The sequence below is a fragment of the Streptomyces sp. NPDC018031 genome, assembly GCF_044327625.1.
Classification (GTDB): domain Bacteria; phylum Actinomycetota; class Actinomycetes; order Streptomycetales; family Streptomycetaceae; genus Streptomyces.
In genome coordinates, this window is sequence record NZ_JBIRFT010000006.1 from 1 (window position 1) to 57,103 (window position 57,103).

At 72.9% G+C, this 57,103-nt stretch carries 49 protein-coding genes; 19 read left to right on the forward strand and 30 right to left on the reverse strand.

Annotated features, from left to right (window positions below):
* Positions 1-249: 249 nt before the first annotated feature.
* Positions 250-846 carry a TetR/AcrR family transcriptional regulator gene (locus ACH4B3_RS16505; protein ID WP_398463550.1) on the forward strand — a complete coding sequence of 199 codons (597 nt, stop codon included), beginning with the start codon at positions 250-252 and terminating at the stop codon, positions 844-846.
* Positions 847-960: 114 nt separating this feature from the next.
* Here ACH4B3_RS16505 and ACH4B3_RS16510 read toward each other — a convergent pair whose 3' ends face one another.
* Together ACH4B3_RS16510 and ACH4B3_RS16515 are read right to left on the reverse strand one after the other, a co-directional pair.
* On the reverse strand, positions 961-2,004 hold the full coding sequence (locus ACH4B3_RS16510) for a DeoR/GlpR family DNA-binding transcription regulator (protein WP_398463831.1): 1,044 nt from the start codon (positions 2,002-2,004) through the stop codon (positions 961-963).
* 249 nt (positions 2,005-2,253) lie between these two features.
* Positions 2,254-3,702, reverse strand: coding sequence for an NAD(P)H-quinone dehydrogenase (locus tag ACH4B3_RS16515; RefSeq protein ID WP_398463551.1), 1,449 nt, complete (start codon positions 3,700-3,702; stop codon positions 2,254-2,256).
* Between the two features lie 141 nt (positions 3,703-3,843).
* On the opposite strand from ACH4B3_RS16515, the gene ACH4B3_RS16520 reads away from it, so the two are divergent.
* The 3 genes from ACH4B3_RS16520 to ACH4B3_RS16530 all read left to right on the forward strand — a co-directional run bounded on the left by ACH4B3_RS16520 (position 3,844) and on the right by ACH4B3_RS16530 (position 7,634).
* Complete coding sequence (locus ACH4B3_RS16520; protein WP_398463552.1) at positions 3,844-4,281, forward strand: gamma-glutamylcyclotransferase; 438 nt, start codon at positions 3,844-3,846, stop codon at positions 4,279-4,281.
* Positions 4,282-4,541: 260 nt separating this feature from the next.
* On the forward strand, positions 4,542-5,363 hold the full coding sequence (locus ACH4B3_RS16525; protein WP_398463553.1) for a purine-nucleoside phosphorylase: 822 nt from the start codon (positions 4,542-4,544) through the stop codon (positions 5,361-5,363).
* Positions 5,364-5,951: 588 nt separating this feature from the next.
* Positions 5,952-7,634, forward strand: coding sequence for a phospho-sugar mutase (locus ACH4B3_RS16530; protein WP_398463554.1), 1,683 nt, complete (start codon positions 5,952-5,954; stop codon positions 7,632-7,634).
* Between the two features lie 395 nt (positions 7,635-8,029).
* Here the strand turns inward: ACH4B3_RS16530 and ACH4B3_RS16535 are convergent, their stop codons facing one another.
* From ACH4B3_RS16535 to ACH4B3_RS16560, 6 genes are all read right to left on the reverse strand, one after another.
* Positions 8,030-8,689 carry a PH domain-containing protein gene (locus ACH4B3_RS16535; protein WP_398463555.1) on the reverse strand — a complete coding sequence of 220 codons (660 nt, stop codon included), beginning with the start codon at positions 8,687-8,689 and terminating at the stop codon, positions 8,030-8,032.
* A 109-nt stretch (positions 8,690-8,798) separates the two neighbouring features.
* Positions 8,799-9,353, reverse strand: a complete 555-nt coding sequence (locus tag ACH4B3_RS16540) for a hypothetical protein (protein WP_398463556.1) — start codon at positions 9,351-9,353, stop codon at positions 8,799-8,801.
* Positions 9,354-9,653: 300 nt separating this feature from the next.
* Positions 9,654-10,226, reverse strand: coding sequence for a hypothetical protein (locus tag ACH4B3_RS16545; protein WP_398463557.1), 573 nt, complete (start codon positions 10,224-10,226; stop codon positions 9,654-9,656).
* A gap of 121 nt (positions 10,227-10,347) precedes the next feature.
* On the reverse strand, positions 10,348-12,666 hold the full coding sequence (locus ACH4B3_RS16550; RefSeq protein ID WP_398463558.1) for a hypothetical protein: 2,319 nt from the start codon (positions 12,664-12,666) through the stop codon (positions 10,348-10,350).
* A gap of 10 nt (positions 12,667-12,676) precedes the next feature.
* Positions 12,677-13,090 carry a hypothetical protein gene (locus ACH4B3_RS16555; RefSeq protein WP_398463559.1) on the reverse strand — a complete coding sequence of 138 codons (414 nt, stop codon included), beginning with the start codon at positions 13,088-13,090 and terminating at the stop codon, positions 12,677-12,679.
* Positions 13,091-13,369: 279 nt separating this feature from the next.
* Positions 13,370-15,799 carry a penicillin acylase family protein gene (locus ACH4B3_RS16560; protein ID WP_398463832.1) on the reverse strand — a complete coding sequence of 810 codons (2,430 nt, stop codon included), beginning with the start codon at positions 15,797-15,799 and terminating at the stop codon, positions 13,370-13,372.
* 533 nt (positions 15,800-16,332) lie between these two features.
* Here ACH4B3_RS16560 and deoC point away from each other — a divergent pair.
* From deoC to ACH4B3_RS16575, 3 genes are read left to right on the forward strand one after another with little or no spacing between them, the layout of a single operon-like run.
* Positions 16,333-17,328 carry a deoxyribose-phosphate aldolase gene (deoC, locus tag ACH4B3_RS16565; protein ID WP_398463560.1) on the forward strand — a complete coding sequence of 332 codons (996 nt, stop codon included), beginning with the start codon at positions 16,333-16,335 and terminating at the stop codon, positions 17,326-17,328.
* 7 nt (positions 17,329-17,335) lie between these two features.
* The gene (locus ACH4B3_RS16570) at positions 17,336-18,769 is read left to right on the forward strand and encodes an aldehyde dehydrogenase family protein (protein ID WP_398463561.1); all 1,434 of its coding nucleotides are present in this window, start codon (positions 17,336-17,338) and stop codon (positions 18,767-18,769) included.
* Positions 18,762-19,646 (forward strand): aldehyde dehydrogenase family protein, encoded by an 885-nt coding sequence (locus ACH4B3_RS16575; RefSeq protein WP_398463562.1) that lies wholly within the window; start codon positions 18,762-18,764, stop codon positions 19,644-19,646. The genes ACH4B3_RS16570 and ACH4B3_RS16575 overlap by 8 nt, the downstream gene beginning before the upstream one ends.
* 310 nt (positions 19,647-19,956) lie before the next feature.
* Here the strand turns inward: ACH4B3_RS16575 and ACH4B3_RS16580 are convergent, their stop codons facing one another.
* A complete protein-coding gene (locus ACH4B3_RS16580; RefSeq protein WP_398463563.1) occupies positions 19,957-20,379 on the reverse strand; it encodes a hypothetical protein in 423 nt (140 codons plus the stop codon).
* A gap of 127 nt (positions 20,380-20,506) precedes the next feature.
* Between ACH4B3_RS16580 and ACH4B3_RS16585 the strand changes: the two genes are divergently transcribed.
* Positions 20,507-21,136 (forward strand): ATP-binding protein, encoded by a 630-nt coding sequence (locus ACH4B3_RS16585; protein ID WP_398463564.1) that lies wholly within the window; start codon positions 20,507-20,509, stop codon positions 21,134-21,136.
* 330 nt (positions 21,137-21,466) lie between these two features.
* Here the strand turns inward: ACH4B3_RS16585 and ACH4B3_RS16590 are convergent, their stop codons facing one another.
* Complete coding sequence (locus ACH4B3_RS16590) at positions 21,467-22,222, reverse strand: SigE family RNA polymerase sigma factor (RefSeq protein WP_398463565.1); 756 nt, start codon at positions 22,220-22,222, stop codon at positions 21,467-21,469.
* A gap of 197 nt (positions 22,223-22,419) precedes the next feature.
* Between ACH4B3_RS16590 and afsQ1 the strand changes: the two genes are divergently transcribed.
* From afsQ1 to ACH4B3_RS16615, 5 genes are all read left to right on the forward strand, one after another.
* Positions 22,420-23,097 (forward strand): two-component system response regulator AfsQ1, encoded by a 678-nt coding sequence (gene afsQ1, locus ACH4B3_RS16595; RefSeq protein WP_398463833.1) that lies wholly within the window; start codon positions 22,420-22,422, stop codon positions 23,095-23,097.
* A 123-nt stretch (positions 23,098-23,220) separates the two neighbouring features.
* On the forward strand, positions 23,221-24,699 hold the full coding sequence (locus ACH4B3_RS16600) for an ATP-binding protein (RefSeq protein ID WP_398463834.1): 1,479 nt from the start codon (positions 23,221-23,223) through the stop codon (positions 24,697-24,699).
* Positions 24,696-25,334 carry a hypothetical protein gene (locus tag ACH4B3_RS16605; protein WP_398463566.1) on the forward strand — a complete coding sequence of 213 codons (639 nt, stop codon included), beginning with the start codon at positions 24,696-24,698 and terminating at the stop codon, positions 25,332-25,334. Before ACH4B3_RS16600 ends, ACH4B3_RS16605 begins: the two co-directional genes overlap by 4 nt.
* Before the next feature lie 330 nt (positions 25,335-25,664).
* Entirely contained in the window at positions 25,665-26,213 is a 549-nt protein-coding gene (locus ACH4B3_RS16610) for a VanZ family protein (protein ID WP_398463567.1), read from the forward strand.
* A 103-nt stretch (positions 26,214-26,316) separates the two neighbouring features.
* Positions 26,317-26,520 (forward strand): PspC domain-containing protein, encoded by a 204-nt coding sequence (locus ACH4B3_RS16615; protein WP_398463568.1) that lies wholly within the window; start codon positions 26,317-26,319, stop codon positions 26,518-26,520.
* Positions 26,521-26,589: 69 nt separating this feature from the next.
* Here the strand turns inward: ACH4B3_RS16615 and ACH4B3_RS16620 are convergent, their stop codons facing one another.
* From ACH4B3_RS16620 to ACH4B3_RS16630, 3 genes are all read right to left on the reverse strand, one after another.
* A complete protein-coding gene (locus ACH4B3_RS16620; protein ID WP_398463569.1) occupies positions 26,590-27,477 on the reverse strand; it encodes a hypothetical protein in 888 nt (295 codons plus the stop codon).
* 144 nt (positions 27,478-27,621) lie between these two features.
* Entirely contained in the window at positions 27,622-27,936 is a 315-nt protein-coding gene (locus ACH4B3_RS16625; protein ID WP_398463570.1) for a hypothetical protein, read from the reverse strand.
* Positions 27,937-28,092: 156 nt separating this feature from the next.
* Complete coding sequence (locus ACH4B3_RS16630; protein WP_398463571.1) at positions 28,093-29,259, reverse strand: adenosine deaminase; 1,167 nt, start codon at positions 29,257-29,259, stop codon at positions 28,093-28,095.
* Between the two features lie 103 nt (positions 29,260-29,362).
* Between ACH4B3_RS16630 and ACH4B3_RS16635 the strand changes: the two genes are divergently transcribed.
* On the forward strand, positions 29,363-30,127 hold the full coding sequence (locus ACH4B3_RS16635; protein WP_398463572.1) for an alpha/beta hydrolase: 765 nt from the start codon (positions 29,363-29,365) through the stop codon (positions 30,125-30,127).
* 285 nt (positions 30,128-30,412) lie between these two features.
* Here the strand turns inward: ACH4B3_RS16635 and ACH4B3_RS16640 are convergent, their stop codons facing one another.
* A complete protein-coding gene (locus ACH4B3_RS16640; RefSeq protein WP_398463835.1) occupies positions 30,413-31,378 on the reverse strand; it encodes a LysR family transcriptional regulator in 966 nt (321 codons plus the stop codon).
* A 93-nt stretch (positions 31,379-31,471) separates the two neighbouring features.
* Here ACH4B3_RS16640 and ACH4B3_RS16645 point away from each other — a divergent pair, with 93 nt between their 5' ends.
* Positions 31,472-32,911 carry an MFS transporter gene (locus ACH4B3_RS16645; RefSeq protein ID WP_398463573.1) on the forward strand — a complete coding sequence of 480 codons (1,440 nt, stop codon included), beginning with the start codon at positions 31,472-31,474 and terminating at the stop codon, positions 32,909-32,911.
* A gap of 187 nt (positions 32,912-33,098) precedes the next feature.
* Here the strand turns inward: ACH4B3_RS16645 and ACH4B3_RS16650 are convergent, their stop codons facing one another.
* The 11 genes from ACH4B3_RS16650 to ACH4B3_RS16700 form a co-directional block, all read right to left on the reverse strand.
* Positions 33,099-34,376 (reverse strand): thymidine phosphorylase, encoded by a 1,278-nt coding sequence (locus tag ACH4B3_RS16650; protein WP_398463574.1) that lies wholly within the window; start codon positions 34,374-34,376, stop codon positions 33,099-33,101.
* A gap of 144 nt (positions 34,377-34,520) precedes the next feature.
* Positions 34,521-34,919, reverse strand: coding sequence for a cytidine deaminase (locus ACH4B3_RS16655; RefSeq protein ID WP_398463575.1), 399 nt, complete (start codon positions 34,917-34,919; stop codon positions 34,521-34,523).
* Complete coding sequence (locus ACH4B3_RS16660; protein WP_398463576.1) at positions 34,916-36,214, reverse strand: ABC transporter permease; 1,299 nt, start codon at positions 36,212-36,214, stop codon at positions 34,916-34,918. Before ACH4B3_RS16660 ends, ACH4B3_RS16655 begins: the two co-directional genes overlap by 4 nt.
* On the reverse strand, positions 36,211-37,332 hold the full coding sequence (locus tag ACH4B3_RS16665) for an ABC transporter permease (RefSeq protein ID WP_398463836.1): 1,122 nt from the start codon (positions 37,330-37,332) through the stop codon (positions 36,211-36,213). The genes ACH4B3_RS16660 and ACH4B3_RS16665 overlap by 4 nt, the downstream gene beginning before the upstream one ends.
* A 41-nt stretch (positions 37,333-37,373) precedes the next feature.
* Positions 37,374-39,080: an ABC transporter ATP-binding protein gene (locus ACH4B3_RS16670; protein ID WP_398463577.1), complete on the reverse strand. Its 1,707-nt coding sequence runs from the start codon at positions 39,078-39,080 to the stop codon at positions 37,374-37,376.
* 67 nt (positions 39,081-39,147) lie between these two features.
* Positions 39,148-40,185, reverse strand: a complete 1,038-nt coding sequence (locus tag ACH4B3_RS16675; RefSeq protein WP_398463578.1) for a BMP family protein — start codon at positions 40,183-40,185, stop codon at positions 39,148-39,150.
* Positions 40,186-40,329: 144 nt separating this feature from the next.
* Positions 40,330-41,547 carry an amidohydrolase gene (locus tag ACH4B3_RS16680; RefSeq protein WP_398463837.1) on the reverse strand — a complete coding sequence of 406 codons (1,218 nt, stop codon included), beginning with the start codon at positions 41,545-41,547 and terminating at the stop codon, positions 40,330-40,332.
* A gap of 538 nt (positions 41,548-42,085) precedes the next feature.
* A complete protein-coding gene (locus ACH4B3_RS16685) occupies positions 42,086-43,429 on the reverse strand; it encodes a hypothetical protein (protein WP_398463838.1) in 1,344 nt (447 codons plus the stop codon).
* 127 nt (positions 43,430-43,556) lie between these two features.
* Complete coding sequence (locus ACH4B3_RS16690; RefSeq protein WP_398463579.1) at positions 43,557-44,483, reverse strand: N-acetylneuraminate synthase family protein; 927 nt, start codon at positions 44,481-44,483, stop codon at positions 43,557-43,559.
* 190 nt (positions 44,484-44,673) lie between these two features.
* The gene (locus ACH4B3_RS16695) at positions 44,674-46,071 is read right to left on the reverse strand and encodes a cytidylyltransferase domain-containing protein (protein ID WP_398463580.1); all 1,398 of its coding nucleotides are present in this window, start codon (positions 46,069-46,071) and stop codon (positions 44,674-44,676) included.
* A 172-nt stretch (positions 46,072-46,243) separates the two neighbouring features.
* On the reverse strand, positions 46,244-47,590 hold the full coding sequence (locus ACH4B3_RS16700) for a DUF6716 putative glycosyltransferase (RefSeq protein WP_398463839.1): 1,347 nt from the start codon (positions 47,588-47,590) through the stop codon (positions 46,244-46,246).
* 232 nt (positions 47,591-47,822) lie between these two features.
* On the opposite strand from ACH4B3_RS16700, the gene ACH4B3_RS16705 reads away from it, so the two are divergent.
* A complete protein-coding gene (locus ACH4B3_RS16705) occupies positions 47,823-48,800 on the forward strand; it encodes a glycosyltransferase family 2 protein (RefSeq protein WP_398463581.1) in 978 nt (325 codons plus the stop codon).
* Positions 48,800-50,200 (forward strand): polysialyltransferase family glycosyltransferase, encoded by a 1,401-nt coding sequence (locus tag ACH4B3_RS16710; RefSeq protein WP_398463582.1) that lies wholly within the window; start codon positions 48,800-48,802, stop codon positions 50,198-50,200. The genes ACH4B3_RS16705 and ACH4B3_RS16710 overlap by 1 nt, the downstream gene beginning before the upstream one ends.
* Before the next feature lie 114 nt (positions 50,201-50,314).
* Here the strand turns inward: ACH4B3_RS16710 and ACH4B3_RS16715 are convergent, their stop codons facing one another.
* The 3 genes from ACH4B3_RS16715 to ACH4B3_RS16725 all read right to left on the reverse strand — a co-directional run bounded on the left by ACH4B3_RS16715 (position 50,315) and on the right by ACH4B3_RS16725 (position 53,150).
* Complete coding sequence (locus tag ACH4B3_RS16715) at positions 50,315-51,049, reverse strand: hypothetical protein (protein WP_398463583.1); 735 nt, start codon at positions 51,047-51,049, stop codon at positions 50,315-50,317.
* Positions 51,050-51,196: 147 nt separating this feature from the next.
* Positions 51,197-52,594, reverse strand: a complete 1,398-nt coding sequence (locus ACH4B3_RS16720; protein ID WP_398463584.1) for a gluconate:H+ symporter — start codon at positions 52,592-52,594, stop codon at positions 51,197-51,199.
* A gap of 46 nt (positions 52,595-52,640) precedes the next feature.
* Positions 52,641-53,150, reverse strand: coding sequence for a gluconokinase (locus ACH4B3_RS16725; RefSeq protein WP_398463585.1), 510 nt, complete (start codon positions 53,148-53,150; stop codon positions 52,641-52,643).
* A gap of 143 nt (positions 53,151-53,293) precedes the next feature.
* On the opposite strand from ACH4B3_RS16725, the gene ACH4B3_RS16730 reads away from it, so the two are divergent.
* A complete protein-coding gene (locus ACH4B3_RS16730; RefSeq protein WP_398463586.1) occupies positions 53,294-54,073 on the forward strand; it encodes a FadR/GntR family transcriptional regulator in 780 nt (259 codons plus the stop codon).
* A gap of 350 nt (positions 54,074-54,423) precedes the next feature.
* Here the strand turns inward: ACH4B3_RS16730 and ACH4B3_RS16735 are convergent, their stop codons facing one another.
* Complete coding sequence (locus ACH4B3_RS16735) at positions 54,424-55,848, reverse strand: amidase (protein ID WP_398463840.1); 1,425 nt, start codon at positions 55,846-55,848, stop codon at positions 54,424-54,426.
* A 272-nt stretch (positions 55,849-56,120) separates the two neighbouring features.
* On the opposite strand from ACH4B3_RS16735, the gene ACH4B3_RS16740 reads away from it, so the two are divergent.
* Complete coding sequence (locus tag ACH4B3_RS16740; RefSeq protein ID WP_398463587.1) at positions 56,121-56,264, forward strand: SCO1431 family membrane protein; 144 nt, start codon at positions 56,121-56,123, stop codon at positions 56,262-56,264.
* Positions 56,265-56,469: 205 nt separating this feature from the next.
* Here ACH4B3_RS16740 and ACH4B3_RS16745 read toward each other — a convergent pair whose 3' ends face one another.
* On the reverse strand, positions 56,470-57,066 hold the full coding sequence (locus tag ACH4B3_RS16745; RefSeq protein WP_398463588.1) for a SecDF P1 head subdomain-containing protein: 597 nt from the start codon (positions 57,064-57,066) through the stop codon (positions 56,470-56,472).
* Positions 57,067-57,103: the final 37 nt, after the last annotated feature.

Below are 57,103 nucleotides of genomic sequence, written 5' to 3' on the forward strand. Positions count from 1 at the left end.
ACACCGCGCCGGCACCATCAAGGACCTCGCCGCCGAGGTCGGCGCCTCCCTCACCTCCGGCGCCGTCATCTGCGAGATCAAGGACTGACCCGGCGCACTGAGCGGAACAGCGCTTCGACCCGCCCCACGGCGGGTCCAGCGGGCCCCGGCCTGGACTCCAGGCCGGGGCCTTCGCGCGCTGCGGCACCCCACCGGCGGCGGATGGCATCCTTGGGCTACGGGAAGGCCAGCGGACGGAAGGGACCGGCGATGACGGCCGAGACGGCGCAGGGGTACGGCGTGCGGACCGGACGGCCCAAGCGCGCCGACGCCCGCCGCAACTACGAGCGGCTGCTGGCCGAGGCGCGTACCGCCTTCACCGAACACGGCACGGACGCCTCGCTGGAGGACATCGCACGCCGCGCGGGCGTCGGCATCGGCACCCTCTACCGCCACTTCCCCAACCGCACCGCGCTGATGGGCGCGGTCTTCTACGGCGAGATGGACGCCCTGATGGCCCGCTCGGAGGAGCTGGCCGGGGCCCCGGAGCCCTGCCGGGCGCTGGTCGACTGGCTGCGGGCGGTCATCGACCACGCCAGCACCTACCGCGGGCTGTCCCGCGCGTTCCTCTGCGCGTCCGCCGAGGAGAGCACGGAGCTGACGCGCTGCAGCGAACCGATTCACCAGGCGGGCAGCGCGCTGCTGGCCCGGGCCCAGGGGGCGGGCTCGGTGCGGCCGGACGTCGAGATCGCCGACCTGATGCAGCTGACCAACGCCATCGCGCTGGCGGTGGAGCAGTCCCCGGACGACCCCGGGCTCGCCGACCGGCTGCTGACCCTGACCTTCACCGGCCTCAAACCCCGCTGACCGGGCGCGGACTGGCCGGTGCGTCCCCGGCCGGCGCGCCCCCGGTTCCGCCCCGCCCCCGGTTCCGCCACCGCGCGGCCGCGGCGGCCGATCCGGCCGCGGGCCGCCGGCGGCTCAGCGGCGGCGCGGCGCCAGGTCGGCCACCCGGCCGGTGTCCAGCCGGCCCGGATCGGCCCGGCCCCCGTCCGCCCGGCCGCCGTCCAGCGGGACGGCGCCGCGCAGTGGGGACCCGCCGGTCCCCGGCTGGTGGTTGCGGCGCTGCCCCGGCAGCGGCATGCCGCCGTCGTCCGGGCCGCGTCCCGACGGATGCTGTCCGGGGGCGAGCCGGGCCGGCGGGCGCCCGGCCCCGCCGGTGTCCGCGGCGACCGCGCCGATCGGCCCGGTCGCGGCGGTGCCCGGGCCGCCGCCCGCGCCCGGCCCGGCCACCGTGATCTGCACACCCTGGTCGGCGAGGGCCTGGAGTTCGGTCACCGCCCGGTCGTCGTGCGCCGGCGGCTCGTCGGTCACCAGCCGGGTGATCACGTCGGTGGGCACGGTCTGGAACATGGTGTCGGTGCCCAGCTTGGTGTGGTCGGCCAGCACCACCACCTCGGACGCGGCCTGCACCAGGGCCCGGTCCACGCTGGCGGAGAGCATGTTCGACGTGGACAGCCCGCGTTCGGCGGTCAGCCCACTGCCGGAGAGGAAGGCACGGGAGACCCTGAGCCCCTGGAGGGACTGCTCGGCACCGCTGCCCACCAGGGCGTAGTTGGAGCCGCGCAGGGTGCCGCCGGTCATCACGACCTCGACCCGGTTGGCGTGGGCCAGCGCCTGCGCGACGAGCAGGGAGTTGGTGACCACGGTCAGACCCGGGACGCGCGCGAGCCGGCGGGCCAGCTCCTGCGTGGTGGTCCCGGCGCCGACCACGATGGCCTCGCCTTCCTCGACGAGACCGGCGGCGAGGTCGGCGATGGCCGTCTTCTCCGCGGTCGCTAGATGGGATTTCTGCGGGAAGCCGGAGTCCCTGGTGAATCCGCCCGGCAGCACCGCACCGCCATGCCGGCGGTCCAGGAGTCCTTCTGCCTCCAGCGCCCGCACGTCCCGCCGTACGGTCACTTCTGAGGTCTGGACGACGCGGGCGAGCTCCCGGAGCGACACGGCTCCGTTCGCCCGCACCATTTCGAGGATCAATTGGCGACGTTCTGCAGCGAACACGAAACTGACAGTAACGCCAACGTCCATCTGCTTTCAGCAGCTTGCAGCAAATATCGGAAGTTGTTCGTTCCCGAACGTGTGAAGTGGTATAGGGACTCCGCCGGGGCGCACGGCGGGGCGACCGGGGCGGGCCGCCCCGGCCGGGAGCGGCCCGCGTCCCGCTCCGGGCACGCGGTCACCGCCCGCGGCCCGGCCCCGGACCGGGGCCGGCGGTCAGCCTTCGCTCTGCGACTTCCGGGTGTGCAGCTGCCGCGCGACCTCGGCGATCGACCCGGACAGCGACGGGTAGACGGTGAAGGCGTTGGCGATCTGCTCCACCGTCAGGTTGTTGTCGACCGCGAGCGAGATGGGGTGGATCAGCTCGCTGGCCCGCGGCGCGACCACCACGCCGCCGACCACGATGCCGGTGCCCGGGCGGCAGAAGATCTTCACGAAGCCGTCCCGTATGCCCTGCATCTTGGCGCGCGGGTTGCGCAGCAGCGGCAGCTTGACCACCCGGGCGTCGATCTTCCCGGCGTCGACGTCCGCCTGCGAGTAGCCGACGGTGGCGATCTCGGGGTCGGTGAAGACGTTCGCGGAGACGGTCTTGAGGTTCAGCGGCGCGACCGCGTCGCCCAGGAAGTGGTACATCGCGATCCGGCCCTGCATCGCGGCGACCGAGGCGAGCGCGAACACACCGGTGCAGTCACCGGCCGCGTAGACGCCGGGCGCGGTGGTCCGCGAGACCTTGTCGGTCCACACGTGGCCGGAGTCCTTGAGCCGGACGCCCGCCTCCTCCAGGCCGATGCCCGCGGTGTTGGGGATGGAGCCGACCGCCATCAGGCAGTGCGTGCCGGTGATCACCCGGCCGTCGGCCAGCGTCACCTCCACCCGGTCGCCCACCCTCTTGGCGGCCTGCGCCCGGGAGCGGGCCATCACGTTCATCCCGCGGCGCCGGAAGACGTCCTCCAGGACCGCGGCGGCGTCCGGGTCCTCGCCCGGCAGCACCCGGTCGCGGCTGGAGACCAGCGTGACCTTGGAGCCGAGCGCCTGGTAGGCGCCGGCGAACTCGGCGCCGGTGACACCGGACCCGACCACGATCAGCTCTTCGGGCAGCTCGTCCAGGTCGTAGACCTGCGTCCAGTTGAGGATGCGCTCACCGTCCGGCAGCGCGTCCGGGATCTCCCGCGGGTGCGCGCCGGTGGCGATCAGCACCGCGTCCGCGGTGAGCGTCTCCTCGGTGCCGTCGACGGCCCGCACGATCACCTCGCGGGAGCCGTCCGCGGCCTGGCCGGGGGCGAGCCGGCCGCGGCCGCGCATCACCCGGCCGCCGGCCCGGGTCACCGAGGCGGTGATGTCGTGGGACTGGGCGAGCGCCAGGCGCTTGACCCGTCGGTTGACCTTGCCCAGGTCCACCCCGACCACCCGGGCCGCCTGCTCCAGCGGCGGGGTGTCGTCGGCCACGATGATGCCCAGCTCCTCGTAGGAGGAGTCGAAGGTCGTCATGACCTCGGCGGTGGCGATCAACGTCTTCGACGGCACGCAGTCGGTGAGCACCGATGCCCCGCCCAGACCGTCGCAGTCGACGACGGTCACCTCCGCGCCGAGCTGGGCGGCCACCAGAGCCGCCTCGTAGCCGCCTGGTCCGCCACCGATGATCACGATCCGAGTCACAAGCTCCATTGTCCCGCACCCATCAACCCGTCTCCGCCCGGGGCCCCGGGTGGGCCGCACACGCGAGCGTCCGTCCGGTTTTCATATGAATCTCCCTTCGAGACTGCCACCTCAGAGGCCAATCCGCCGCACTCCCGTACCCTCGGAACCATGTCGCTCTACGCCGCGTACGCCGGCAACCTCGACGCGCGGCTGATGTCCCGCCGCGCACCGCACTCCCCGTTGCGCGGCACGGGCTGGATCTCCGGCTGGCGGCTCACCTTCGGCGGTGAGCAGATGGGCTGGGAGGGGGCGCTGGCCACGATGGTGGAAGCCCCTCGCTCGCAGGTCTTCGTCGCCCTCTACGACATCGCGCCGATGGACGAGGAGTCGATGGACCGCTGGGAGGGCGTCGGGCTGGACATATACCGGCGGATGCGGGTGCGGGTGCACACGCTCGACGGTGACGTGGCCGCCTGGTGCTACGTGCTCAACGGCTACGAGGGCGGGCTGCCCTCGGCCCGCTATCTGGGGGAGCTGGCCGACGCGGCGGAGTCCGCGGGGGCGCCGCACGACTATGTGATGGAGCTGCGCAAGCGCCCGTGCTGAGCGCCGGGCGAGGGGTGCGGCGGGCGGGGGCGGCACGGTCCCGGGCGCCCGTCGCCGGTGCCCGCCCGCGGCGGCGGCCAGGGCGCTGAGACCAGGGTCACGTCCCGGGCGGCAGCGGGGAGCGCACCGCGGTAACCCGCGGAAACACGGGCCGGTCCGAGGTCCGGACAGGTGACCCACAGGGGCCTGAACCGCAACGTTCGGAACATCTCCTCAGGAACGTCTACGCGCGTAGGCGATTACCGGCTACCCTCATGCGCGTGAACGCATCTGCTACTTCGGACATCCAGGGCGACCCCTACGCCGCCGCCGACGCCGCCGCCGCGCGACTGCGTGAGCTCACCGGTGCCGAGACCCACGACGTGGCCCTGGTCATGGGCTCCGGCTGGGTTCCCGCCACGGACGCTCTCGGTACGCCGGAGCACGAGTTCCCGGTGACCGAGCTGCCCGGCTTCCCGCCGCCGGCCGTCGCCGGCCACGCGGGCACGGTCCGCTCCTACAAGATCAACGACAAGCGGGCCCTGGTGTTCCTGGGCCGCACCCACTACTACGAGGGGCGCGGCGTCGCCGCGGTCGCCCACGGCGTGCGCACCGCCGCCGCCGCCGGCTGCCGGACCGTGGTGCTGACCAACGGCTGCGGCGGCCTGCGCGAGGGCATGCGGCCCGGTCAGCCGGTGCTGATCAGCGACCACATCAACATGACCGCGACCTCCCCGATCGTGGGCGCCAACTTCGTGGACCTCACCGACCTGTACTCGCCGCGGCTGCGCGAGCTGTGCCGGCAGGTCGACCCGACGCTGGAGGAGGGTGTCTACCTCCAGTTCCCCGGCCCGCACTACGAGACGCCGGCCGAGATCCGGATGGCGCGGACCATCGGCGCCGACCTGGTCGGCATGTCCACCACCCTGGAGGCCATCGCGGCACGTGAGGCGGGCGCCGAGGTGCTGGGCATCTCGCTGGTCACCAACCTCGCCGCGGGCATGACCGGAGAGCCCCTCAACCACGAAGAGGTCCTGCAGGCCGGCCGCGACTCGGCCGCCCGGATGGGCAGCCTGCTGGCGAAGGTGCTCGACCGCATCTGACGGTGCCGGGTCCGCCACGGCGGACGCGTCACCACCGGCCGGCCCCCGGCCGGCCACCCCCGGACGACCGGCTCCCCGGCGCCCGGGAAGCGGCCGCCGCCGCCCTCCCGCGACCACCCGGCCGCGGCCCCGGGCCGGCCGTGCCGAACAACCGTACGGTCCGCCGCCACGGCCCGTACGGTGCCACCGTGACCGGTACCGCCCCGCCACCCTCGCGGGCCGGCGCACCCGGTCCGCGCACCCCGCCGCCCGACCGGCGGCCACCGGACGCCGCGCCGACACGCGCCCGGTGCCCCGGCGGCACGCGGCCGGCACCACCAGGGCCCGCGAACCGCGTCCCGGTGGTGCCGGCCGCCCGGCACGCCCGGGCCCGGCCGGCACCACCGCCGGGCCCCAGGTGCCCCCGGCGCGCCTGGCCGCAGCCCACGAGGACCCCGGCCCCCTCCGGGCGGCCCGGCGCCGGATGGGGCACCGTGGAGACCCGGGACCACCCGGCCCACCCCGGCCCGCGTCCCCGGGACGACGCACGACCCCGCCCGCGCGGGGGTGACCCGCACCCGTCCACACCGAACCTTCCGGAGGAGCCCCGTGGAGTCCGCCCTGTTCGACCGTGCCCGCAGCTGGCTGGCCGAGGACCCCGACCCCGACACCCGCGCGGAGCTCGGCAAGCTCCTGGACGCCGGGGACACCGAGGAGATCGCCGCCCGCTTCGCCGGCACCCTGCAGTTCGGCACCGCGGGTCTCCGCGGTGAACTGGGCGCCGGGCCGATGCGGATGAACCGGGCCGTGGTGATCCGGGCCGCCGCCGGGCTCGCCGGCTACCTGCGCGGCCAGGGACAGGCCGGCGGACTCGTCGTCATCGGCTACGACGCCCGCTACAAGAGCGCCGACTTCGCCCGGGACACCGCCGCGGTGATGGTCGGCGCCGGGCTGCGGGCCGCGCTGCTGCCGGGCCCGCTGCCCACCCCGGTCCTGGCGTTCGCCATCCGCCACCTGGGCGCCGTGGCGGGCGTCGAGGTCACCGCCAGCCACAACCCGCCGCGCGACAACGGCTACAAGGTCTACCTGGGCGACGGCGCCCAGATCGTGCCGCCCGCCGACGGCGGGATCGCCGCCGAGATCGCCGCCGTCGCCGCCCTGGACGACGTCCCGCGCCCCTCCGAGGGGTGGCGGGTGCTGGGCGACGAGGTGGTGCAGGCGTATCTGGCCCGTACCGACGCGGTGCTCACCGACGGCTCCCCGCGCGACGTACGGGTGGTCTACACCCCCATGCACGGCGTCGGCCGGACCACGCTGACCGCCGCGTTCGAGCGGGCCGGCTTCCCGGCGCCGGTCGTGGTCCCCGAGCAGGCCGACCCGGACCCCGACTTCCCGACCGTCGCCTTCCCCAACCCGGAGGAGCCGGGCGCCATGGACCTGGCGTTCGCCACCGCGCGGGAGGCCGGGCCGGACATCGTCATCGCCAACGACCCGGACGCCGACCGGTGCGCGGTCGCGGTGCCCGCCCCCGGCACCGAGGCGGGCTGGCGGATGCTCCGCGGCGACGAGGTCGGCGCCCTGCTCGCCACCCACCTGGTGCGCACCGGTGCCCGCGGCACCCTCGCCACCACGATCGTGTCCTCCTCGCTGCTCTCCCGGATCGCGGCGTCCGCCCGGCTGCCCTACGAGGAGACGCTGACCGGCTTCAAGTGGCTCTCCCGCGCCGGCGGCCTGCGCTTCGCCTACGAGGAGGCGCTCGGCTACTGCGTGGACCCGGACGGCGTCCGCGACAAGGACGGCATCACCGCCGCGCTGCTGGTCGCCGAACTCGCCGCCACCCTCAAGGCCCAGGGCCGCACCCTCACCGACCTGCTGGACGACATCGCGGTGGAGCACGGGCTGCACGCCACCGACCAGCTGTCCGCCCGGGTCGAGGACCTCTCCCTGATCTCGGACGCGATGCGGCGGCTGCGCGAGCAGCCGCCGGTCGAGCTGGCCGGGCTGGTCGTCACCTCCGCGGACGACCTCAGCCGGGGCAGCGAGTCGCTGCCGCCCACCGACGGGCTCCGCTACCGGCTGGCCGCGCCCACCGGCAGCGGCGCCGGGCCGGCCGACGGCGTGCGGTCAGCCCGCGTCGTGGTCCGCCCCAGCGGTACCGAGCCCAAGATCAAGTGCTATCTGGAGGTCGTGGTCGAGGTGGCCTCGGCGAACGAACTGCCGGCCGCCCGGACCGCGGCGGACACCGTCCTGGCAGCGCTCAAGACCGACCTGGCGGCCGCGGCGGGCATCTGACCCGCCCGGAAAACCACCGCCCCACCGTCTCCCCTGCGTACCGGCCCCGCCGCACCGCCCCACCCGGCACTCGCAGCGGGGCCGACCCGCGTCCACCCCTGGCCCGCGGCCGAGGCGGGCCCCGAGGTCGCCGCACCCAAGGAGAGCCGGAACGCGGGCCGGAGGGTCGCCGCACCCCGCGGGAGCCGGAACGGAGGGCCCGACGGACGGCCCGAGGGTCACCGGGCCCCGGCGGGCCGGAAGGCCGGACCGGAGGGACGCCGCGCCCCGGGGAGCCGGAACACCGGGCCCGAGGGACGCCGCGCCGTTCTCCGGTCAGCGGGTCAGCCGGTCAGCCGGTCAGCCGGTCAGCCGGTCAGCCGGTCAGCCGGTCAGCGAATCAACGAGTCAGCGGGTCAGCCGGTCGCCAGCAGTACGACCAGCAGCACGGCCCCGGCCACCGCCGGGGCGATGAGCTCGTAGGCCCAGCGCACCTCGGGCTCGCCCTGCGCGCCCTCCCGCCCCGCGTTCTGCTCGGCCAGCTCCCGCAGATCGTCGATGGTCTGGTCGGCGGCGGCCCGCGTCTTCTGGTCGATGTCGACACCGCTGTGCGCCCGGGTCCGGCCCGACACGTCCTCGGCCGCCGCCCGCGCCTGCCGCCGGGTGGCCCGCTTGCGCTGCCGCAGCGAGACCGGGACCGCCCACAGCTGGTACTTCTCACCGCCCGCCAGGACCTCACTGCTGTACCCCGCCCGAACGCCCTCGACCGAGGCCCACGGCAGGACGACGGTGCGGAACGGGTTGCGGATCCGCAGCCGGTCGGCGCCGGCGAAGACCGCCGGCCGGAGACTGAACGCGACCACCAGGGGCACCACGAACAGCAACCCCGCCAAAGCCACCCAGGGCGTCCGCCCGCTGCCGTTGATCACCGCGTCGATCCCCAGCCAACCGCCGAGCGCCAGCAGCAGCACACCGCCGGCGATGCCGCTCGGCGAACGGAACACACGGTCGGCGTACCGCGGCTCCGGCGTCTCGGGCTGCGGGGTGGAGGAGGAGTCGTCGTCCGGGCTCGTCATGGGGCCGATTCTGCCCGACGTCCCAGGATGGGGACATTGCAGTACGGCATCGACTGATCCGGACGGCGGCGGGCCCCGGCGTGAGCCCCCGTCCGTCCGCCCGCGGGCCTCACTTCACACGCCTGGGAACCAGCCGCTCCGGCAGCCCGCCGTCGTTCTCACACTCCAGCTCCCGCGCGACGGACAGGGCGGCCGAATGCGCCAATTTCAGATAGACATCGCGCGGCTTAGCGTCATCGTCGCTCAAATCCACTTGATAGATGTGCATCCTGATCCGAGCAGGATTGACACGGGAGCCCTCCAATCGCGGACTTATGCACTCGAAAAGAAGTTCAGCCGAGTTGTACCCGACCAGGGCGCTCTCGCCGAGGTCATACCGGACGGCATCGGTGGAGGATTTCCCAGAATCAACATCACTCGGGCCGTAATACGATGTCGTGAGATCGAAGTGACGCCCTCGAGGTTTCGCTCCGAAGCGACAATGAGGAGATTCCGACCGAGATTCCTTGAATCCCTTCTCCCGAGTGCTTTCAACGATCTCCACGGCCTTCCCCATGTACCCGCTCTCCCCGCCCTCCGCCCTGAAACGACTCCCTTCCGCCAACTTCTCCAGAACCTCGGGGGCGTAGCGAAACATGCCGTCACACACCTTGGCAGCCGACACGGTGGCGTCTTTGCCGTCCCCCTCGTCGGAGCACCCAGTGGCACCGAAGAAGACACTCAGACCCAGAACACTGGAAAAGGTTCCTCGCCAGGCCCGACTGCACCTAAACGTCACCATATCGCCTCATCCGGTCCCAGCTCCGTTCGCCTGCTGCTCGATATCCTTCCCGGCATCCGATAGTCACAGACTCCTCAGGACTCTTTTTGAAAACGCCTCATTAGTTCATCAACAGAACACCTGTTGCGATTCCACCCTCATGCCTTCCCTCGCCAGCCCCCGGCGTCCGGGACCAGTTCTCTCTCAGTTGATCCGCTTGAGAATCAGCCGCTCCGGCAGGCCGCCGTCACCCTCGCACTCCAACTCCCGCGCGACGGACAGGGCGGCAGAATGTGCCAGCCTCATATACGTCTCGCGCAGGGTTCCGGCCCCCTTGCCTTCAGACAGACGGTCGTTACCTTCAGACAGTCGGTAGCCAAGATCGATCATGATGCGAGCAGGGTCCTTCACCGATCCATCCAGATTCGGGCTGACGCACTCAAAATAGATCTTCGCAGTGTCAAATCCCGAGGTTGCATGGAGCCCAAGGTCGTAGTGCACTCCGCCTCGCACGTTGCCCCTGTCGGCCAGGTCAGCAGGAGCGTAATAGCGGGTTACCACATACGCGCTCCGCGCGCGGACACCAACGTTACATTTACTCTGCGCTCGACCGCGAGAACGCGTTGCGCCCTCTTCTCGAGTCCTCTCCACCAGCTCTACCGAGGTGTCAAGGTAGTCGCTGGAGTCACTCAGGAATTCCTTTTCCCCTCCCATTATCTTCTCCAGGTCCGCTGATGCGTACCGAAATGCGCCACCGCACAACTCGTCGGCGGACACACGCTCCTCTCCACCGCTTCCTTGGTCACTGCACGCCGCGCCCCCCAAAGCCACCACTAATACCACACAAAGACTCAGGACCGAATTTTTCGTCCGGATATTCGGCACTGCGCACCTCACGTCATCCCGTTTGCGGCTGGTTCCCGTGCTGCTCTGCCACATCGTTGCCCTTGCCGTAGCCGACTACTCGCGCCTGCACGAGATCTTCCTTGAAGGTGCCATCGATGTCATGGCGCGCAATGAATTCCTCGACGGGGAGTACGGTCCGGCGCTCCCCCCCTCTGTAAACTCGTTCACTTTCCCGAGAGATCATCTCATCGATTTCTTCCCCTTTCTCCTTGATGTCATTCTCACTCGCCTCACCGATGGACATTCCCAGGTATTGGGATACCAGGTCCTGACCGAACTCTCCCGCAATCGGCACCATCAATGCTGCACCGCTGGCGACAGGATTTCCGGTCATGATCAGCCCTCCCGCAGCCGCCGTAATGCCAGCCGACACGCGAAACTCATCCCACGCCGCCTCGTCTCCCTCAGACTTTGTGTATTCCTCGAGCTCCTTCGCGCCTTCAGCCTTGATCTGCTCGGCTCGCGATGCGTCGAGGATGCCCTGGACTTCAGCACCGACTCTGACAGCATTACGGACGTCACTTTTGTCCTGGTCGCTGCTCACATCGAACGCATTGTCCAGATGACTCATTGTGTGCAGTTGCTCCGCAGAGCTGACCGCCGCGTAGGCATTCGGGTGCTGTCCGAGCGCGCTGAGGAAGTCCCTTACGACATCGGTGTCGGCCCTGAGATGCTTGTGCACATCGGTGGGATTGGGCGCGTGCACACTCCTCTCCCCATGGTGATCGATTGCCCAGTTAATATCATCAATATAAGCCGAACTCATCCTGCCAAGACTATCCGAAAGGGCTTCGTGACGCTTCAGGGTTTCGGCATCCGAATATACATCGATAACCTGCTCCGCGATCACCGCCGTCTTTTCATCCCGCACTACCGGCTCGGAACTGTCCCAAGGCCGCCCCAATGTAGCCGATTCCAGTGCATGCCCCAGGGCCTCAGGCATATAGGTGTCAGATTTTTCCACCCTGCCGGGATCCGAACGATCGGTGTCAGGGAAGGATTCGTAGCCTTCGCTGGCCAAGTACTTCAGGTAAGACACACCCTCACCAAACTCGTTTTCGAGATCCGACGTCCCACCTCTCTCCACCCCGGACCCGTCCCGGTTGTACAGCACGGGGTCCCCGTAGAAGTAATCTTTCGCCGCCGCCGGGCTGTTTCCCAATGCCTCGAGAACCGAAATCATCGGGTCGTATCCCGCCCCGTTCTTCCCACCCGGGTTGAAGGCGTCCTTGTACGTGGCTCCTTGGTCGCCGGGGTCGAACATGCTCGGGTCATCCGCGCCCAGCTGCGTCACATGCTCGGCAATGGGCGTAAGAAACTGTGCACTATAATTTCCGTGGCGGAGAATCCCACCGAAGACCTGATATCCATACGGAGAATTTGTTCCATCGCTTGCCAATGCAATGCGCTCGCTGCCGATTTTCCGTAGAGCCGGTCCCCACTCAGCGGCGAATTTCGCATCCTGGGATGCGGTGGCAAGGTTGAGACCCAGACCCCGCTGAAGATCCTGCACCCCCTTGAGGAATTTTTTCTTCTCGTCGTAGTGTCCGTACTGGCTCGACTCCGTCGCCAGTTGACCGTAGAGGGTGAGGACCTTTTCCGGGTCCAGATTTCCGTAGAAAGCCTTCGCGAAGGTGGGGCGGTGGTTGTTGTCCAGCAGCAGTTCGTCGAGCTGCGCGAGCTGCGTGTTGCTGATGGCCGCTCCCTTGGCGAGGAGTTCGCTCGCCCGGTGTGCTTCCTCCTGGTCGAGGGAGGAGTACGTCGGCGCCGTGAAGTCGTGTGCGTCCTTGGTGTTGGCCTCCAGGGCCAGCTTGAACGACTCGTCCGCGTCACCGCAGTTGTCGACGATCCGGTCGATCCTGCGCTGCCAGGCGTCCGCGGCGTCCTTCTCCTTCTTCACTGCCGCGTTGAAGTCCGGGTCGTGCTTGGCGCCCTCGTCGTTCTCGAGGGGGTCCACTCGGCTGACCTTGCCGTGGCCGTCGACCCGGATACCGGCCTCGGGGCCATCGGTGTCACGGATGCGCACGAGTTCGTCCTTGGCCTGCTTGAAGGCCGTATGGGCGTCGCTCAGGAGAGCGTGCATGCCCTTGGCCGCCTTCGCCGCGTCGGCGAACTCCTTCACCGTCTGACGGATGAAGTCGCGCGTGACCGTGGAGTTGAGTCCCTTCCAGTCGGCGCGGTCGGCCTTCGTCTGCATTCCGTCACGCGCCTCGGTGGCCAGGGTCTCCAGCTTGGTGGCCAGCTTGCCCCAGGCGTCGACCGAGTTCTTCAGCTGGCCCAGCGGCGCGTGGATCACGTCTTCGTACTTCACCGGCCCGGGCCTACTTCCAGTACTCGCTGATCTTCGACACGGAGGCCAGGCTCCCTTGGATGTCCAGCTCGTCCTTGTCGTGCGCCGCCTTGCTGTAGTCGAGGTGGTTCGAGATGCGCGCGCACGCGTCCAGCAAGGTCTTCAGCTGCGTCGACCAGCGGTCGTTGGCCTTGGTCAGGGCAGCCCCGCTGACGAAGTTCCCCTGGGTGAGCGCGGTCGCCGCCCCGGAGGTCACCTGGTCGGCGTCATCGCCGGCCTTGCTCAGGGTGGTGCGCAGGGCGTACGCCTCGTTGCCGATGGCGCCGAGATCGTCCCGCCGGACGGTCAGGTCGGCCGCCCCTCCGCCGTGTTCACCGTTCAGCCGCATCCGGACGTCGGCCGACGCCTGGCCTCGTAAGTCCTGCCACTCCCGCTCGAACGACACGTGCTCCCCCTCCACATGACCCTCAGTGCTCGCCTCGACACTACGAGGGGAGGCGGGGGTAAGTCAGGTGATTCCGTTACCCGGACGGTCGTCTGCCCCGGGCCCGGCGGGCCGCTTCCGCCCCGGACGAGACGGCCGAACGCGTTGCCCCCGGCCGGGACGGTGCCCCAGGCCGCGACGGTGACCCCGGCCGGGACGGTGGGCCCGGCCGGGACGGTGGGCCCGGCCGGGACGGTGACCCCGGCGGGGCGGTGGCCGGCCCGCCGGGGGACGCGGGGGTCAGCGTTCGCCGACGCGGACCACCCGCAGGTTCGGCGCGTCGCGGATGTCCTTCTCGCAGAAGCGCTCCTTCACCATGCGCCCGGCCGAGTACAGCTCCGTCTGGTCGCTGTAGTGCGGCGAGGCGGGGTTGGAGGACTGCGAGTAGGTCAGCAGCGTGTACGCCACCGGGCAGCGGCTGCCGTCGAAGCCGACCGCCTGGATGTAGCTGGAGCCGTGCACGACCTCGTGGTATCCGCCCTGCCGGGCGTCCCAGACGGGCACCAGCATGTTCCAGACGCCGAGGGAGTTGGCCCCGCCGGAGACCGGGAGGCGCTTGCCGTTGCGCACCACGACCTGGTGGTCGCCGAGCCGTGCGTCCAGCGGTATGCCCGCCGCCCGCAGTTCGCCGACGGCGTCCGCCAGCGCGCGGGCGAACCCGGGGGCCCCGGTGTTCAGGGTGTGCGGGGTGCCCACCGGATCGGCCGCGGAGAACGGGGTCCGCCACAGTTGTCCCGGCGGCACCTGGGCGGTCAGCTTCCGCCAGAAGCGGTCGAAGAGCAGGGCTCCCCGGCTGTCGGTCCGCACGGTCCGGTCCCAGTCCCGCAGCACCCGGCACGCCTCGGAGACGTCGACGCTCCGGCCGTCACTGCCCACCGCCGTGCCGGCCGGCAGCGCCGCGCACGCCCGCGCCGCGTCGGCCGCCGCCTTGTCGCCGGCCGGGACCCGGTTGGCGAACTGCTGCCGCCGCAGATCCTCCACGGTCAGCCCGCCCCGCCGCGCCATGGCGCTCACGTCCTCCACGGCGCCCCGGGTGCGCAGCGAGCGGGGTGTCCCGATGTCACCGAAGACCCGCGGGTAGCCGGTAAGCGGCCGGTCGGCGTTGGCGAGCCAGGGGCTGTCGTTGGAGTTCTCCGCGTACGGGGCGTCCACCAGGGTGGGCATGGCCGACGGTCCGAAGATCCCCGGCTGGACGGCGTCCCGGTCGCGGCCGGGGGCGCAGTCACCGCGCGAGCCGTCCAGCACGGCGAGGCCGGCGGCCGGGTAGGTCTGTTCGCCCAGCGGGGTGGAACAGCGCCGCGCCAGGTCGTCGGTGATGCGGGGCAGCACCTGCGACTGGGTGTAGAGGGTGCGGCCGGCGGCGTCGGCCGCGACGGTGTTGACCCACGGCAGGCCCTGGGTCCGGCGCAGTGCCGCCCGGACGCCGTCGACGCTCCTGGCCTTGCTGAAGCCGAGCCCCATGTCGAAGAAGCGGAGGTTGGCGGCGTTCGGGTCGTTCAGCGCGTACACGGTCCGGCTGGTCCACGGCAGTGTGAGGTCTTCGAGCGCGGTGACGACCGGGCCGTAGCGGGTCCACCACTGGGTACGGGTCACCTGGCCGGTGCCGCCGTCGGCGCCCCGCACCGGGACGGTGACCGTGCGCTTGGTCATCTTCTCCGTCTTCCCGTCCACCAGATAGGCGGTCGGGTCGGTGGGCGAGGTCTTCAGCTCGAACAGGTTCACCGGCACCCCGGTGGCCACCGTGTGGCTCCAGGCGACGCGGGCGTTGTGGCCGATGCTGATCGTCGGGGCGCCGAGCAGCGATCCGCCGGCGGCGTCGAGTTCGCCGGGGATCGTCACATGGGACTGCCAGAACCGGCGCCCGCCGTGCCACGGGTAGTGCGGGTTGCCGAGCAGCAGCCCGCGGCCCCCTGCGGTGGTGCTGCCGTGGAAGGCGACCGCGTTGGAGCCGAGCCCGGACCCGTCCTGGGCGAACAGTTCCCGGGCGGCCCGCCCCGGGTCGTCCGGCACCTTCCGGGTGCCCTGCCCGGCACCGCCCGCGCGGGTGGTGCCGGCGCCGGGGGGCTGGGCGGAGGTGATGCCGTCGACGGCCAAGCCCTGGCCGGAGAGCACCGACAGCGAGTAGCCGTGCCGGGCCACGTCCAGCGTGCTGACCGGGCGCACCCAGTCGGCGCCCCGGCAGGCCGGGTCGGTGATCCGGTTCTGCTTCAGCCAGGCGTTGTATCCGGCCGCCCAGCCGCGCATCAGTTCCTTCACCTGGCGGCTGGGGCCCGCCGGGGCGGGCTGGGCGTAGAGCTTGTCCACGGTGCGCGCGTCCTTGACGCCGCGGAAGAACAGGTCGCTGGCGAGGTTGGTGCCGGCGGACGACATCGCGGAGCCGGGCGAGGCGTCCGGGCCGAAGTACCGCGACCGTTCGCCCCGGGTGGTGACGAAGCCGTCGGCCAGCACGCACACCTGGTCGGCTGCCTGCGCCCAGCCTTCGCCGAATCCGAGGTCGGCGTAGTCGTCGGCGACGATGTGCGGAATCCCGTACTCGGTGTACCGGATGACGGCGGACAGCCCGCCGTCGGTGGGGTGGTGGGTACGGTCCCGCTCACCGGCGGTGGCGCCGTTCGGCAGCACGGTGGCGGTGGTCAGCAGCGCGATCCCGGTGACGGCCAGGACCCGCATGCGCTCGCGGAGGTTCAAGGTGCCTCCAGACTGGTGGAGTGATACCGAGTCAACGGGGGGAAGACGCCTGCCGCGCCACGACAGTTGAGCGGTCCGCACGGTCGCCGCGAGGCGCCCGCCACCGCCCGCGCACCCCCGGCGCCGCGTGCGACGGGCCCGGGCGGTAGGCCCGGGGGACGGGCCCGGGCGGCATCCCTGGGTCCCGGTATCGGCCCGGAGACGGAGCGAGTGCGGGGACGGGGCGAGTGCGGAGACGGGGCGGGGGCGGGGGCGGCGACGGGGGCGGTTCGGCACGGGCTCCGGGCGCCGGCCCGCCTCGCGGGGACGGCCCGCGTGACCCGCCCGGGTCGCGCGCCCGGACGACCGTCCCGAGCACTCGGACGACCGGGCGGCGCACCCTGGTGACGGGCCCGGAGCACCGGCGACTCCGGGCACGGTCCCGGCGCAGCCCCGGGCCCGGGTCTTCCGGACGAGTGATTCCCGCTCTGGGGGTGACAGGCAGCTACGCGCGTAGATATGCTCAGCTGGTGACCATGCCCACCACAGTTCCCGCATACGGCAAAGAGGCCGCGGAGCGACTGACGTCCATGGCGGACGTGACCGCCTCCGACGCCGCGCTGCGCCGCTTCCTGCACGGCCTGCCGGGCGTCGACGCGGTCGGCCTGCAGGCCCGGGCCGCGACTCTCGGCACCCGCTCGATCAAGACCACGGCGAAGGCGTACGCCATCGACCTCGCGATCTCCATGATCGACCTGACGACCCTGGAGGGCGCCGACACCCCGGGCAAGGTCCGGGCGCTGTGCGCCAAGGGCGTCCACCCCGACCCCACCGACCGCGGTGTCCCCCAGGTCGCCGCCATCTGCGTGTACCCCGACATGGTGGCGACCGCCAAGGCCGCGCTGGCCGGCACCGGCATCCAGGTGGCCTCCGTGGCGACCGCCTTCCCGGCGGGCCGGGCGGCCCTGCCGGTCAAGCTGGCGGACACCCGGGACGCGGTGGCGGCCGGGGCCGACGAGATCGACATGGTCATCGACCGCGGAGCGTTCCTGTCCGGCCGGTACCTGTCGGTCTTCGAGGAGATCAAGGCGGTGAAGGAGGCGTGCGTCCGCGCGGACGGCACCGCCGCCCACCTGAAGGTGATCTTCGAGACCGGCGAGTTGCAGACCTACGACAACGTCCGCCGGGTCTCCTGGCTGTCGATGCTCGCGGGCGCCGACTTCATCAAGACCTCCACCGGCAAGGTGACGGTCAACGCCACACCGCCGGTCACCCTGCTCATGCTGGAGGCGGTGCGGGACTTCCGCGCCACCACCGGCGTGCAGGTCGGCGTGAAGCCCGCGGGCGGCATCCGGACCACCAAGGACGCCATCAAGTACCTGGTGATGGTCAACGAGACGGCCGGCCCGGACTGGATGACCGCCGACTGGTTCCGCTTCGGCGCCTCCAGCCTCCTGAACGACCTGCTGATGCAGCGCCAGAAGCTGAGCAGCGGTCGCTACTCCGGCCCCGACTACGTGACGGTGGACTGATCCGACCATGAACGCATTCGAGTACGCGCCCGCGCCCGAGTCGCGCGCGGTCGTCGACATCGCCCCGTCCTACGGCCTCTTCATCGACGGCGAGTTCGCCGACGCGGCCGACGGCAAGGTCTTCAAGACGGTCTCCCCCGCCTCCGAGGAGGCGCTCTCCGAGGTGGCCCAGGCCGGCCCCTCGGACGTGGACCGGGCCGTGAAGGCCGCCCGCAAGGCGTTCGAGAAGTGGTCGGCGCTGCCGGGCGCCGAGCGCGCCAAGTACCTGTTCCGGATCGCCCGGATCATCCAGGAGCGGTCGCGTGAGCTGGCGGTGCTGGAGTCGCTGGACAACGGCAAGCCGATCCGCGAGTCGCGGGACTTCGACCTGCCGACCGTCGCCGCGCACTTCTTCTACTACGCGGGCTGGGCGGACAAGCTCGACCACGCGGGCTACGGGCCGGACCCGAAGCCGCTGGGCGTGGCCGGGCAGGTCATCCCGTGGAACTTCCCGCTGCTGATGCTGGCGTGGAAGATCGCCCCGGCGCTGGCCTGCGGCAACACCGTGGTGCTCAAGCCCGCCGAGACCACGCCGCTGTCGGCGCTGTTCTTCGCGGACATCTGCCGCCAGGCCGGGCTGCCGAAGGGCGTCGTCAACATCGTCACCGGCGACGGTTCGACCGGCGCCGAACTGGTCGGCCACCCGGACGTCGCCAAGGTGGCGTTCACCGGCTCCACCGAGGTCGGCAAGGCCATCGCGCGGACCGTGGCGGGCACCCGCAAGAAGCTCACCCTGGAACTGGGCGGCAAGGCGGCGAACATCGTCTTCGACGACGCGCCGGTCGACCAGGCCGTCGAGGGCATCGTCTCCGGCATCTTCTTCAACCAGGGCCACGTGTGCTGCGCGGGCTCCCGGCTGCTGGTGCAGGAGTCGGTCGCCGACGAGCTGCTGGACGCCCTCAAGCGGCGGATGAGCACGCTGCGGGTCGGCGACCCGCTGGACAAGAACACCGACATCGGCGCGATCAACTCCGCCGAGCAGCTGGCCCGGATCAGGGCGCTGGCCGACGCCGGCGAGGCGGAGGGCGCCGAGCGCTGGGCCCCGGCCTGTGAACTGCCGGACTCCGGTTACTGGTTCGCGCCGACCCTGTTCACCGGCGTCACCCAGGCGCACCGCATCGCGCGCGAGGAGATCTTCGGCCCGGTGCTGTCGGTGCTGACCTTCCGCACCCCGGCGGAGGCCGTGGAGAAGGCCAACAACACGCCGTACGGGCTCTCGGCCGGCATCTGGACGGAGAAGGGCTCGCGCATCCTGTGGATGGCCGACCGGCTCCGGGCCGGTGTGGTGTGGGCCAACACGTTCAACAAGTTCGACCCGGCCTCGCCGTTCGGCGGATACAAGGAGTCGGGCTTCGGCCGCGAGGGCGGTCGTCACGGCCTGGAGGCGTACCTCGATGTCTGACAAGTCCGACAACCGGCTCAGCGTCCTGAAGACCTACAAGCTGTTCGTCGGGGGCAAGTTCCCCCGTTCCGAGAGCGGGCGGGTGTACGAGGTGACCGACTCGAAGGGGAAGTGGCTGGCGAACGCGCCGCTGGCGTCGCGCAAGGACGCGCGGGACGCGGTGGTCGCCGCCCGCAAGGCGTTCGGCGGCTGGTCGGCCGCCACCGCCTACAACCGGGGCCAGGTCCTCTACCGCGTCGCGGAGATGCTGGAGGGCCGCCGCGACCAGTTCACCACGGAGGTCGCGGACGCCGAGGGGCTGTCGAAGTCCAAGGCGGCGGCGCAGGTGGACGCGGCGATCGACCGGTGGGTCTGGTACGCGGGATGGTCCGACAAGATCGCGCAGATCGCGGGCGGCGCCAACCCGGTCGCCGGGCCGTACTTCAACCTGTCCACCCCCGAGCCGACCGGCGTGGTGGCGGTCCTCGCGCCGCAGGAGTCGTCCTTCCTCGGGCTGGTGTCCGTCCTCGCGCCGGTGGTCGTCACCGGCAACACCGCGGTGGTGGTGGCGAGCCAGCAGGCTCCGCTGCCCGCGCTGTCGCTGGCCGAGGTGCTGGCCACCTCGGATGTGCCCGGCGGGGTGGTCAACGTGCTCTCCGGGAAGACCAACGAGCTGTCCGGGCCGCTCGCCGCCCACCAGGACGTCAACGCGATCGACCTGGCCGGCGCGTACGGGGAGCTGCACGGGGAACTGGCCGTGGCGCTGGAGACGGCCGCCGCGGACAACCTCAAGCGGGTGCTCCGTCCACAGGCTGTGGACTGGTCGGCGGCCCCGGGTACCGACCGGATGCTGGCGTTCCTGGAGACCAAGACGGTCTGGCACCCGATCGGCGTCTGACGCCGCCGGGCCCGGCCGCCGCCTCCGGGCCGGCCGTTCCGCGCCCCGGCCGGTCCCGCCCCGGCGACCGGCCCGCGCGAAGCGCCCGGCCCGGCCCCGACCGGTCCCGCCCCGCCCGCCCGGGTCCCGTCCGGCCCGGCGCGGGCCGGCCGCACGCCCCCGGGTCCCGTCCGGCCCGGTGCGCCGGCGAGGGCGTGGCACCGGGCGACGGCCCCCCGCGGCCCGGCTCCGGCCGGCCACGGGGGGCCGTCGTCGTACCCGCCCGGCGCGGGCCGCTGCCCGGCCGGGCGTCCGCGCGGCGCGGCGCCGCTCAGCCGGGCAGCAGCGTGGTGGCCTCGCCGACCACCGGGAGCCGGCGGACCGATTCGCCACGGGAGAGCGGCCCGGTGACGGCACCGGTGCCGACCGGGCGGAAGTCCGCGACCCTGGCCCGCAGCCGGTTGTCGGTCACGTCCGCCGGGGTCTTCGCCAGCGGGTTCGCCTGCAGGTTCTTCAGCGGCGCGACCGCGTACGTCAGGGCGGCCGGCCCGGAGATCTCGCCCCCCTTGACCATGGTCGTGTCGAGCGCCTTGACCGGGGTCCTGATGCGCAGCTTGTCACCGTCGTCGGCGGTGGCGGCCGAGGCGCCGCCCGCCACCAGCGCCGCGCCCGCCGCGGTGACGAGGCCGGCGCGGAGCAGGGCGCGGGAGCGCGCGGAACGCGCGGGAAGGGCGTGGCGTGCGGAAGAGACCATGGGGCACCTGCCAGGGGGTCGTCGTGCGTGAGCGGTCGACTGCGCAGCGTAGTTGAGTCGTCCCGGTACGTCACATCCGTGCCCCGGAGGGTCCCTCGGGCGGCCCAATGCCCCACACTGGTGTTCCGTGACTTCACATCCCGTACCCGCGCGCGTCATCCTGCTGTCCGGTCCGTCCGGTTCCGGGAAGTCGTCGCTGGCCGCCCGCACCGGGCTGCCGGTGCTGAACCTCGACGACTTCTACAAGGACGGCGACGACCCCACGCTGCCGCAGCTGCCGGGCGGCGGGGGCACCGACTGGGACTCGCCCCGGTCCTGGGACGCGGACGGCGCGGTGGCGGCGATCGAGTCGCTGTGCCGCACCGCGCGGGCGGCGGTACCGGTCTACTCCATCGCCGCCAACGGGCGGGTGGGCGAGGAGGTGCTGCAGCTCGGCGGGGCCCCGCTGTTCATCGCGGAGGGCATCTTCGCCGCGGACATCATCGACCGGTGCCGGGAGCTGGACGTGCTCGCGGACGCGCTCTGCCTGTGCGGACGGCCCGCCACCACCTTCCGCCGGCGCCTGCTGCGGGACCTGCGCGAGGGCCGGAAGTCGGTGCCGTACCTGCTGCGCCGCGGCTGGCGGCTGATGCGCGCGGAGCGCGGCGTGGTGGCGCGGCAGACCGCGCTGGGCGCCCACGCCTGCGGCAAGGAGGAGGCCATGGGGCGGATCGCCGCGGCGGCGCCCGGCCGGCGCCGCGAACAGGTGCGCGTCTAGCCCGGTGGCCCGCCCGCGGGCGGGTACGGCGCGGTCCCGGCCCGGCGGTCCCGCCGGCGTAACGGCCCGGCGGCCCGCCGGTCTCCCGGCACGCCCGGCGGGCCGCAGGGGCCGGCGCCCGCGAACGGAGGGGCCGGCGCACGCGAAACGGAGCGGGACCGGACAGACCCCCCGGCTGTCCGCTCCCGCTCCGTCTCCACGCTTCCCGTCACTCCCCCGACTGACGGGCCCCCGTGTTTCCCCCGTGCTCCCCCGTGGGTTCCCCCGTGTCCCCCGTGGTCCCCCTCGGTCCTCCCCCGTGTTCCCCCGTACCCCCCGTGCCCTCGGCGTTCAAGCGACGAGTTCGCCGAAGGACTCCTCCTCGTCCCGGCCGAAGCTCAGGACGTCGTCCTCGCGCAGCCGGCGCAGGGAGCGCCAGATGCTGCTCTTGACCGTTCCGACGCTGATGTTCAGGATGTCGGCGATCTCCGGGTCGGTGCGGCCCTCGTAGTAGCGCAGCACCAGCATGGTGCGCTGCGTCTCGGGCAGCCGGGCCAGCGCCTGCCACAGCACGGCGCGCAGCTCGGTGCCGCGCATCGCGTCCTGGTCGCCGGCCGTCTCCGGCAGTTCCTCGGTCGGGTACTCGTTGAGCTTGCGCCGACGCCAGGCACTGATGTGCAGGTTGGTCATCGTGCGGCGCAGGTACCCGCCGACCGCCGCCTTGTCGCTGATCCGGTCCCAGGCCCGGTAGGTCGAGAACAGTGCGCTCTGCAGCAGGTCCTCGGCCTCGTACCGGTCACCGGTCAGGTGGTAGGCGGTGGCGTACAGGGAGGCGCGGCGTTCCTGGACGTAGGCGGTGAACGCCGCTTCGGCGTCCGCCGTCCGCGACCCGTTCCGCCGCTCCCCCGAGGCCTCCCCGTACGGGCCTCCCCCGTGTTCCCCCATGGTTGTCGCGTCAATGGCCACCATGTACGGCGGCCGCTGACGCCCGGTGCCGCGAGCGCACCCCCGCCCGCTCACGGCACCGGACTTCTCCGTGCTCCGGCCGGCGTCGTGGAGGCGCGTGCGAATGACTGCGCTCTTCGTGGTGCTGTGCAGTGTGTTCATCTCGCGCCCCCCGTCGGTGGAGCCTGCTTCGGTTTCCGCTGGCTTCCCGGGCCGTCGTCCTCCCGGTGCTCAAAAGACTGCCGGGCCAGTTTCATCGCGGTGTCCGTCGACTGTCACAGGGCTGTCACAGGGGGAGGTCTGGTGAGAGAACGCCCGCCGGTCGAACTGAAGCGCATTGGTAGGCCAGAATGACCAACGTGCCTTTCCTGTTGCTGATCGAGGACGACGACGCCATCCGCACGGCCCTCGAACTCTCCCTGACCCGCCAGGGCCACCGTGTGGCGACGGCGGCGACGGGGGAGGACGGTCTGAAGCTGCTGCGCGAGCAGCGGCCGGATCTGATCGTGCTGGATGTGATGCTGCCCGGCATCGACGGCTTCGAGGTGTGCCGCCGTATCCGGCGCACCGACCAGCTGCCGATCATCCTGCTGACCGCCCGCAGCGACGACATCGACGTCGTGGTGGGGCTGGAGTCGGGGGCCGACGACTACGTGGTGAAACCCGTCCAGGGGCGGGTGCTGGACGCCCGTATCCGGGCCGTGCTGCGGCGCGGGGAGCGGGAGGCCAACGACTCCGCGACGTTCGGCAGCCTGGTCATCGACCGCTCCGCCATGACCGTCACCAAGAACGGAGAGGATCTGCAGCTCACGCCGACCGAGCTGCGGCTTCTCCTGGAGCTGAGCCGCCGGCCGGGGCAGGCCCTGTCCCGCCAGCAGCTGCTGCGCCTGGTGTGGGAGCACGACTACCTCGGTGACTCCCGGCTGGTGGACGCCTGCGTGCAGCGGTTGCGCGCCAAGGTCGAGGACGTGCCGTCCTCCCCGACGCTCATCCGTACCGTCCGCGGGGTCGGGTACCGGCTGGACGTGCCGCAGTGAGGGGACGGCCCGCGATGGCGCGGATACGAGATGTGAGGACGCCGCACGGTGAGTGAAGAGCCCGGTCGGCCCCGGGGGTGGGCGGCGGGTCTGTTGCGGTGGCTGAGCCTCCGGCTGCGTCTGATGCTGGTGTTCGCGCTGGTGGCGCTGGCCGCCGCGGTCTCGGCCTCGGGCATCGCGTACTGGCTGAACCGGGACGCGGTGCTGACCCGGACCCAGGACGCCGCGCTGGACGAGTTCAGCAAGTCGCTGAAGGACAACGCCGCCTCGCTGCCCGGCTCGCCCACCTGCCCCGCGCTGCTGGACGCCGCGAACGACATGGCGGACAACGCCCAGGAGTACCACGTCCTGCTGATCGCCCGGCCGGAGGGCGGCGGCAGCTGTCCGGCCGCCTCCGACCCGGAGGCGTTCACCATGGACATGGTGCCCGACACACTGCGCCGCGCGGTGAACAAGAAGCGCGCGGTGACCGATTCCAACAGCGCCCCGTACCACCTGTACTGGCAGCGGATCACCCAGGACGGTGAGCCGTTCCTGGTCGGCGGCGCCAAGGTCATCGGCGGTGGGCCCACCGCGTACATGCTCAAGTCCCTGGAGAGCGAGCGGCAGGACCTCAACTCGCTGGCCTGGTCACTGGGCATCGCCACCGCGCTGGCGCTGATCGGTTCCGCGCTGCTCGCGCAGGCCGCCGCCTCCACGGTGCTGCGGCCGGTACAGCGGCTCGGCGAGGCGGCGCAGCGGTGGGGCGAGGGCAAGCTGGACACCCGGTTGCAGGTGTCGGGCACGGACGAGCTGGCCAACCTCTCGCGCACCTTCAACCAGACCGCGGAGCGGCTGGAGCAGCGGGTCGCGGAGCTGAGCGCCCGGGAGGCGGCCAGCCGCCGCTTCGTCGCCGACATGTCGCACGAGCTGCGGACCCCGCTGACCGCGATCACCGCGGTGACCGAGGTGCTGGAGGAGGAGGCCGACGCGCTGGACCCGATGATCGCGCCCGCGGTGCAGCTCGTGGTCAGTGAGACGCGCCGGCTGAACGACCTGGTGGAGAACCTGATGGAGGTGACCCGCTTCGACGCGGGCACCGCACGGCTGGTCCTCGACGACGTGGACGTGGCGGACCAGGTGACGGCGTGCATCGACGCACGGGCGTGGCTGGACGCGGTCGAGCTCGACGCCGAGCGCGGCATCATGGCGCGGCTGGACCCGCGCCGGCTCGACGTCATCCTGGCCAACCTCATCGGCAACGCGCTCAAGCACGGCGGTTCACCGGTGCGCGTCGCGGTGCACGCCGACGACGAACAGCTGGTGATCAAGGTGCGGGACCACGGTCCGGGCATCCCGGAGGACGTGCTGCCGCACGTCTTCGACCGCTTCTACAAGGCGAGCGCCTCCCGGCCCCGGTCCGAGGGCAGCGGTCTGGGGCTGTCCATCGCGCTGGAGAACGCGCACATCCACGGCGGGGAGATCACCGCGGAGAACTCCCCGGCCGGGGGCGCGGTCTTCACCCTGGTGCTGCCCCGGGATTCCTCGGAGCTGGCGCCGGCGGAGGAGGGCACCACCGGGAACGGTGACGGTGCCGGGAACGGCAAGGAGAGACCGCGATGAGCAGGACGGCCCCGATCCGGCGGGCCGCGGGGGTGCGGGCGCTGGCCCGGCGGACGGCGGTCGGGGCGGTCGCGCTGCTGCTCGCCGGATGCGGTATCCGCGGCACTTCGGTACCGGTCGACGCCGGCCCGGCCCCGTCCCGGGCCTCCTGTGACGCGCCGCAGGACCGGCGCGCCTCGCAGCTGACCGGCCACATCCCGCTGAAGGTGTACCTGGTGTGCGCCTCGCAGCTGCGGGTGGTGAACCGCAGCGCGCGGCTGGGGAACGACCAGAGCTCCGGGGAGCCGCTGCAGTTCGCCCGGGAACTGCTCGAACAGCTGCGCGAGGAGCCGTCCCGGGCGGAGGCCGAGGCCGGGTTCAGCTCCGACGTGGTGGACCGGATCGAGGTGTTCGGCCCGGCGGCGGGCGACCCGGAGCGGACGCTGCGGCTCAATCTGCAGCCGCAGCAGCTGGCGTCGTTCGCGCTGGCGCAGCTGGTGTGCACCTACGCCGCGTCGGCGGCCACCGCCGACCAGGACGGCACGGTGGTGCTGGGCGGGCCGGAGACGAGCGTGCCCCCGCAGCGGTTCGCCTGCACCCGGGACATGCGCGAGCGCCCCGGTTCGGCGCCGGGGACCGGGGTGCCGGTCGACTGACCGCCGCCGGGCCGCTCCCGGGCCCCGGGGAACGGGCCGTTCCCCGAGCCCCGGAACGAGCCGTTCACGTCCGGGGAGGGTGCCCCTGTCCGGTCGGCCTTCCGGTGGGTTCTCCCGTCGGCTCTCCCCGTGGCCTGGCGGGGTCCGGCCCCGGCCCGGGGGCGTCGGCTGGCCGGATATCGCCGTGCCCGGCCCGGGCCGTCCGGGGGCCGGAGCCGTACCGCCGGGGTGGCGCGCGGATGGCCGAATCGAACCGACCCCTCGGTAACGCAGGCTGACCAGCGCGGCACCGGCGGAACCGCGGGCCCCGCGGGCGACGTCCTGAGAGGCGTGCAGGGTCATGGTTCCGGCCGAAGGGCCGCATTCCTCTTCCGCGCAGCGGGCTTCGTGCTCCTCGCCGCCCACCTCGCGTTCGTCTGCTGGCTCACCGTCCGCCCCATCACCGTGCCATGGGTGACCCCTGCCACCTTCGAGCCGCTGGCCTCCATCCGCGCCGATCTGGAGCGCGACACCTGGGACGGCATCCGGAGCATCGCCGGCGGGCTGCTGCTGCTCGCGCCGATGGGAATCCTGCTGCCGCTGGCCGGCGGACGGCTGGAGACCAACCCCTTCACCTCGCTGGCCCGGGCGGTCTTCGCGGGCGCGATGACCTCGCTGATGGTGGAGGTGTCGCACAGCTGGTCCACCGGGCAGGTAGTGAACATAGACGGGGTGCTGCTCAACACCGCGGGGGTGGCGCTGGCGCACCTCGCCGTGGTGCCCGCCGTACGGGCCCGGCTCCGCCGCCGGAGTGAGCCGCGGCGCCCGGTGCCCCTCCCGAGGGAGGAGGGGGCGCAGCCGGTGACCCGGACGATCCCCAGGGTCGGGATCGCACCGTAGGGCGACGCCCCGGGACGGGCCGCGGACCTAGCGTGGAGGTATCGATCCCGGCCGGGGAAGGAACCCGGAGCAGCCGGCTCGACCGACCCGAGGAGTCACCGTCATGGCCGCCGAACTCGTCCGCCCCCGCCACGACCGCAGGATCGCCGGAGTCTGCGCCGGACTCGCCCGGCGCTTCGGGACGTCCTCGACCACCATGCGGGTGATCTTCCTGGTCTCGTGTCTGCTGCCGGGCCCGCAGATCCTGCTGTACCTGGCGCTGTGGATGCTGCTGCCCGCCGAGCGGCCCTACCGCGAGGCCTGGTGACCCGGGCCCGCCCGACGGTGGCACCGGCAGCGGGCCGGCGCCGCACCGGCGGGCGGGCCCCGGCCGCGGTCAGTGCCTGGACTTCGCCGTCGATCCGGTCTTCGACCCGGACGCGCCGCCGCCCGGCTCCTTCGATCCGGTCTTCGGCGCGGACGTCGCGCCGTCCGGCTCCGCCGATCCGCTCCCGGACCCCGACGAGCCGCCGGTGCCGGACCGCTCCGGCGTCGCGGAGGTGCGGCCGGAACTCTTCCGGGCCCGCTCCAGCTTCGCCACCTGCTTCTCCACCAGTTCCCGCGGGACCCGGTAGCCGACCGCGTACTCCTTGAGGTTCACCCCGGCGAAGAGGGCGACGGTCTTCCCGGAGCGCACCGCCACGAAGTTCAGCAGGATCCGCTGACCCTGCGACTCCGCGGTGAGCGAGTAGGCCAGCGCCTGGTCACCCAGCGGCTCGGTCTCCGCGGCGCGCACCTGGCGGTAGCCGACCTTCGTCCCCTCCAGGGTGGTGTCGAAGCCCTTCCCGCACTGCCGCACCGCCTTCTCCAGGGCGTCGACGGTGCGCTCGGCCCCGTCGCCGGCGAACGAACTGAGGCTGACCGTGACGCCCTTGGCCGGGTCCTTGATCCGGTTGACGCCGCGGGTGGCGTTGTCCTTCACCTCCGGGCTCAGCCGGTCCCCGGTGGAGTGGGCGAGCGCCTGGCACTTGGGGTCGTCGGAACGCGGCTGGCCGCTGGCCCATCCCTCGGCCTTGCGGGCGGTCACCGTGTAGCCCTTGAGGTCCCGCTGGGCGATGATCAGCGACTCCAGCGGGGACCGGCTCCGGTCGCCTTCCCGGTCGGTGGCCTTCGCGGTCGCGGCGGAGTCGCCGCCGTCGCCGTCGGATCCGCCGCAGGCCGTCGCCAGGGTCAGCGCCGCCACCGTCAGGGCGACCGCCCGGGCCGTGGTCCCGGTCCGCTTCACAGCCCGCTCACCCGCTCGCCGTCCACGCGCGTTCACCCCGTCGCCCCTGCCTGTCGTTTCGTACCGGTGTGCGATCTTGACACACGGTGCCCGGGCCGCACACCCCGGTGGGATGTGCGGCCCGACACGTCGTCGACCCTCACCTCAGGACCGCGACTCACCGGTGGCCAGCGAGCCGGGGGCCGGGAGGATGTGCGGCGCGGCCGCGCCGGGCGCGCCCGGGTGGCCGGTGGCGGGCCGGGCCTGCCGGCCGCCGTCCGTCTCGGTCGTGTCCTGCTGGAGCCATTGGCCCATCGCCGCGTGGACCGTGTCCATGAGGTCGGACGGCTGTCCGGGGACGGGCTGGACGGCGGCGGAGTCGGCCGCGGGGTCGGCCGCGGCGGCGGAGCCCGCCCCCACGCCCAGTACGGCGGCACCGAGAGCAACGGCGCCGAGAACCCTGAAGATGACTGGCTTCATATGAGTCTGTCCTTGCCTTGGGGATGTGCCGGAGTGCTTGCCGAAGATCCTCGCCGGCATCGCAAAATAAACCGCACATTCTCCCGTATGGCAAACATCCACAAACACGAAATGCGACCGCGAGTCACCTCACGGTCGCATTTCATTTCACCGAAGTCAGTCTCGATCCAGCGGAGAATCGCTGGTCAGAGGGGCTCCTACGGCTGCGGAACGGAACAGCCACTCGGACTTCAGTTCAGCGTATCCAGGCTTGATCACATCATTGATCATAGCCAGGCGTTCACTGAAAGGAATGAATGCAGATTTCATCGCATTTACAGTGAACCACTGCATGTCGTCCAGCGAATAGCCGAACGTCGACACCAGGTGCTGGAATTCCGCACTCATGCTGGTGCCGCTCATCAGCCGGTTGTCGGTGTTGACCGTGGCCCGGAAGTGCAGCCGGCGCAGCAGCCCGATGGGGTGCTCGGCGTACGAGCTGGCGGCGCCGGTCTGCAGGTTGGACGTCGGGCACAGCTCCAGCGGGATCCGCTTGTCCCGCACGTAGTTCGCCAGCCGGCCGAGCCGCACCGTGCCGTCCTCGGCGACCTCGATGTCGTCGATGATGCGGACGCCGTGGCCGAGCCGGTCGGCGCCGCACCACTGGAGCGCCTGCCAGATCGACGGCAGGCCGAACGCCTCACCCGCGTGGATGGTGAAGTGGTTGTTCTCCCGCTTGAGGTACTCGAAGGCGTCGAGGTGGCGGGTGGGCGGGAAGCCCGCCTCGGCGCCGGCGATGTCGAAGCCCACCACGCCCAGGTCCCGGTAGCGGTTGGCGAGTTCGGCGATCTCCAGGGCGCGGGCGGCGTGCCGCATCGCGGTCAGCAGGGCACCGACCCGGATGCGGTGGCCGTTCTCCCGCGCCCGGCGCTCGCCCTCCCGGAACCCCTCGTTGACCGCCTCGACCACCTCTTCGAGGGTGAGTCCCGCTTCGAGGTGCTGCTCCGGGGCGTAGCGCACCTCGGCGTAGACGACCCCGTCCGCGGCCAGGTCCTCGGCGCACTCGGCCGCCACCCGGACCAGGGCCTCACGGGTCTGCATGACGGCGCAGGTGTGCGAGAAGGTCTCCAGGTAGCGCTCCAGCGAGCCGGAGTCGGCGGCCTCCCGGAACCAGACCCCGAGCTTGTCCGGGTCGGTCTCGGGGAGACCGTCGTAGCCGGTCTCCCGGGCCAGTTCGACGATGGTGGCCGGACGCAGCCCGCCGTCGAGGTGGTCGTGGAGCAGCACCTTCGGGGCGCGGCGGATCTGTTCCCTGGTGGGTTGTTGGATGTTCTCGCTCGTCATCTCCGCACCATAGCCCCTACGCGCGTAGATCGCTTGCGAAAGATACGGAACAGTGACCACCGGGCAGGGTCGGGTACACCCGCGCTTCTGCCATCGTTCTGCCATGGCTCAGCGAACGTTGCGGGAACGGGGCGCCCGGCTGGGACGCCCGATGGGCGCGACGGGTGCGGAACGGACCGTACACGGCGTGGTGCTGCTGCTCCCGGGGGGAGTCGCCGAGGGAACCGGCCGGCCGTCCCGGCTGGCCGTCTCCGCGGTGCGGCCGCTGGCCCGCCGGCTGGCCCGGGCCGGCGAGGAGGAGGGGCTGGTCGCGCATGTGGTGCACTACCGCTGCCGCGGCTGGAACGGCACCGCCGCCCACCCCGCGGAGGACGCCCACTGGGCGGCCGACGAAGTGGTGCGCCGCTACGGTGATGTGCCGGTGTGTCTGGCGGGGCACGGGATGGGCGGCCGCGCCGCGCTGCACGCCGCCGGGCACCCGGCCGTCAGCTCGGTCCTGGCCCTCGCCCCCTGGCTCCCGGAACCGGACGGGGCGCTCGTCCCGGAACCGGTCAAGCAGCTGACGGGCCGCCAGGTGCTGATCGCGCACGGGACGAACGACGAGCGGAGCCACCCGGACCTGTCCTACCGGCTGGCCGAGCGGGCGAAGAAGATCAACCGCGATGTGTGCCGGTTCGAGGTGCACTCCGACCGGCACCGGTTCACCGAGCACCGCGCGGAGGTGCAGGCGCTGGCCGTGGACTTCCTGCTCGGCTCGCTCTTCGCGCGGGGCTTCTCCCGCCCGGTCGCCGACGCGCTGGCCGCCCCGCCGCCCCTGGGGCTGCGGATGCCGCTCGCCGCGGGCTTCGGCCGCAGTCTGCGTCGCTGAACCGGGCGGCCCGCCACGCCGGGGGCCGCCGCCTCCCGGCGACCTGCGCGCCGGGCCGGTGACGCGCCACCAGGTGGGGGCGCGCCGCCGGGCAGGGGCGCGCCGCCGGGGGCCGGGCGCGCCGCCGGGCCGGACGCCGCCTCCGCGTCCACCCGTGTCTCTCCCGGCTCCGCGTCCACCGCCGGCCCCCGCGGCTCCGCGTCCGCCACTGACCCCCGGGGCCCGCGTCCGCGGCCGGCCCTCGTGGCTCCCCGTCCGCCACCGGCCGCCGCGGCCACCTGGACCTCAGGCCAGCAGCCGCCCCCGCTGGGCGAGCAGGAACCGTTTGAACGCCGCCACCGGCGGGGTGTCGGGGTGCCCCTCCAGCCAGGCCACCCCGATCTCCCGGACCGCCCGCGGGGCGGTCACGGTGAGTTCGGCGACCCCCGGCCGGGGCACCGCCGGGGGCGGCAGCAGCGCCACGCCCAGCCCCGCCGCGACCAGGCCGCGGAGCGTCTCGGCCTCCTCCCCCTCGAACGCGATCCGCGGCGTGAACCCGGCCTCGGCGCACAGCGCGTCGGTGATCCGGCGCAGTCCGTAGCCCGGTTCCAGGGTGACGAAGAGTTCCCCGGCGGCCTCGGCGAGCCGGACCCGCTTGCGGCCGGCCAGCCGGTGGTCGTCCGGCACCACCAGCCGCAGCCGCTGTTCGTCCAGCCGGCGGGCGACCAGGTCGGGCGCGTCCGGGACGGGAGAGGTGAGGCAGAGGTCGAGGCCGCCCGCCCGGAGCCGTTCGATCATCGCCTCGCCGTAGTTCTGGACGAGCTGGAACCGGACCCGGGGGTGGTCGACGCGGAAGGCCCGGATCAGGCCCGGTACGGTCTCGGTGCCCAGGGTGTGCAGGAAACCGAAGGCGACCTTGCCCGCCGCCGGGTCGGCGTCCGCCCGTACCGACTCCGCGGCCCGCTCGACCTCCGCCAGCGCCCGTTCGGTGGAGGCGAGGAAGGTACGGCCCGCGGGGGTGAGGGAGACCGCGCGGCCGCGCCGGGCGAACAGGGCCACGCCCAGGTCCTGTTCCAGCCGGACCATGGCCCGGCTGAGCGTGGACTGCGGCACCCCCAGCTCCTGGGCGGCCCGGGTGACGTGCTCGTGGCGGGCGACGGCGGCGAACTGCGCCAGCCGCGGCGTCAGCGCGGATCCCCAGGTGTCCGCCTCCGCCCCGGTGTTTCCGCGGTCTGTGACGCGGGTGTCTTTTTCGTTGCTCCGTCGTGACACCGACCGCTGTGACCTCTGCTCATGCTGCACGGCATCGATTATCGCGTTTCCGTGCATTGGACGCATGAGCGGTGCCCTTCCTACTGTCGTGGCATGCCCTCTGCCGATACCGGGGCGTCCACCGCAGTTCGCGTGGGCGCCTCGACCTCGCCGTCCCCTGTCACCACCGCAGCCACCGCCGGACGCGGGCCCCACCGGCCCCGGGAGTCCCGCGAGCTGCCGCCCGCGGCCGCCCGGACCCCGTGCCCGGACCGGGCCGCCGGACGCCAAGCACCGGCGGAGCCCGAGCGGCTGCACCCGGGCGGCCCCGGCTACCGCCGGATGAGCTTCGCCCTCTTCGCCTCCGGGGTCGCCACCTTCGCCCTCCTCTACTGCACCCAGGCGCTACTGCCGGCGATCTCCGCCGACCTCGGGGTGACCCCGGACCAGGCCAGCTGGACGGTGTCCGCCGCCACCGGCGCGCTGGCCCTGGCGGTCCTGCCGCTGAGCGCGCTGTCCGAGCGCTTCGGCCGGCGCGCGATGATGACGGCCTCGCTGGGCTCGGCCGCGCTGGTGTCGGTGGCCATCCCGTTCGCCCCCGACCTGGGCTGGCTGATCGCGCTGCGCGCCGTCCAGGGCGTGGCCCTCGCCGGACTGCCGGCGTCCGCGATGGCGTACCTGGCGGAGGAGGTACGCCCCAGGGCGCTGGTCGGCGCGATCGGGCTGTTCGTGGCCGGCAACAGCATCGGCGGCATGTCGGGCCGGATCGTCACCGGCTGGGTGTCCCAGGTGTGGGGCTGGCGCGCGGCGCTGGCGGCGGTGGCGGTACTCGCCGTGGCCGCGGCGATCACCTTCCGGCTGCTGATCCCCCCGGCCCGCCACTTCACGCCCAGCCCGCTGGGCCCGCGCGCGGTGGCCCGTACCGTGGCCGGCCATCTGTCCGACCCGCTGCTGCGCCGGCTGTACGCCATCGGCGCGCTCTTCATGACCGTCTTCGGCGCGGTCTACACGGTCATCGGCTACCGGCTGGTGGGCGCGCCGTTCCACCTGCCGCAGGGCGTGGTCGGCTCCGTGTTCCTGGTGTACCTGGTGGGCACCCTCTCCTCGGCCACGGCGGGCCGGGTGGTCGCCCGGGTCGGCCGCCGCGGGGCGCTCTACCTCGCGGTGGGCACCACCGCCACCGGTCTGCTGCTCACCGCCACGCCGTGGCTGACCGCCGTGCTGCTGGGCCTGGTGCTGATCACCGCGGGCTTCTTCACCGGCCACGCGGTGGCGTCGGCCGCGGTGAGCCGGACCGCGCGGACCGGCCGAGCCCAGGCGTCGGCGCTCTACCAGACCGCGTACTACCTGGGGAGCAGCGCGGGCGGCGCGCTGGGCGCGATCGCCTTCCACGCCCTGGGCTGGCCCGGCACCGTGGCGCTGGGCCTGGCCGCGGTGCTGGCCGCGGCCGGCATCACCCTCCTCGGCACCCGCGCCGCGCGGGCCGAGCGCAGTGCCCGCGCCGCGCACCCGGCGCGGCCCGCGGTGGCGGTGGCGCGGCTGACCGGCCGCTGAGCCGGACCGGGTGTGCGCTCTTCCGGGCGCACGGCCCCGCGCGGCCCGGCCGGCGCGGAGCGCCCGGGTGCGGCCGGTGACTCCGGGGTGCCCTGGTCTCCCCGCTCGGCGCGGCACCGGCCCCGGCATGCCGAACGGGACCGGTGGCGGTCCACCGGTCCCGTTCACCCGTGCGGGGTCCGCCGGGTCAGCCGATGCGGTCCAGCACGATGGGCCGCGGCTCGAAGGCGGTCCCCTCGGGGGCGATCAGGACCTGGCCGTCCAGCGCCTCCAGCGCGTACGGGAACTTCTCCGGGGTGTCGGTGTGCAGGGTCAGCAGCGGCTGGCCCGCGGTGACCCGCTCGCCCGGCTTGGCGTGCAGTTCGATGCCCGCCCCGGCCTGCACCGGGTCCTCCTTGCGCGCCCGGCCGGCACCCAGCCGCCAGGCGGCGACGCCGACCGCGTAGGCGTCCAGGCCGACCAGGACGCCGGACGAGGCGGCGGTGACCACGTGCTGCTCGCGGGCGACCGGGAGGGCGGCGTCCGGGTCACCGCCCTGGGCGATGATCATGCGGCGCCAGTGGTCCATCGCGGAGCCGTCGGCGAGCGCCTTGGCGGGGTCCGCGTCGCCGAGGCCGGCCGCGTCGAGCATCTCGCGGGCCAGCGCCAGGGTCAGCTCGACCACGTCGGACGGGCCGCCGCCGGCCAGCACCTCGACGGACTCCCGGACCTCCAGGGCGTTGCCCGCGGTGCGGCCGAGCGGGGTGGACATGTCGGTGAGCAGGGCGACGGTGCGCACCCCGTGGTCGGTGCCGAGTCCGACCATGGTGGCGGCGAGTTCCCGGGCGGCGTCCAGGTCCTTCATGAACGCGCCGGAGCCGACCTTGACGTCCAGGACCAGCGCGCCGGTGCCCTCGGCGATCTTCTTGGACATGATCGAGGAGGCGATGAGCGGGATGGACTCGACGGTGCCGGTGACGTCGCGGAGCGCGTAGAGCTTCTTGTCGGCGGGCGCCAGGCCGTCGCCGGCCGCGCAGATGACCGAGCCGACGTCGGTCAGGACGTCCATCATCTCGTCGTTGGAGAGCAGGGCCCGCCAGCCGGGGATGGACTCCAGCTTGTCGAGGGTGCCGCCGGTGTGGCCCAGGCCGCGGCCGGAGAGCTGCGGCACGGCGGCGCCGCAGGCCGCCACGAGGGGCGCCAGCGGCAGGGTGATCTTGTCGCCGACACCTCCGGTGGAGTGCTTGTCGGCGGTGCGGCGGGGCAGCGCGGAGAAGTCCATGCGCTCGCCGGAGGCGATCATCGCGGCGGTCCAGCGGGCGATCTCCGAACGGTCCATGCCGTTCAGGAAGATCGCCATGGCGAGGGCGGACATCTGCTCGTCGGCGACCTCACCACGGGTGTAGGCGTCGATGATCCAGTCGATCTGGCCGTCGGTGAGGCGGCCGCCGTCGCGCTTGGCGCGGATGACGGAGATGGCGTCCATGGGGTGCGGGCAGCCTTTCTGATGGAGCGGGTTGACGCGGGTAGATCCGGGGTGGAGGTCCGGGCCGAACCGCCCGGCGGACGGGGGCGGCCCGGGTCACGGGCCGCCCGCCGTTCCGCCGGGCGGATGCCTGCGTACGCGGTTTCAGCGTCGCAGATCCTCCGGGCCGAACGCATCCGGCAGCAGATCCGCCAGCGGGCGGATGCCCACCGTGGTCTCCACCTGGAGGTCGGGGCCGCCGTGCTCCCACAGCAGCTGGCGGCAGCGGCCGCACGGCATGAGCACGTCGCCGTGCCGGTCCACGCAGGTGAAGGCGGTGAGCCTGCCGCCGCCGGTGGCGAACAGCTCGGAGATCAGGCCGCACTCGGCGCAGAGCGCGACCCCGTAGGCGGCGTTCTCCACGTTGCAGCCGCTCACCGTCCGGCCGTCGTCGACCAGCGCGGCGGCGCCCACCGGGAAGCCGGAGTACGGGGCGTAGGCCCGGGACATGGCGTCCCGGGCCAGGACGCGCAGCGCCTCCCAGTCGATGGGGGCTCCGGTCACTTGCCCTGCCCCCTGCGGTACGGCTTGCCGTCGGCCTTGGGCATCCGCAGCCGTTGCGCGGCGAGGGCCATCACCAGCAGCGTCACCACGTACGGCGTGGCGCCGACCAGGACGTTGTCCACCGTGTCGGTGAGGAAGTACCAGAGGAACACCAGGGCGGCGACGGCGGCGCTGACCGCGGCCGCGAGCATGCTCTTGCGGTACGCCTTCCACAGCGCGAACAGGGTCAGCGAGATCGCGATGAGCAGCAGCAGGGCGTGCACGGTGTCGCCGCCGCCGCGCAGCTGGAGCGCGTCGGAGTAGCCGAACAGGCCCGCGCCCATGGCGAGGCCGCCGGGACGCCAGTTGCCGAAGAGCATGGCGGCGAGGCCGATGTAGCCACGGCCACCGGTCTGGCCCTCGTTGTAGATGTGCGAGGAGACCAGCGCGAGGAAGACACCGCCGAGACCGGCGAGGCCGCCGGAGACGGTGACCGCCGCGTACTTGTACAGGTAGACGTTGACGCCCAGCGACTCGGCGGCGACCGGGTTCTCACCGCAGGACCGCAGCCGCAGGCCGAACGAGGACTTCCACAGCACGAAGAAGGTGCCGACGACCAGGCCGATGGCGAGCAGGGTGAGCACCGAGATGTCGGTGACCAGACCGCCGAGGATGCCGGCGACGTCCGAGACGAAGAACTTGTGCTCGTTCTCGATGTCCTTCAGCCAGTCGGACAGTCCGGGGACGGTGAAGCTCGGGAGTTCGTCGACCTGCGGGGACTGCTTGGGGCTGCCGCCCTCCTCGGCCAGCGGGCCGAACCAGCGCTTGGCCAGGTAGGTGGTGGTGCCGAGCGCCAGGATGTTGATCGCCACACCGGAGACGATGTGGTCGACGCCGAAGGTGACGGTGGCGATGGCGTGCACCAGGCCGCCGACCGCACCGCCCAGCACGCCCGCCAGGACGCCGACCCACGGGTTGCTCTGGTAGCCGGCCCAGGCACCGAAGAAGGTGCCGAGGATCATCATGCCCTCGAGGCCGATGTTGACCACACCGGCCCGCTCGGCCCACAGGCCGCCCAGGCCGGCGAGGCCGATGGGCACCGCCATGGCGAGCGCGGCGGTGATCTGCCCGGAGGAGGTGATGCTGTTGAAGGCCGCCTCGTCCCCCGAGGCGACGGCCGCGATGATCTCGCTCACCACCGACAGCAGGACCAGTCCCGCCGCGATGAACAGCAGCACCTTGGCGAGGGACAGCCGTGCGGGCGCAGCCGTGGAGCGGACCAGGTTGGCGGTCTTGGGAGTCGCCTCGGTGCTCACGCCGTCACCTCCTGCGAGTCGTCGTTCTTACGGGCTTGGGCGGCGAGTTCGGCGCCGACCCGCTGCTGCTGGCGCTTGGTTCCGTAGCGGCGGACCAGTTCGTACGAGATGACCACGCACAGGACGATGACGCCCTGCATCACGCCGACGATCTCGCGGTCGTAGCCCTCGAACTCCAGGCGGTTGGCACCGCGCTCCAGGAAGGCCCACAGCAGCGCGGCCAGCGCGATGCCGACCGGGTTGTTGCGGCCCAGCAGCGCGATGGCGATACCGGTGAAGCCGACGCCGACCGGGAAGTTGTTGCTGAACTGGTGGGAGTCGTTGAGCAGGGTGGGCATGCCGACCAGACCGGCGACCGCGCCGGAGAGCAGCATGCTGGTGAGCACCATGCGCTTGACGTTGACGCCGCTGGCCTGGGCCGCGGACTCGGAACGGCCCACCGCGCGCAGGTCGAAGCCGAAGCGGGTCCGGCCGAGCAGGAACCAGTAGCCGACGCCGGCCAGGGCCGCGACGACGATGAAGCCCCACACCGGGTCGAGGTCGCCGCCGGCCGGGATGGTGAAGAAGTGGCTGGAGTCCGGCAGCGGCGGGGTGGCCACGATGTTGGTGTCCTTGTCCAGCTCGCCGAGCCGGTCGTCCACCAGCAGATAGCTGATGATGATGCCGGTCAGCGCGTTCAGCATGATGGTGCTGATGACCTCGCTGACGCCCCGGTAGACCTTCAGCAGACCGGCGATGGCGGCCCAGGCCGCACCCACCAGCATGGCGACCAGGATGATCAGCGGGATCTGGATCACGCCGGGCAGCGTGAGGGCGCCGCCGACCACCGCGGCGAAGAACGCCGCCAGCCGGTACTGGCCGTCGACGCCGATGTTGAACAGGTTCATCCGGAAGCCGATGGCGACCGCGAGGCCGGACAGGAAGAACCCGGTGGCCTTGTTGAGGATGTAGACCTGGCTGTCGGACTTGAGTCCGTAGTCGAACATGATGCTGAAGGCGTCGAACGGCTGCTTGCCGGTCGCCACCAGCACCAGTGCGGTCAGCAGGAAGGCGCCGGCGAGCGCGAGCACGGGGGCCGCGACCGCCAGGAGCACCCGCTCCTTGTCGATCCGCTTCAGCGCGGAGCTGGTACCTCGGCTCTTGGCCTGTGGAGTTGTTGTCATCGGTCCTCTCCCCCAGCGTCCCGGGCGCCGTCGCCGGACGCGTGCTGCGACGCGTCGTCGGCGGGGTGCTCGAGGTGGCCGGAAGCCGCGCCGGTCATGGCCGAGCCCAGCTCCTCCGGGGTGATCGTGGCGGGGTCGGCGTCGGCGACCAGGTGGCCGCGGTACATGACGCGCAGGGTGTCGGACAGGCCGATCAGCTCGTCCAGGTCGGCGGAGATCAGCAGCACGGCGAGCCCCTCGCGGCGCGCCTCGCGGATCTGGTCCCAGATCTGTGCCTGGGCGCCGACGTCCACGCCGCGCGTCGGGTGCGCGGCGATCAGCAGCTTGGGGGCGTGGCTCATCTCGCGGCCGACGATCAGCTTCTGCTGGTTGCCGCCGGAGAGCGAGGCCGCGGTGACCTCGATACCGGGGGTGCGGACGTCGTACTCGGTGACGATCCGCTCGGTGTCGCGGCGCGCGGCGGACGGGTCCAGCAGGCCGCGCCGGCTGTTGGGCCGCTCGGTGACGTGGCCGAGGATGCGGTTCTCCCACAGCGGCGCATCCAGCAGCAGGCCGTGCCGGTGGCGGTCCTCGGGGATGTAGCCGATGCCGCCCTCGCGCCGCTTGCGGGTGGGGGTGCGGCTGATGTCGGCGCCGTCCAGGGTGACGGTCCCGGCGTCCGGGGCGCGCATGCCCATGATGGCCTCGACCAGTTCGGCCTGGCCGTTGCCCTCGACGCCGGCGATGCCCAGCACCTCGCCCTTGCGGATGGTGAAGCTGATCTGGTCGAGTACCGCGCGCTCCACGCCGTCCACGTCCAGCGCGGTCAGGTGCAGACCGGAGACGGTGAGCATCGGGGTGTCGGTGACGGTGGACTCGCGGGTCTCCGGCGACGGCAGTTCGCTGCCGACCATCAGCTCGGCCAGCTGCTTGGGGTTGGTCTCGGACGGGACGACCGAGGCCACCGTGGTGCCGCGCCGGATGACGGTGATGTCGTCGGCGACCGAGAGCACCTCGCCCAGCTTGTGGGAGATGAAGATGACGGTCAGGCCCTCGGACTTGAGCTCGCGGAGGTTGTCGAAGAGCGCGTCGACCTCCTGCGGGACCAGCACCGCGGTCGGCTCGTCCAGGATCAGGGTGCGCGCCCCGCGGTAGAGGACCTTGAGGATCTCCACCCGCTGCCGGTCGGCGACGCCGAGGTCCTCCACCAGGGCGTCGGGCCGCACGCCGAGGCCGTAGGCGTCGGAGATCTCCAGGATCTTCGCCCGGGCCTTGGCGCCGATGCCGTACAGCTTCTCGGCGCCGAGGACGACGTTCTCCAGCACGGTGAAGTTGTCGGCGAGCATGAAGTGCTGGTGCACCATGCCGACACCGCGCGTGATGGCGTCGGCGGGCGTGTGCAGCTCCACCGTGTGGCCGTCGATGGCGATGGTGCCCTCGTCGGGACGCTGCATCCCGTAGAGGATCTTCATCAGGGTCGACTTGCCGGCGCCGTTCTCGCCCACGAGGGCATGCACGGTCCCGCGGCGCACGGTGATGTCGATGTCGTGGTTGGCGACGACTCCGGGGAACCGCTTGGTGATTCCGCGGAGCTCTACGGCGACGTCTCCTGGGGCGTCGGCGGAGGGCTCGCCTTGAGGGGCGCTGGCGGCTTTGATGGCGCTCTCCTGGGGGGATGGGGCGGGTGGGAGGACGCGACGGACCCGGGCGGACGGTTCAGCCATCCCCCAGGTCCGTCGTCAACGGCGGCCGGCGGCCGCCGGGGCGTGCGGGCCCCGGCGGCCTGACCGGTCAGCCCTTGTAGGTGTCGACCACCTTGATGTCACCGTCGATGATCTTCTTCTTGGCCTCTTCGATCTTCGGCTTGATGTCGTCCAGGAAGCCACCGGAGTAGGACAGGCCCACGCCGCCCTCGGCGAGGGAGTACGGCTGCACGCCGGTCAGCGGCTTGCCGTCCTGGACGGACTTGACCAGGTCGTAGACGCCGCCGTCCACGTTCTTCAGCGCCGAGGTCAGGATGGTGTGCTTGTAGTCCACCAGGCCCTTGGAGTAGTACTGGTCGCCGTCGACACCGATCGACCAGGTGCCCTTCTTGGCCGCGGTCGCCTCGATGGCGCCGGCGCCGGAGGAACCGGCCGCCGAGTAGATCACGTCGATGTCCTTGGACAGCATGCCCTGGGCGATGGCCTTGCCGCGGTCCGGCATGCCGAAGCCGCGGGCGTCACCCACGACGACCCACTGCACGTCCAGGCTCGCCTTGGGGTTGACCGCCTTCAGGCCCTGCTCGAAGCCGCCCGCGAACTTCTTGATCAGCGCGCTGTCGGTGCCGCCGATGAAGCCGACCTTGTCGGTCTTGGTCTTCAGGCCCGCCGCGACGCCGGCCAGGTAGGAGCTCTCCTGCTCGGTGAAGACGATGGAGGCGACGTTCTTGGCCTCGACCACCGAGTCGACGATGCCGAAGGTGGTGTCCTTGAACTTGTCGTCCTTGGCGATCTTCTGCATCGCGGGGGTCCAGGCGTAGCCGACGCCGATGACCGGGTTGTAGCCGGCCTCGGCCAGGCTGGCGAGCTTGTCGTAGCGGTCGGCCTCGGTGTCACCGTCCTTGGCGGTGAGCTCCTTGCCCTTGATGTCGAACTCCTTGAGGGCCTTGTCGTAGCCCTTCGCGGCGGAGTCGTTGAAGGAGTGGTCACCACGGCCGCCGACGTCATAGGCGAGGCCGACGCCCTTGTCCTTGCCGCCCTCCTCGGAGCTGCTGCCACAGGCGGTGACGGTGAAAGCGAGAGCCGCGGTGGCGATGCCCGCGACAGTGATCTTGGATACCCGGCGCACGAGGGGTCCCCTTCGGCTTGAAGCGCCTCCTTTGGCGCTGGTTTCGCCGCATCGTAACGCGCGTAGATGTCAGATAAAGGGGTGCTTCGAAGCCGTTATCGGATCGTCGCGAACCTGACTTGACCGACTGGCTTACGGAACGTGTCAATCGAGCAAAGCCGCCGCGGTGAACAGCTCCACCCCAACCTTGATCGCCCCCTCGTCCACATCGAAATCACCACGGTGCAGGTCCCGGCGGGCGGTGTCTCCCACCCGCCGGACCCCCAGCCGGGCCATCGCGCCCGGCACGTGCTCCAGGTACCAGGAGAAGTCCTCCCCGCCCAGGCTCTGCTCGGTGCCCTCCACGGCGGCCGGGCCGCGGCGGGCCGTCATCGCCCGGCGCAGTAGGTCCACCGAGGACTCCTCGTTCACCACCGGCGGCACCCCGCGGACGTAGGTGATCTCCGACTTGGCCCCGTACAGGGTGGCCACCTCGTCGACCGCGGCGTGCACCAGGTCCGGGGCCTCGTGCCAGGCGGGCAGGTCCAGGCAGCGCACCGTGCCGGCCAGCTCGGCGTGCTGCGGGATCACGTTGCAGGCGTGCCCGGTCTCCAGCCGTCCCCAGGTGACGGCGAGCCCGGAGCGGGTGTCCACCCGGCGGGAGAGCAGCGCGGGCACGTCGGTGGCCACCCTGGCGGCGGCGGTGACCAGGTCGGTGGTCAGGTGCGGGCGGGCGGTGTGGCCGCCCGCCCCGGCCAGCACGACCTCCAGCCGGTCGCAGGCGGAGGTGATCGGCCCGGTGCGCAGCCCGATCCGGCCCACGTCCACCCGCGGGTCGCAGTGCACCGCCAGGATCCGCCCGACGCCGTCCAGCACGCCCGCCTCCACGGCGTCCGCCGCACCGCCCGGCAGCACCTCCTCGGCGGGCTGGAACAGCAGCCGCACCGGCTGCGGCAGCCGGCCCTCGCGCGCCAGTGCGGCGAGCACCAGCCCGGCCCCGAGCACCACGGTGGTGTGCACGTCGTGGCCGCAGGCGTGCGCCCGGTCCGGCACCGTCGAGCGGTACGGCACGGTCTTGACGTCGGGGATCGGCAGGGCGTCGATGTCCGCGCGCAGCGCCAGCGCGGCGCGTCCCGGGACCGGGGCGCCGATGTCGCAGACCAGGCCGGTGCCGGCGGGCAGCACCCGGGGGCTGAGGCCGGCCTTCTCCAGTCTCGCCTTGATCGCGGCGGTGGTCCGGAACTCGCTGTTGCCCAGCTCGGGGTGCATGTGCAAGTCGCGCCGGAAGGCGATGAGTTCGGTGCGCAACCCGTCAGGCAGGGTGCCGGCCGTTTCCGCTCCCACGGTGGCGTCGGCGGCGGACAGCCCGGTCTCGGGGGACATCACGTGGTTCACCTGATGAAGCGTATGCCGACGGACGGGGCGTCCGGGGGCCGATCATCCAAATTTCAGCCCCATAGGGGACGGATACCGGGGCCGACTGCGCATGATCTCCCTAGTCAGGGGGTATAACAGCGCTTTCTTTCGCCAACTGGGAAGGGACGGAAGAGATTCCGCCTTCCGGAGCGCTTCTCACCACGTGAGACGGCCGGCCGTGCGAGACGGGCGCGGAACCCGTGCCGGAGGGGGTGCGGGTCCGTTCCGGACGGGCCGCGGGACCGTGCCGGGGGCGCGGACCGGCGCGTGGTCCGCCGCGAGCAGCCCGTCGGGCCCGGGCGCGGGTGCCGCGCCCCCGGGCCGGTGCGGGCGGCGGGCCGGACCGGTGCCGGACCGACCCGGTGCTGGACCGGCCCGGTGTGGGCGATGGACCGGGCCGGTGCGGGCGGTGGACCCGGACCGCGGGTACCGGACACGGGGCGCGCCCGGGCGGGCGGCGCCCCGGGCCGGGCGGCCGGATCGGTCGGCCGGGCCGGCGGGCGGTTCAGGAGGGCGTGCCGAGCGGGGTGGACGGCAGCCGCTGCACGTCCCGCGCGCTGCCGGTGACCCCGGACAGGAAGCCCTGGGCGCGCGGCGACGCGCCGCTGGTCAGCCAGGCCGGGTCGATGTCGCAGACGGCGACCCGCACGCCGGTGCCGGTGAGCGCCAGCGGCAGGGTGTGCACCACGGTGGAGGGGAAGCTCAGGATGGTGTTGCCGATCGGGCCGCGCCGGGCGATCAGCTCCAGCGGCAGCTCGGGGCGGACCACCTCCAGGCCGAGTTCGCTGGTCACCCGGTGCAGCTTGTCGGTGCTCTCCTTGCGGTGCGCGAAGTAGCGGGTGGCGCCGTGCGTGCGGGCCAGCGCGGCCACCGCCTCCAGGTAGCGGTCCGGGTCCACCACACCGGTCTCCACCAGGGAGGTGCCGACCAGGTCGGTGCCCCCGGTGAGGCGGGGCGGGCCGAACCGGGTGCGGGTCCAGATGAACTCGTTGGCGGTGACGGTGACGCCCGGCGGGGCTTCCACCGGCATCGAGCTGAACACCTCGACGCGACGGTCGGCGGCGGGCGTCAGTTTGCGGCGCGCTGAAGCGGAGACGGGCGCGAACACCACGTCGCGCGCCCCCCGGGCGGTGCCGCGCCGGTGCCAGCGCACCAGGGGCTCGCCCTTGGCCAGCTGGGAGATGAACTCCATGGTGGCCGTGCCGTCGTCCACCACGATCAGGTCGCGGGCCCGGGTCAGGGTCAGCAGCAGCTGCACGTACCGGGAGAACGGGTCGCCGATGACGATCCGCTCGGCCCGCCGCAGCGGCGCGGAGAGCCCGCCGATGGTGCGCAGCGGGGCGCCCGCCCCACCGCGCGCGTCCTCCCAGCGGACCGTGACGCCCTCGTCGCGGGCGAGGTCGGCCATCCGGCGCAGCTGTCCGCGGGTCATCGGGTCGTGCGGCGACAGCACCACGACGGTCAGCCGGTCCACCGCGCCGGTGAGCACCGGGGGCTCGGCGGGGCCGGGCAGCGCCGGGGCCGCGGCGCCGCTCCCCCGGGCGGCTCCGGGGCCGTCCGGCGGCAGGGCCCGCGGCGCCGCCGCGCCCCGGGCCCCGCCTCCGGGCGGGTGGTACGGGTGTCCGGCCGGGCCCGCTCCGGGACCGGACCGGTGCCCGGGCCCGGACGCCGCCGGCGCCCCGGTCGGCGGGTCCGCCGCGGGCACGGGCCCCAACCCGCCCCCGTCCGGCGGTGCCTGCGCCGCCCACCGCAGGGCGTCGGCGCAGGCCCACTCCAGGACGTTCAGCAGCTGGACCGGGCTCTCCACGAAGGCGAGCGTCTCGGGCTGCCGCGCCGCGCCCTGCGGCAGGGCCCGGAAGCGGCGCACGGGAGTGCCCGCCGCTTCCGGTGACGGAGGGCCGCCGGACGGCCCGGCCGGTGTCGTGTCCACCAGTGAGTGACCTGCCTACGAGGGATCGTCAGGGACTGCCGGGACGTCAGACGCCGGCGGTCTCGCGGTCGCCGGCCTCGGCGACCACGCCCGCCACCCGGCGCAGCTTCTTCATCGGGCCGAGCTCGCTGTCGTACACCTTCTTCACGCCGTCGCCCAGCGACTCCTCGATCACGCGGATGTCGCGGACCAGCCGCTCCAGGCCCTGCGGCTCGACGGAGGCGGCCTGGTCCGAGCCCCACATGGCGCGGTCCAGGGTGATGTGGCGCTCGACGAAGACCGCGCCGAGGGCGACGGCCGCCAGGGAGGTCTGCAGACCCGTCTCGTGGCCGGAGTAGCCGATCGGCACGTTGGGGTACTCGCCCTGCAGGGTGTTGATGACCCGCAGGTTCAGCTCCTCGGCCTTGGCCGGGTAGGTCGACGTGGCGTGGCAGAGCAGGATGTTCTCGCTGCCCAGCACCTCCACCGCGTGCCGGATCTGCTTCGGGGTGGACATGCCGGTCGACAGGATGACGGTGCGGCCGGTGGCGCGCAGGGCGCGCAGCAGCTCGTCGTCGGTGAGCGAGGCGGAGGCCACCTTGTGGGCCGGCAGGTCGAACTTCTCCAGGAAGGCGACGGCCTCGGTGTCCCACGGGGAGGCGAACCAGGCGATGCCGCGCTTCTTGCAGTGCTCGTCGATCTGCCGGTACTCGTCCTCGCCGAACTCGACGCGGTGGCGGTAGTCGATGTAGGTCATCCGGCCCCACGGGGTGTCGCGCTCGATGTCCCACTGGTCGCGCGGGGTGCAGATCTCCGGGGTGCGCTTCTGGAACTTGACCGCGTCACAGCCGGCGTCGGCGGCCACGTCGATCAGCTTGAACGCGTTCTCCAGGTCGCCGTTGTGGTTGATGCCGATCTCGCCGGTGACGTAGACCGGGTGGCCGGGGCCGACGATCTTGTCGCCGAGGGTGCGGAGGCGGTTGTTGGAGCTCACGTGAAACCTTTCGGGAAGTCCCGGTCGTGCGGATGGACCGGGGCGAAACATCAGTCGATTGGGCTGCGGCCTCGCTGCGCGACGCCGGTCCGGCGGACGGGGAAGGCGTCCACCGGGGCGGGGCGGCGGGGACCGGCGGGGCCGGGCGGAGCCGGCGGGTGGCGCCGGGCCCGTCGCCCCCGGGGGTCGGCTAGGAGAGTTCCTTTCCGAGGAGCCAGGTGGCGATCTCGCGGATCGCCCCGTGTCCTCCGGGTGTGGAGGTCACCGCTCGGGCGGCACCGCGCACGACGTCGTGCGCGGAGGCCACCGCTACCGGCCAACCGACCACGTCGAAGCACGACAGATCGTTGACGTCGTTTCCGACATAGAGCACGCGCTCGGGAGCGATGCCCTGTTCCTCGCACCACTGCTTCAGTGCGAGATCCTTGCGGTCGATGCCGTGCAGCACGGGGATGGCGAGCTTCCGTGCGCGGGCGGCGACGACCGGGTTCTGCTCCGTGGACAGGATCAGCAGCGGCAGCCCGGCCCGGCGCAGCGCGGCGATCCCGAGCCCGTCGCCGCGGTGCACGGCGACGAGTTCGCGTCCTTCGGAGTCGATCAGCACCCTGTCGTCGGTCTGGGTGCCGTCGAAGTCGATGACCACCGCGTCGACGTCGTCGCGGGTGGGGAGGTGGGCGGGGAAGAACCCGGAGAGGGTGCCGGGCCGCCCGGGGGTGCCCGCGGCGAAGGCCGGGGGCGCGTCCAGCAGCGGCGCCAGGGCGCGGGCCCGGGCCAGGTCGTGCGGGTCGTCGATCTCCAGCACCCGCGCCGGGTCGGTGCGCACCAGCGCGGTGCGGCCGAAGAAGCGGTGCCGCTCGGTGCGGAAGCCGGCCACCCGCATCGCGTAGGCGGCGCCGGTCTCCAGCAGGTCCTGCGGGCGGTCCTGGCGGCGCGGGCGGAAGGACTTGTCGTGGTTCACGCCGTAGCCGCTGCTCCCGGCGGCGTCCTCGGCCCCGGGCCCGGCCGGCGCCGGGCGCGCGGTGGCCGGGCCGCCCACCGCCGCGGCACCCTCCGCGGCCGGGCCGGACCCGTCGCCGGGTGCGGCGGTGCCGGCCGTGGCCAGGGCCGGGGTGCCGAACCCGCCGTCGTCGGCGGCGTCGCGCCAGACGAAGCCGTGGAAGGGGGCGACGGTCAGCGCGCTGTCGGCGCCGTCCTCGACGATCGCGGCGACCACGCCGTCGACGTCCTCCCGGACGATGAACGGGCTGGTGCACTGGACCAGCAGCACCACCTCGGCGGACACCCGGTGCTCGGCCTCGAAGGCGTCCAGCGCGTGCAGGACGGCGGCCTCGCTGGTGGCGGTGTCGCCCGCGATGCCGGAGGGGCGCTGGACCACCTCGGCGCCCGCGCCGCGGGCGGCGGCGGCGATCCCGGCGTCGTCGGTGGAGACGATCACGTCCGTCACCAGGCGGGCGGCGCGGCACTCGCGGACCGCGCGGGCGACCAGCGGGACGCCCCCGACGGCGGCGAGGTTCTTGGCGGGCACGCCCTTCGATCCGCCGCGGGCGGGGATCACGGCGACCACGCGCCGCTCGGTGGTGGCAGGCATTGCGGCTCCTTCGATGCCGTCCGGGGCGCTCACGGCGCCTCCCGGGTCCGGCCGGTGACGGCGGCGCTCCGTGGTGCGCCCTGGGCGGGCGCGGCGCGGAGGCCTTCTTGCGGGGTGGTGCGGCGGCCCGGCCGGATGTCGCGGCGGCCCGGCGGCGGGTGGCGGTGGCCGGTCACAGCTCCCCCATACGGCGGATCACCGGGGCCACGCGCTGTACGCCGTGCCGGTACGCGCCGCGCGCCGCTTCCCGCATGGTGTTGCGGACCACCCGCCGCAGACCGCCGGCCTCGGCGGCCCCGTCGGCGGTGGTGCCCGGCCGCGGGGTGCCGTCGGGCTGGAAGCCGTAGCGGCCGAGGATGCGGGGCAGGTAGCCGGGCGCGGTGACGGGTGTGTAGTAGGGGGACAGCGGTGGCAGCCGGTCGGCCGCGGCGAGTTCGGCGACCCGGGCCCGGGCGGCGTCGAACGCGGTGCGGTAGGCGTCGCCGACGGCCACGCCCTGCCGGGCGGTCCAGGCCGGGTCGGGCTCGGGCAGGTAGCCGGCGTCGATCTCGTCCCAGGAGGCGAGGCAGCCGGAGCCGAGGAAGTGGTGGTTGCCGAGCACTTCACGGACGCCGAGGTCGGTGAGGACGGCGGTCGGGATGCCCCGGTGCAGGGACTCCAGGGCGGCCGTGGAGCTGACCGTCACCAGCAGGTCGGTGGTGTCCAGGACCTCGCCCATGTTGCCGTAGGCGAGGCGGAAGTTGGCCGGGGTGCCGCCGTCGAGCCTGGCCACCAGCTTCTGGTACGGCAGCTCCTCGATGTGCGTGGTGTGCTCGCCGGGCTTGCTGCGCAGCTTCACCAGCACTTCCCGGTCGGGGTGGCGGCGGGCGTGCTCGACGGCCCGGCGCAGCAGGTAGGTGCGGTCGGCGCGGTTGTCGGGGACCGACGGCTGGACGGCGAAGACCACCGTGCCGCCCCGGTAGCGGCGGGCGCGGCGGGCCGTCCCGTCGTACGGGGCGCCGCCCAGGAAGGGCAGGGCGCACTCGACCACGCTGTCCGGGGAGGCGCCGACGCCGGTGTAGACGTCCCGGAACCGGTCGGCGTCGTGGCGGGAGTTGGCGAGCACCACGTCCGCGCCGTGCCGCAGCAGCAGGCCGTCGGCGAGCTTCTCGTAGACCACGCCGACGTAGCCGGTGACGACGACGGGGCGGCGGTCGGCGCCCTCCCAGGCGCGGGCGAGTCCGTGCAGGATCGCCTGGACGGCGCCGCCGACGCAGGACACCACCAGCACGTCGTACTTCCCGCGGTCCACCGCGGTGACGAACTCGGTGCCCGTGACCTCGCGCATCGCCTGGGCGGTCACCCCCACCTCGGCGAGCTGGCGGACCGTCGGCGTCGCCCGGCCGCGCAGCAGGTAGCCGTGGAGCGCGACCTCCCGGCCGGCCGCGGCCGCGTCGCGCCGGGGGTCCGAGGCGCCGGAGAGGAGACGGTGCGCGGTGAGCGCGCCCCACTTCCACCGGGTGTCGGAGTCGGCCAGCACGGCGGCGCGCAGCGGGGAAAGCGGGGAGTCGGTACGAGTGGGCACGTCGCCGACGGTAGGAAGCGATTCCTAGTGAGGGCCCAACGCAGGTGCAACAAACGGTTAACAGAACGTCGACGATTGGAGAATCGGCAGGCCGGAGCGGCAGGTTAACCATTCCGTCGTTCTTCGTTCACCTTTAAGTACACCGGAGGTCAAGACGAATGCCAGACGGAGACCTAGCGTCACCCGAGTGGTTAAGCTCTCCGTCATCGTGCCGTTCTACAACGTGCAGACCTATGCCCCTGACACCCTGCGAAGTCTGCGCGCGAACGCGCGCGACGACTTCGAATTCATCCTCGTCGACGACTGCTCGGCCGACGGGACGCCGGAGATCCTGGAGCGCGCCGAGCGCGAGCTGCCGGGGGCCGTACTGGTCCGGCACGAGAAGAACGGGGGGCTCGCCACCGCCCGCAACACGGGGCTGGACGCGGCGAACGGCGAATACCTGACCTTCCTCGACGGGGACGACTGGCTCGCCCCCGGGTACTACGAGCAACTGCTCGACGCGATCGAGGAGTTGGGCGTCGACTTCCTGCGCACCGACCATGTGCAGTGCACCAACCGCGGCCGGAGCGTCCACCGGGTGCCGGTGGGCCGCCGCAACGAGGTGCTCGACCCGCGTGGCGCCATCCTCCCCGCCGACCGCTCCACCTCGGTGGACTACGCCTTCGCCTGGGCCGGGATCTACCACCGGCGCCTGGCCGACCAGGGGCTGCTGCACTTCACGCACGGGCTGCGCACCGCGGAGGACCGCCCGTGGATCTGGCGGCTGCACCGCGAGGCGCGGTCCTTCGCGGTGGTCGGACTCCTCGGCGTCTTCTACCGGCGCGGGGTGACCACCTCGCTCACCCAGATCGGGGATGTGCGCCAGCTCGACTTCATCCGCGCATTCGATCAGGTAATTGAAGAAACCGCGCGCGATGCGGAAGCCGGGAAACTGCTTCCGAAAGCAGTCCGCACTTATTGCGCCATCATTTCTCATCACCTCGGCAACATCGACCGATTCGAACCCGCCGTGGCCCGTAAGCTGCGCACCATGAGTGCGGCCGCCATGAAACGCATGCCGCAGGACGTCCTCAAGGAAGCCCTGGACTCCATGGACTACGAGCGTGCCGCACGGCTCCGGCGGGTCCGCCGCCGCCCCGTGGCCGGAGAGGTGGCGGCCTGATGCCCGCGCCCGGCGCCCGCAAGCGCACCCAGATCTTCTTCGCCTCCACGCTGTACGGCGCGGCCACCCTGGCCGCCGCCCTGGACGCGGACCTGTTCGCCCCCGCCGACCGCAGGCTGCTGCTGATCAGCAACAACGCCGCGGTCCCGGAGACCGCCCCGTCGCTGGACCAGATGGCCGGCTTCGACCAGCTGCGCGACCGGTTCGACCGGGTGCTGTCCTGGAACGAGACGATCCGGCCGTTCCACCCGGGCGGCTGGTCGCCGCGCGGCAACGACGTGCCGCTGTGGGAGCGGTACCTGCGCCTGCTGTGGGGGCTGGGCGACGACCGGATAGAACTCGTCCTGGAATCCATCCAGGTCGACCCGGCGCTGGCCCTCGCCCGGCTCTTCCCGGACGCCGCCCTGGAGGTCTACGCCGACGGCCTGATGAGCTACGGCCCGACCCGCAACAAGCTGGACCCGCTGATCGGCACCCGCGTCCGCCGGCTGCTCCACCTCGACCTGGTGCCCGGACTCACGCCGCTGCTGCTCACCGAGTTCGGCGTCGAGTCGGAGATCGTGCCCACCGACGTCTTCACCAAGGTGCTCACCGACCTGTCGCACGCGGTGCCCGACCCGGACCTGGAGGCGCTCAGCTCGTCGCCGGAGCGCCCCGCCCTGCTGCTCGGCCAGTACCTGTCGGCGCTGAACATCCTCACGCCGGAGGAAGAGGAGGCGCTGCACGTCCGGATGTTGCGCGGGGCCTACGCGCTCGGCCACCGCAACATCGTCTTCAAGCCGCACCCGACCGCCCCGGCCCGCTGGTCGCGGCTGCTGGAGAAGGAGGCCGGGGAGCTGGGCGCGGCGCTGACCGTGCTGGATTCACCGGTCCTCGCCGAGGTGCTGTACCAGCGGATGCGCCCGGCGCTGGTGGTCGGTTGCTTCTCCACCGCGCTGCTCACCGCGACCGCGTTCTACGGGCTGCCGGCCGCCCGGACCGGCACCGACCTGCTGCTGGAGCGGCTCGCCCCGTACCAGAACAGCAACCGGGTGCCGGTGACGATCGTGGACGCGCTGCTGCCGGACCTGGCGGACCGCCGGGCGGTCACCGCCTGGACGCCGGCGGCCGGCGAGCGCGCGGTGCGGGACAAGGACCTCACCGGTCTGGTCACCGCGGTCGGATTCGCCATGCAGGCGCAGCTCTACCCGCAGTTGCGGCCGGCCGCGGAGCGCTATCTCGCCCTCAACCTGGACGACCACACCTGGCGCTACTTCAAGCGCCGCCGGCTGACGGCGCTCGCGCTGCCCGGGGCGATGCCGTCCCAACTGGGGTTCATCCCGCGCAACGAGACGGTCCGCCGGGTGGCCAAGCGGGCCCGCGCCGTCCAACGCAAGATCAAGAAGAAGACGGCCAGGTGACACGGGCGGGCGCGGCATCCCCGCGCCCGCGTCACCCCGTCCGCGGCATCCCGCCCGGCTCCCCGCGCCCGCCGCACCCGCACACCGCACCGTTCGCGTGCCACCGCGCCCGGCTCACCGCTTCCGCGGGTCGGTGGCGGCCGGGCCGCCGGGTTCCAGCGCGCCGCCGGGCCGGTCCGCCGCGCCGAACGGGCCGCCCTCGCCGATCAGCGGCAGCAGCCGGCTGGCCACCGTGTCCGGGTCCGGGCCGAGGCCGAGCGCCCGGAGCGCGGCGACCGACTTCAGCCGGTCCCGCAGGTCCGGATCGTCCACCCGGTCGATGAGACCGAGTGTCTGGCCCAGCGTGAGGTCGGCCCGCATGCCCTCGTGCACCCGCTCGGCCTGCGCGGTCAGATGGCGGCGCGCGCGGTTGGCGTGCAGCGCGAACGCGCCCCCGCAGCTGGTGATCACCGCGCCGGCCAGGCTGGTCAGCACCGGCAGGTAACCGGCGTTCGGATCATTGGCTCCGGCCAGTGCCAGGGCACCGCCGACCAGTACCAGCACCGCGCCCGCCGACATGAACAGGGCGCTCAGCCGGAAGGAGGTCCGGGCCTGCCCGAGGGCCTGGCCGAGGAAGTCGAAGAAGAAGGTCTGCCGCCGGTCGGCCGGATCCTCCGGCTCCCGCTCGGACACCCGGGGATCCGGCACCTGCGGGCCCGGCGGTGGCAGCGGGGCCTCGGCACCGCCGACCACTTTCACCACCGAACCGCCGCTGATCACCACGTGGTGGGGGCGGTGCCGATGTCGATGGGGCTGGATCTGATCGTCGCCGAAGGGCCGGGATGCCTCGAAGGGGCGCTCCGCTGCCATCGTTACCCCCGATCGTTCTGGCTCACCGTAGGGGCTAGTTACCTCAGCGTAACCTCTCATTGTCCGATATGTGGGCAGGCGCGCGCCCCCGGCCGGCCCGGTGTCGGGCGGCCGGGGGCGTACGGCGCGACGCGGGCTCGCCGGCGGCTAGATGATCAGCGACAGCAGCAGGATGAAGCCGAGCGAGACCACCGAGATCACGGTCTCCATCACCGACCAGGTCTTCACCGTCTGCCCGACGCTCATCCCGAAGTACTCCTTCACCAGCCAGAAGCCCGCGTCGTTGACGTGGCTGAAGAAGAGCGAGCCGGCCCCGATGGCCAGCACCAGCAGCGCGGTGTGGGTGGTGCTCATGTCGGCGGCGAGCGGGGCGACGAGCCCCGCGGCGGAGATCGTCGCGACCGTGGCGGAGCCCGTCGCCAGCCGGATGGCGACCGCGATGAGCCAGGCGAGCAGCAGCGCGGAGACGTTCCAGTCCTCGGAGAAGTCCAGGATCATCCGGCCGACGCCGATGTCGATCAGGGTCTGCTTGAAGCCGCCGCCGGCGCCGACGATCAGCAGGATGCCGGCGATCGGGGCGAGCGAGCCGTCCACGGTCCGGGCGATCCGGTCCCGGTCCAGGCCCGCCGCCCGGCCCAGGGTGAACAGCCCCAGCAGCACGGCCGCCAGCAGGGCGATGATCGGCGCGCCGATGACGTCGGTGACCCGCTGCAGAGGGTTGTCCGGATCGTCCACGGCTATCTCGACCAGCGCCTTGGCGAGCATCAGGACGACCGGCAGCAGCACGGTGCAGACGGTGGCCAGGAAGCTGGGCCGGCGCCGGAGGTCCTCCGACGGGCGCGGCGCGATCATCGCGTCCGGCGGGGTGATGTCGACCCAGCGGGCCGCGTACCGGGAGAAGACCGGACCGGCGATGACGACGGTGGGCACCGCGATCAGCACCCCGAGCGCGAGGGTGACGCCCAGGTCGGCGTCGACCGCGTCGATGGCGGCGAGCGGGCCGGGGTGCGGCGGCACCAGACCGTGCATCACGGAGAGGCCGGCCAGCGCCGGTATCCCGATGCGCATCAGCGAGTAGTTGCCGCGCTTGGCGACCAGCAGCACCACCGGGATCAGCAGCACGATGCCGACCTCGAAGAAGAGCGGCAGCCCGATGATGCCGGCGATCAGCGCCATCGCCCAGGGCATGGTGCGGTCGTTCGCCTTGGCCAGGATGGTGTCGACGATCTGGTCCGCGCCGCCGGAGTCGGCGAGCAGTTTGCCGAGGATGGCCCCGAGCGCGATGAGCACACCGACACCCGCGACCGTGGCTCCCAGGCCCGTGGTGAAGCTGGTGATCACCTTGGCCGGCGCGGCGCCGGCGGCGGCGCCGAGCACCAGCGAGCCGACGGTCAGCGACAGGAAGGCGTGCAGCTTGAACTTGCTGATGAGGAGGACGAGTACGGCGATCCCGACGAGGACCGCGATGCCCAGCTGTGCGTGACCCGCCGAGGTGATCGGTTCGACGGGGTCCGCTGCCAGCATCTCGACTCTGAGATGTGTCACGGCGATTCCACTCACTTCCAGGTGGGGGCCGGCGGTGTGCGGCCCGCTAGCCGCGGCGCGGCGTCCGCAGGGCGGCGACGGCCCGTTCGGTGATGACCTCCGGCTCCGGCGCGATGTCGAGCGCCAGGCCGGTCTCGTCCGGCTGGAGGGGTTCGAGGGTGGCGAGCTGCGAGTCCAGCAGCGCGCTGCTCATGAAGTGGCCCCTGCGGGCCTCCATCCGTTCGGCGACGAGCGCCCGGTCGCCGGTGAGATGGAGGAAGAACAGGCCGGGAGCGGCGGCGCGCAGCCGGTCCCGGTAGCCACGCTTGAGCGCGGAGCAGCTGACCACCCCGCCGTCCCGGTGCTCCCGGGCCCACCTGCCGATGGCGTCCAGCCAGGGCAGCCGGTCGGCGTCGTCGAGCGGGGTCCCGGCGGACATCTTGGCGATGCTGGCCGGGGAGTGGAAGTCGTCGGCCTCGGCGTACGGGACGCCGAGTTCGGCCGCCAGCAGCTCGCCGACCGTGGACTTGCCCGTGCCGGACACCCCCATGACGACGATGACCCCGGTGGCATGCATGGAACACCTCGCTGTCTCGCCGGAGCGGGTCCCCGTCGACCTCGCGCCGGGCACACTCAACCCCACTGGTACGACGTATTCAAGAGCCTGTGACTTAAAAGTCATACTTAATTGCCCAGGGTGGGCCACGTAGGCTGACAGCCATGGACAACCGGGGCGGAGGGCGGGCCGAGAGCGCCGCGGAGCGGACCGAGGACGCCGGGGGGCCCGCGCGCACCGCGCCGGAGGGGAGCGCGCGCGGACTGCACGCGCGACTGCTGGCCTCCCTGGGCCCGGCGATCACGGCGGGCGACCACCCCCCGGGCACGGTGCTGCGCACCGATGAGCTGGAGGAGCGCTTCGAGGTGTCCCGGACCGTGGTCCGGGAGGCCGTGCGGGTACTGGAGTCCATGCACCTGGTGGAGTCCCGGCGGCGGGTCGGCGTGACCGTGCGCCCGCCGGAGGAGTGGAACGTCTTCGACCCGCAGGTCATCCGGTGGCGGCTGGCCGGCCGCGACCGGCCGCGCCAGCTGCGGTCGCTGACCGTGCTGCGCTCCGCGGTCGAGCCGGTGGCCGCCGCCCTCGCCGCCGAACTGGCCACGCCCCTGCACTGCGCGGAGCTCACCGAGCACGCGCTGGGCATGGTGGCCACCTCACGCGGCCAGCAGCTCGACGCCTATCTGGTGCACGACATCGCGTTCCACCGGGTGATCCTCCGGGCCTCCGGCAACGAGATGTTCGCCCGGCTCGGTGACGTGGTCGCCGAGGTCCTGACCGGCCGTACCGAACACCAGGTGATGTTCACCGACCCCGACCCGGCGGCGGTCACCCTGCACGTCCGGGTCGCCGAGGCGGTACGGGCACGGGACGCCGCGGCGGCCGAGCGGTTCACCCGGGAGATCACCACCGGAGCGATGGCGGAACTGGACGTCCTGGCGCCCTGACCGCGCCCGCCCTGTCCCGGGCGCGCCCGCGCCGGAGCGGGCGGGGCGGGTGGCGAGCGCCGGCCGCCACCGGTGGTCCGGTGACGAGCGCCGGACCGTCACCGGACCACCCCGGACCGGCCGGCGGCCATCACCGAGGGACGGGCGGGCGACCGGCTCAGACCGCCTGGGCCACCCGGCCGGGCGGGCGGTAAGGCCGGGCGGGCACCTCCGGCCCGGCAGCACAGGCCCGGCGGCGCAGGCCGGGCGGCACAGCCCGGGCGGTCACAGGCCCGGCGGCACAGCCCGGGCGGTCACAGCCCGGGCAGCTATCTGTCTCCGGCCCGCGCGGTTCACGGCAGGCGGCCGGCTCAGGCAGGCCGGGCGGCTCCGGCCGACTGCCGCTCCGGGACGGCCCGCGGCCACCGCTCGTACCAGCGCCGGTCGTCCTCCAGCTGGGCGGCGAGCGAGATCAGCAGCGGTTCGCTGTTGGCGGGGCCGAGCAGTTGGGCCCCGACGGGCAGCCCGCCGGCGGTCAGCCCGGCCGGCACGCTCATCCCCGGCCAGCCCAGCAGGTTCCACGGCCAGGCGTACGGGCACGCGGCGATCATCGCCCGGTCGGTGGCCCAGCCGGAGAGCCGCGCCATGGCGCCGATCCGCGGCGCGGGCACCGCGGTGGTGGGGGTCAGCACCACGTCGTGGGCCCGGAAGATCGCGCCCACCCGGCGCCGCAACGGGAGTTCGGCGGCGCGGGCCAGCCGCAGCGCGCGGCCGCCGAGCCGGCGGCCCTGCCGGGCCGCGGACCGGGTCCGCGCGTCCAGCAGCGCCGGATCGGGGGTGCGCTCGGTCCAGTCCCGGATGCCCGCCATGGCGCGCGGCACGAACGCCGGACCGACCTGGCCGTACCGCGGATCGGCCTCGGACACCTCATGGCCGAGCGCCGCCAGCCGCTCCGCGAGCCGGAGCACCGCGCCCCGCACCTCCGGGTCCAGCCGGTGCGGCACCCCGGTGAAGGCGGGCCGGAAGGACAGCGCGATCCGCAGCCGCCCGGGGGGCCGGCCGACCGCGGCGAGCACGTCGACCGCGCGCGGCCGGTGCAGGTCCCCGGCCCGGTTGCCGCTCGCCACGTGCAGCAGCAGCGCCGCGTCGGCGACCGTACGGGCCAGCGGGCCGTGGCCGGTGATGCCGTTGAACGCCTCGCCGTCCGGCCAGGTGGAGATCCGTCCGCGCTGCGGTTTGATACCGACCAGATGGGTCCAGGCGGCCGGGATGCGGACCGAGCCGGCGCCGTCCGAGCCGAGTGCGGCGGGCACCAGCCCGGCCGCGACCGCGGCGGCGGACCCACCGGAGGAGCCGCCCGGCGTGCGGCCGAGGTCCCAGGGGTTGCGGGTGGCGCCGAACGCGGGCCCCTCGGTGAACGGCCACTGGCCCAGCTCCGGCGAGTTGGTCTTGCCGACGATCACGGCTCCGGCCGCCCGCAGCCGCCGCGCCACCTCCCCGTCCTCGGTCTTGGCCGGGAACGCGCCGGGGCAGCCGAACGCGGTGGGCAGCCCCGCGACATCGGTGTCGTCCTTGACCGCGACCGGCACCCCGAGGAGCGGCAGCCGCTCCCCGGCCGCCAGCCGCCGGTCCGCCTCCGCGGCCTCCGCCGTCGCCGCCTCGGCCCGTACCCACCGGAAGGCGTTCAGCGTCGGCTGGGTCTCCTCGATCCGCCGCAGCGCCTCCTCGACCAGCGCGGCGGAGGTCACCGCGCCCTCGGCAAGCGCTCGCGCCTGCCCGGTCAGACCCTGCGTCATGACGCCGGTCACATCTGCCTCCTCGCCGTGGTGACGGGGCCGAGGGCCCCCGCAACGAACGGTAACCGGCGCGGAGTTGGCCGCACAGCCCCGCCCCCGGCGGCGGGTGAGTTCGGCCACTTTCGCCCGCCCGGTGGCCGGTGCCCCTTTACGTCGCCGGGTGGCCGCCGCAACCTGGACCGGCGGGGGGAACAAGCATGCCGCCGACGCTCGCGCGGCGGCACGCCGATCCGGCGGTGCCGGATCGGGACGACCGACAGGAAGCCAGCACCATGACGGACACCGCCGCGGCCGCGCCCCGCCCGTTCGCCCGCACCGGCGGGCCCGCCGACGGGCCCACTCTCCTGGAACACCTCGCCGGCTGGACCCTCACCGTGGTCGTCGCGATGCTGGTCACCCGGCTCGGCCTGTTCTGATCCCGCCGCGCGCCCTCCGTCCCGTGGCGCGACACGCCGTGAGCCGGGACAGGACACCAGGCCGAAGCCGGAGCGGCGGTCGTGCCAGTCCCCCCGGACCAAGTCCGGGTGAGGGCCGTGCCGGGCGAACCGCCCGCCGACGACCGCGATCCGGCGCGTGCGGACGGGGCAGGCGCGACGTGGGGGGCCATGCCGCCGGCGTCGCTCACGCCCCGCCGAGGTCGCGGGCGAGCCGCTGTGCGGAGTCGCGGGTGAACCCCCCGCTGATCTGGATCTCGCCGCCGGTGATGGAGGTCATCACCGTCGGGGCGGACAGCAGTTCGCCGTCCTGGACCATGGCGATCCGGTTCGCCGGGGCCTGCCGGGCGGCGGCCTTCCCGGAGAGTCCGGCGAAGCCCCGCGCGTCGGCGGCGGTCAGCTCCACATTGACGCTGTGCCCGTTGCCGTTCGTCTCGTAGGCGTACTTCACCGACTTCGGCCGGGTGACGGTCATCCGGGCGCCGGGGTCGGTGGACACGTACAGGCAACTGCCCGCCCGGCTGTCCCGGAAGGTGCTGCCCGGCGCGGCGCCGGACGGGCACGGGCCCGCCTCCTCGCGCTCCACCAGCACCAGGTCCAGCGGCTCCACCGGACCGGTCCGCGGGGGCGGGGAGTCCTCGCCGCGGCCGCCGCCGATGACCGCGACCGCCTCGTCGTCCCGGTCCCGGCCGTCCCCGTCCCCGTCGCCGCCGCATCCGGTGACCAGCGCCGCCGTCAGCGCCAGCGCCACCGGCCAGCCGCTCCGTGCCCCGACACTCCGCACAACCGCCCCCTCGGGTCCGTCCTGCCTCGCCACGCCG

Excerpts from the sequence above, each read along its gene's own strand:
- ACH4B3_RS16505 (WP_398463550.1), top strand. The coding sequence starts at position 250 with ATGACGGCCGAGACGGCGCAGGGGTACGGCGTGCGGACCGGACGGCCC.
- ACH4B3_RS16510 (WP_398463831.1), bottom strand. The coding sequence starts at position 2,004 with ATGGTGCGGGCGAACGGAGCCGTGTCGCTCCGGGAGCTCGCCCGCGTC.
- ACH4B3_RS16515 (WP_398463551.1), bottom strand. The coding sequence starts at position 3,702 with ATGGAGCTTGTGACTCGGATCGTGATCATCGGTGGCGGACCAGGCGGC.
- ACH4B3_RS16520 (WP_398463552.1), top strand. The coding sequence starts at position 3,844 with ATGTCGCTCTACGCCGCGTACGCCGGCAACCTCGACGCGCGGCTGATG.
- ACH4B3_RS16535 (WP_398463555.1), bottom strand. The coding sequence starts at position 8,689 with ATGACGAGCCCGGACGACGACTCCTCCTCCACCCCGCAGCCCGAGACG.
- ACH4B3_RS16560 (WP_398463832.1), bottom strand. The coding sequence starts at position 15,799 with ATGCGGGTCCTGGCCGTCACCGGGATCGCGCTGCTGACCACCGCCACC.
- deoC (WP_398463560.1), top strand. The coding sequence starts at position 16,333 with ATGCCCACCACAGTTCCCGCATACGGCAAAGAGGCCGCGGAGCGACTG.
- ACH4B3_RS16570 (WP_398463561.1), top strand. The coding sequence starts at position 17,336 with ATGAACGCATTCGAGTACGCGCCCGCGCCCGAGTCGCGCGCGGTCGTC.
- ACH4B3_RS16575 (WP_398463562.1), top strand. The coding sequence starts at position 18,762 with ATGTCTGACAAGTCCGACAACCGGCTCAGCGTCCTGAAGACCTACAAG.
- ACH4B3_RS16580 (WP_398463563.1), bottom strand. The coding sequence starts at position 20,379 with ATGGTCTCTTCCGCACGCCACGCCCTTCCCGCGCGTTCCGCGCGCTCC.
- ACH4B3_RS16590 (WP_398463565.1), bottom strand. The coding sequence starts at position 22,222 with ATGAACACACTGCACAGCACCACGAAGAGCGCAGTCATTCGCACGCGC.
- ACH4B3_RS16600 (WP_398463834.1), top strand. The coding sequence starts at position 23,221 with ATGCTGGTGTTCGCGCTGGTGGCGCTGGCCGCCGCGGTCTCGGCCTCG.
- ACH4B3_RS16605 (WP_398463566.1), top strand. The coding sequence starts at position 24,696 with ATGAGCAGGACGGCCCCGATCCGGCGGGCCGCGGGGGTGCGGGCGCTG.
- ACH4B3_RS16615 (WP_398463568.1), top strand. The coding sequence starts at position 26,317 with ATGGCCGCCGAACTCGTCCGCCCCCGCCACGACCGCAGGATCGCCGGA.
- ACH4B3_RS16625 (WP_398463570.1), bottom strand. The coding sequence starts at position 27,936 with ATGAAGCCAGTCATCTTCAGGGTTCTCGGCGCCGTTGCTCTCGGTGCC.
- ACH4B3_RS16630 (WP_398463571.1), bottom strand. The coding sequence starts at position 29,259 with ATGACGAGCGAGAACATCCAACAACCCACCAGGGAACAGATCCGCCGC.
- ACH4B3_RS16635 (WP_398463572.1), top strand. The coding sequence starts at position 29,363 with ATGGCTCAGCGAACGTTGCGGGAACGGGGCGCCCGGCTGGGACGCCCG.
- ACH4B3_RS16645 (WP_398463573.1), top strand. The coding sequence starts at position 31,472 with ATGCCCTCTGCCGATACCGGGGCGTCCACCGCAGTTCGCGTGGGCGCC.
- ACH4B3_RS16650 (WP_398463574.1), bottom strand. The coding sequence starts at position 34,376 with ATGGACGCCATCTCCGTCATCCGCGCCAAGCGCGACGGCGGCCGCCTC.
- ACH4B3_RS16670 (WP_398463577.1), bottom strand. The coding sequence starts at position 39,080 with ATGGCTGAACCGTCCGCCCGGGTCCGTCGCGTCCTCCCACCCGCCCCA.
- ACH4B3_RS16680 (WP_398463837.1), bottom strand. The coding sequence starts at position 41,547 with ATGTCCCCCGAGACCGGGCTGTCCGCCGCCGACGCCACCGTGGGAGCG.
- ACH4B3_RS16695 (WP_398463580.1), bottom strand. The coding sequence starts at position 46,071 with ATGCCTGCCACCACCGAGCGGCGCGTGGTCGCCGTGATCCCCGCCCGC.
- ACH4B3_RS16710 (WP_398463582.1), top strand. The coding sequence starts at position 48,800 with ATGCCCGCGCCCGGCGCCCGCAAGCGCACCCAGATCTTCTTCGCCTCC.
- ACH4B3_RS16715 (WP_398463583.1), bottom strand. The coding sequence starts at position 51,049 with ATGGCAGCGGAGCGCCCCTTCGAGGCATCCCGGCCCTTCGGCGACGAT.
- ACH4B3_RS16725 (WP_398463585.1), bottom strand. The coding sequence starts at position 53,150 with ATGCATGCCACCGGGGTCATCGTCGTCATGGGGGTGTCCGGCACGGGC.
- ACH4B3_RS16730 (WP_398463586.1), top strand. The coding sequence starts at position 53,294 with ATGGACAACCGGGGCGGAGGGCGGGCCGAGAGCGCCGCGGAGCGGACC.
- ACH4B3_RS16735 (WP_398463840.1), bottom strand. The coding sequence starts at position 55,848 with ATGACGCAGGGTCTGACCGGGCAGGCGCGAGCGCTTGCCGAGGGCGCG.
- ACH4B3_RS16740 (WP_398463587.1), top strand. The coding sequence starts at position 56,121 with ATGACGGACACCGCCGCGGCCGCGCCCCGCCCGTTCGCCCGCACCGGC.